This is a genomic window from Kitasatospora sp. NPDC056181, from assembly GCF_042266225.1.
Lineage (GTDB): Bacteria > Actinomycetota > Actinomycetes > Streptomycetales > Streptomycetaceae > Kitasatospora.
The window spans coordinates 14,631-72,301 of sequence record NZ_JBHJUK010000006.1; the positions used below are offsets into that span (position 1 = coordinate 14,631).

At 73.4% G+C, this 57,671-nt stretch carries 38 protein-coding genes (1 of these 38 only partly in view); 14 read left to right on the top strand and 24 right to left on the bottom strand.

Features of this window, described 5'->3' with window-relative positions:
* Positions 1–76: 76 nt before the first annotated feature.
* The 9 genes from ACFC1F_RS04510 to ACFC1F_RS04550 all read right to left on the bottom strand — a co-directional run bounded on the left by ACFC1F_RS04510 (position 77) and on the right by ACFC1F_RS04550 (position 13,985).
* On the bottom strand, positions 77–2,779 hold the full coding sequence (locus ACFC1F_RS04510) for an SdrD B-like domain-containing protein (RefSeq protein ID WP_376155599.1): 2,703 nt from the start codon (positions 2,777–2,779) through the stop codon (positions 77–79).
* A gap of 666 nt (positions 2,780–3,445) precedes the next feature.
* The gene (locus ACFC1F_RS04515; RefSeq protein WP_376155601.1) at positions 3,446–6,244 is read right to left on the bottom strand and encodes an AAA family ATPase; all 2,799 of its coding nucleotides are present in this window, start codon (positions 6,242–6,244) and stop codon (positions 3,446–3,448) included.
* 199 nt (positions 6,245–6,443) lie between these two features.
* Positions 6,444–7,364, bottom strand: a complete 921-nt coding sequence (locus tag ACFC1F_RS04520; protein WP_376155602.1) for a phosphotransferase — start codon at positions 7,362–7,364, stop codon at positions 6,444–6,446.
* Positions 7,365–7,415: 51 nt separating this feature from the next.
* On the bottom strand, positions 7,416–8,120 hold the full coding sequence (locus ACFC1F_RS04525; protein WP_376155604.1) for an HAD family hydrolase: 705 nt from the start codon (positions 8,118–8,120) through the stop codon (positions 7,416–7,418).
* A 104-nt stretch (positions 8,121–8,224) separates the two neighbouring features.
* Entirely contained in the window at positions 8,225–9,226 is a 1,002-nt protein-coding gene (locus ACFC1F_RS04530; RefSeq protein ID WP_376155606.1) for an alcohol dehydrogenase catalytic domain-containing protein, read from the bottom strand.
* Positions 9,226–10,491 carry an aspartate aminotransferase family protein gene (locus ACFC1F_RS04535; protein ID WP_376155607.1) on the bottom strand — a complete coding sequence of 422 codons (1,266 nt, stop codon included), beginning with the start codon at positions 10,489–10,491 and terminating at the stop codon, positions 9,226–9,228. Before ACFC1F_RS04535 ends, ACFC1F_RS04530 begins: the two co-directional genes overlap by 1 nt.
* The gene (locus ACFC1F_RS04540; RefSeq protein ID WP_376155608.1) at positions 10,484–11,929 is read right to left on the bottom strand and encodes a trehalose-6-phosphate synthase; all 1,446 of its coding nucleotides are present in this window, start codon (positions 11,927–11,929) and stop codon (positions 10,484–10,486) included. Before ACFC1F_RS04540 ends, ACFC1F_RS04535 begins: the two co-directional genes overlap by 8 nt.
* Positions 11,926–12,855, bottom strand: coding sequence for an SDR family oxidoreductase (locus tag ACFC1F_RS04545; RefSeq protein ID WP_376155609.1), 930 nt, complete (start codon positions 12,853–12,855; stop codon positions 11,926–11,928). The genes ACFC1F_RS04540 and ACFC1F_RS04545 overlap by 4 nt, the downstream gene beginning before the upstream one ends.
* Positions 12,852–13,985 carry a hypothetical protein gene (locus ACFC1F_RS04550; protein ID WP_376155610.1) on the bottom strand — a complete coding sequence of 378 codons (1,134 nt, stop codon included), beginning with the start codon at positions 13,983–13,985 and terminating at the stop codon, positions 12,852–12,854. The genes ACFC1F_RS04545 and ACFC1F_RS04550 overlap by 4 nt, the downstream gene beginning before the upstream one ends.
* Positions 13,986–14,101: 116 nt before the next feature.
* Here ACFC1F_RS04550 and ACFC1F_RS04555 point away from each other — a divergent pair, with 116 nt between their 5' ends.
* Genes ACFC1F_RS04555 through ACFC1F_RS04565 form a run of 3 tightly spaced genes read left to right on the top strand, consistent with a single transcriptional unit; the run spans position 14,102 to position 17,171 of the window.
* Positions 14,102–15,079, top strand: a complete 978-nt coding sequence (locus ACFC1F_RS04555; protein WP_209414959.1) for a BadF/BadG/BcrA/BcrD ATPase family protein — start codon at positions 14,102–14,104, stop codon at positions 15,077–15,079.
* The gene (locus tag ACFC1F_RS04560; RefSeq protein ID WP_376155612.1) at positions 15,076–16,038 is read left to right on the top strand and encodes a sugar phosphate isomerase/epimerase family protein; all 963 of its coding nucleotides are present in this window, start codon (positions 15,076–15,078) and stop codon (positions 16,036–16,038) included. The genes ACFC1F_RS04555 and ACFC1F_RS04560 overlap by 4 nt, the downstream gene beginning before the upstream one ends.
* Positions 16,035–17,171 carry a sugar phosphate nucleotidyltransferase gene (locus ACFC1F_RS04565; RefSeq protein WP_376155614.1) on the top strand — a complete coding sequence of 379 codons (1,137 nt, stop codon included), beginning with the start codon at positions 16,035–16,037 and terminating at the stop codon, positions 17,169–17,171. Before ACFC1F_RS04560 ends, ACFC1F_RS04565 begins: the two co-directional genes overlap by 4 nt.
* On the opposite strand, the gene ACFC1F_RS04570 is transcribed toward ACFC1F_RS04565, so the two are convergent.
* The 6 genes from ACFC1F_RS04570 to ACFC1F_RS04595 form a co-directional block, all read right to left on the bottom strand.
* Positions 17,128–18,033 carry a carbohydrate kinase family protein gene (locus ACFC1F_RS04570; protein WP_376155615.1) on the bottom strand — a complete coding sequence of 302 codons (906 nt, stop codon included), beginning with the start codon at positions 18,031–18,033 and terminating at the stop codon, positions 17,128–17,130. The two genes, ACFC1F_RS04565 and ACFC1F_RS04570, sit on opposite strands and share 44 nt — an antisense overlap.
* Positions 18,026–19,159 carry a 3-dehydroquinate synthase gene (gene aroB, locus ACFC1F_RS04575; RefSeq protein WP_376155617.1) on the bottom strand — a complete coding sequence of 378 codons (1,134 nt, stop codon included), beginning with the start codon at positions 19,157–19,159 and terminating at the stop codon, positions 18,026–18,028. The genes ACFC1F_RS04570 and aroB overlap by 8 nt, the downstream gene beginning before the upstream one ends.
* A 349-nt stretch (positions 19,160–19,508) precedes the next feature.
* Positions 19,509–22,193, bottom strand: a complete 2,685-nt coding sequence (locus ACFC1F_RS04580) for a SpoIIE family protein phosphatase (RefSeq protein WP_376155618.1) — start codon at positions 22,191–22,193, stop codon at positions 19,509–19,511.
* A 331-nt stretch (positions 22,194–22,524) separates the two neighbouring features.
* Positions 22,525–24,582 carry a phosphocholine-specific phospholipase C gene (locus tag ACFC1F_RS04585; protein ID WP_376155619.1) on the bottom strand — a complete coding sequence of 686 codons (2,058 nt, stop codon included), beginning with the start codon at positions 24,580–24,582 and terminating at the stop codon, positions 22,525–22,527.
* Positions 24,583–24,861: 279 nt separating this feature from the next.
* Positions 24,862–26,862: a hypothetical protein gene (locus ACFC1F_RS04590; RefSeq protein WP_376155620.1), complete on the bottom strand. Its 2,001-nt coding sequence runs from the start codon at positions 26,860–26,862 to the stop codon at positions 24,862–24,864.
* 431 nt (positions 26,863–27,293) lie between these two features.
* On the bottom strand, positions 27,294–28,967 hold the full coding sequence (locus tag ACFC1F_RS04595) for a histidine decarboxylase (RefSeq protein WP_376155622.1): 1,674 nt from the start codon (positions 28,965–28,967) through the stop codon (positions 27,294–27,296).
* 160 nt (positions 28,968–29,127) lie between these two features.
* Between ACFC1F_RS04595 and ACFC1F_RS04600 the strand changes: the two genes are divergently transcribed.
* The 3 genes from ACFC1F_RS04600 to ACFC1F_RS04610 all read left to right on the top strand — a co-directional run bounded on the left by ACFC1F_RS04600 (position 29,128) and on the right by ACFC1F_RS04610 (position 32,940).
* Complete coding sequence (locus ACFC1F_RS04600; protein ID WP_209414950.1) at positions 29,128–29,616, top strand: Lrp/AsnC family transcriptional regulator; 489 nt, start codon at positions 29,128–29,130, stop codon at positions 29,614–29,616.
* Between the two features lie 531 nt (positions 29,617–30,147).
* Positions 30,148–31,806, top strand: a complete 1,659-nt coding sequence (locus ACFC1F_RS04605) for a beta-1,3-glucanase family protein (protein ID WP_376155623.1) — start codon at positions 30,148–30,150, stop codon at positions 31,804–31,806.
* Between the two features lie 516 nt (positions 31,807–32,322).
* Positions 32,323–32,940, top strand: a complete 618-nt coding sequence (locus ACFC1F_RS04610; RefSeq protein ID WP_376155625.1) for a hypothetical protein — start codon at positions 32,323–32,325, stop codon at positions 32,938–32,940.
* A gap of 189 nt (positions 32,941–33,129) precedes the next feature.
* Here ACFC1F_RS04610 and ACFC1F_RS04615 read toward each other — a convergent pair whose 3' ends face one another.
* Complete coding sequence (locus ACFC1F_RS04615; RefSeq protein ID WP_376155627.1) at positions 33,130–33,810, bottom strand: response regulator; 681 nt, start codon at positions 33,808–33,810, stop codon at positions 33,130–33,132.
* The gene (locus ACFC1F_RS04620) at positions 33,807–34,979 is read right to left on the bottom strand and encodes a sensor histidine kinase (protein WP_376155629.1); all 1,173 of its coding nucleotides are present in this window, start codon (positions 34,977–34,979) and stop codon (positions 33,807–33,809) included. Before ACFC1F_RS04620 ends, ACFC1F_RS04615 begins: the two co-directional genes overlap by 4 nt.
* Positions 34,980–35,184: 205 nt before the next feature.
* Between ACFC1F_RS04620 and ACFC1F_RS04625 the strand changes: the two genes are divergently transcribed.
* The 4 genes from ACFC1F_RS04625 (at position 35,185) to ACFC1F_RS04640 (ending at position 43,152) form a co-directional block, all read left to right on the top strand.
* The gene (locus ACFC1F_RS04625; RefSeq protein ID WP_376155631.1) at positions 35,185–35,877 is read left to right on the top strand and encodes an ABC transporter ATP-binding protein; all 693 of its coding nucleotides are present in this window, start codon (positions 35,185–35,187) and stop codon (positions 35,875–35,877) included.
* Positions 35,874–38,219, top strand: coding sequence for an FtsX-like permease family protein (locus ACFC1F_RS04630; RefSeq protein WP_376155633.1), 2,346 nt, complete (start codon positions 35,874–35,876; stop codon positions 38,217–38,219). Before ACFC1F_RS04625 ends, ACFC1F_RS04630 begins: the two co-directional genes overlap by 4 nt.
* A gap of 435 nt (positions 38,220–38,654) precedes the next feature.
* Complete coding sequence (locus tag ACFC1F_RS04635) at positions 38,655–41,267, top strand: SpoIIE family protein phosphatase (protein WP_376155634.1); 2,613 nt, start codon at positions 38,655–38,657, stop codon at positions 41,265–41,267.
* A gap of 163 nt (positions 41,268–41,430) precedes the next feature.
* Positions 41,431–43,152, top strand: coding sequence for a SulP family inorganic anion transporter (locus tag ACFC1F_RS04640; protein ID WP_376155636.1), 1,722 nt, complete (start codon positions 41,431–41,433; stop codon positions 43,150–43,152).
* 84 nt (positions 43,153–43,236) lie between these two features.
* On the opposite strand, the gene ACFC1F_RS04645 is transcribed toward ACFC1F_RS04640, so the two are convergent.
* From ACFC1F_RS04645 to ACFC1F_RS04675, 7 genes are all read right to left on the bottom strand, one after another.
* Positions 43,237–44,094 carry a glutathione S-transferase C-terminal domain-containing protein gene (locus tag ACFC1F_RS04645; RefSeq protein ID WP_376155638.1) on the bottom strand — a complete coding sequence of 286 codons (858 nt, stop codon included), beginning with the start codon at positions 44,092–44,094 and terminating at the stop codon, positions 43,237–43,239.
* A gap of 620 nt (positions 44,095–44,714) precedes the next feature.
* Entirely contained in the window at positions 44,715–46,469 is a 1,755-nt protein-coding gene (locus ACFC1F_RS04650; RefSeq protein ID WP_376155640.1) for a glycoside hydrolase family 35 protein, read from the bottom strand.
* Between the two features lie 37 nt (positions 46,470–46,506).
* Positions 46,507–48,468, bottom strand: a complete 1,962-nt coding sequence (locus ACFC1F_RS04655) for a glycoside hydrolase family 5 protein (protein WP_376155641.1) — start codon at positions 48,466–48,468, stop codon at positions 46,507–46,509.
* Positions 48,469–48,561: 93 nt separating this feature from the next.
* Positions 48,562–49,407, bottom strand: a complete 846-nt coding sequence (locus tag ACFC1F_RS04660; protein ID WP_376155643.1) for a carbohydrate ABC transporter permease — start codon at positions 49,405–49,407, stop codon at positions 48,562–48,564.
* Between the two features lie 5 nt (positions 49,408–49,412).
* The gene (locus ACFC1F_RS04665) at positions 49,413–50,420 is read right to left on the bottom strand and encodes a carbohydrate ABC transporter permease (protein ID WP_209414939.1); all 1,008 of its coding nucleotides are present in this window, start codon (positions 50,418–50,420) and stop codon (positions 49,413–49,415) included.
* On the bottom strand, positions 50,417–51,688 hold the full coding sequence (locus tag ACFC1F_RS04670) for an ABC transporter substrate-binding protein (protein ID WP_376155644.1): 1,272 nt from the start codon (positions 51,686–51,688) through the stop codon (positions 50,417–50,419). Before ACFC1F_RS04670 ends, ACFC1F_RS04665 begins: the two co-directional genes overlap by 4 nt.
* A 177-nt stretch (positions 51,689–51,865) precedes the next feature.
* A complete protein-coding gene (locus ACFC1F_RS04675; protein ID WP_307853303.1) occupies positions 51,866–53,023 on the bottom strand; it encodes an ROK family transcriptional regulator in 1,158 nt (385 codons plus the stop codon).
* Positions 53,024–53,193: 170 nt separating this feature from the next.
* Between ACFC1F_RS04675 and ACFC1F_RS04680 the strand changes: the two genes are divergently transcribed.
* The 4 genes in view from ACFC1F_RS04680 to ACFC1F_RS04695 are tightly spaced (at most 52 nt apart) and all read left to right on the top strand, a layout consistent with a single transcriptional unit that may run on beyond the window.
* Positions 53,194–55,311, top strand: coding sequence for an alpha-galactosidase (locus ACFC1F_RS04680; RefSeq protein WP_376155646.1), 2,118 nt, complete (start codon positions 53,194–53,196; stop codon positions 55,309–55,311).
* Positions 55,312–55,363: 52 nt separating this feature from the next.
* The gene (locus ACFC1F_RS04685) at positions 55,364–55,786 is read left to right on the top strand and encodes a hypothetical protein (RefSeq protein WP_376155648.1); all 423 of its coding nucleotides are present in this window, start codon (positions 55,364–55,366) and stop codon (positions 55,784–55,786) included.
* A gap of 26 nt (positions 55,787–55,812) precedes the next feature.
* Entirely contained in the window at positions 55,813–57,303 is a 1,491-nt protein-coding gene (locus ACFC1F_RS04690; RefSeq protein ID WP_376155650.1) for a Dyp-type peroxidase, read from the top strand.
* Positions 57,304–57,328: 25 nt separating this feature from the next.
* A protein-coding gene (locus ACFC1F_RS04695) for a flavin monoamine oxidase family protein (RefSeq protein ID WP_376155651.1) crosses the window boundary here: on the top strand, positions 57,329–57,671 show its 5' portion. Its footprint extends 1,766 nt past the window's final position; 343 of the gene's 2,109 nt are visible here — the first part of the coding sequence; the start codon lies at positions 57,329–57,331; the stop codon falls past the right edge of the window.

Sequence of the window (57,671 nt, forward strand, 5' to 3'; positions counted from 1 at the left end):
CGGGGGGGGGGGGTCCCCGGCCGGGTGGGCCGCCACCCCGCCCGATGTACCGGCCCCCGTGGGAGGGCCGGAGCGGCTACTGCTGCCGGGCCCTTCGCCTACGGGCCGTCACCAGCAAGGCCGTGCCGAGGACGGTGAGCACCACGGCACCGGCCAGGGCCATCGACATCCCCTGCCCCACACCGGTACTGGCCAGGTGCGAGCCGGGCGCGGGGCGCGGTGTCACCGGTGCGGCCGGGGTGTCCGGCCCGCCCGGGGTGTCCGGCGGCGTCGGGGGCGTCGTCGGGGGCGTCGTCGGCGTCGGGGTGGACGTCGTCGTCGGGGTGGGAGTGGGCGTCGGGGTGGGGATGAGCCGGTTGACGGCCGTCACCGAGACCCCGGCGTCGAGGTTGTCGGAGGTGAGCACCAGCGGCCCCGCCACCGGGTTCTCCGGCGCGGCGTAGCCCTTCGGTGGGCTCACCTCCTGCCAGTAGTACGTCCCCGGCGTGCCGCTGCCCTGGCAGACGCCGTCCGCACCCGTCGTACAGGGCTCGCCGACGGGCGTGTCCGGCTTCGCCCCGGTGGCCTGCAACCCGTCCGTGCCGTTCGTCTCCTGCCACAGCCGGAACGTCGCACCCGCCAGCGGCTTGCCGTCCTGGTCGTGCTTGACCAGGCGCAACACGCCGTCCTGCCGGCGGAATCCGAAGTCGAAGGTGTGGTCGTTCTCGCCCGGTCCGCCGGTGGTCAGGGCCCGTTCCGGGTACTTGCCGCCGGAGGGGACGACGCCCTTGGAGTCGACGAAGTGGTTGTCGCCGACGTCGTGGTCGGTGGGCACCCACTGGTAGAGCGGGCCGCCCTTGGCGTAGTCGGCCGGCTCGTCGATCCGGACGGTGTACTTCGTCCTCGGCTTCAGGCCGCCGGGCACGTTGGAGTCGTCGAAGTAGTACTCGCCGCGCTTCGTCGTCTTCGTCGTGGCGACCACCTTCCCCGACTCGTCGTAGAGGTGGACGGTCGCACCGGGGACCGGCTGCTGGCCCGGGCTCTGGACGCCCTTGCGCTCGGGGTCGTACCAGACCCGGTTGCCGATCTGCAGCGGCGCCTGGTCGCAGAGCACCTCCAGGTCACCCATGGAGGCGCCCTTGCCGAACGGGGCGACGGCGCCCGCCGGGTTGAGCCGCAGGCCGAACTTCGGGTCCTGCGTACCGTTCCGCTGGAGGAACGACGTGCCGTAGCCGAAGGCGGTGTGGTCGGGGTCGAAGGCGGAGGTCGCGATGGTGTTCTCGACCTTGGAGAGGGCCATGCCGGCGAACGCCGTGTTGTGGTGACCGCCCCAGCTGGTGTCGAAGAAGCGGGTGCCCCGGGGGGACAGTCCGCAACCGTTGTTGGTGTCCATCACGTACGTGCCGTTCGCCGGGCAGGCCTTGTTCAGGTCGCCGCCCGACATGACGACGGAGGCGGATCCCGGGGTGGCACCAGCCGGTGCGCGGTCGCCGAAGCGGTCACGGAAGGACAGCAGCATGGAACCGTCGGACTCGAAGGCGACCTCGCCCAACTCCGGCTCCGGCTGGGCCATGTAGGACGTGCAGGGCTGGCCGTTCTGCGAGGTCGGGAACGTGCTGGTCCACGGGAACCAGCCGCGCCCTTCGCACGCGCCCCCTCCGACGGTCGACTCGCGCGGGTAGTCGAGCGGCTGGTTCAGGACCGCCGGCGCGAAGGCACCGGTGGCCAGGTCGAACGGCAGCACCACGGCTCGAAGGTCCGAGGCCTTGCCGGTCGACTCGCCCGAGCAGACGCCGCCGAGGTAACCGGTGCCGTCCTGCAGGCCGAGGCCGAAGGGGCGCCAGTCGCCGGCCGCGGGGCAGCCCGGGTCCGGAATCGGGTAGGAGGCCCTCGGAGCGGCGGCCGTGGGCACGGTGGCGTCGTAGCGGTAGAGCTTGCGGTCGTTGAGGTTGACGACGAAGAGGTCCTTGCCGTCGTCGGTGACCTTGATGCCGCCGAGGCTCTCCTTGCCCGGCGCCGCGACGAACGCGTCGTCGGTGCCGCCGCCGTGGGCGGTCGGACCGGCGTCCGGGACGGTGGCGAACAGCGTGGTCCGCTTCGCCTCCAGGTCGGTCACGTAGATCCCGCCCGCGCCGCCGGGGCCGTAGTCCGTGCTGCGCTTGGCGACCGCCGAGGAGAACACCCTCCGGTCGGCCCGGTTCCACGCGATGCCGTAGAGCGTGCCGGTCTCGGCGTTGGTGGCGATGTTCGTGACGTTGGCGTCCACGCCGGCCTGACCGCGCGCACTGTACGGGAAGGAGACCAGCGTGCGCTGGGTCCCGCCCTCGCGGGTGGTGGGCTGACAGGTCGTCACCAGCGGCGCGTTCTTCTGGCAGTAGTCGCCCGGGCTCCACAGCCCGGTCGTGAACGCCACCTCCTTCCCGCCGGTGAGGTCCACGAACTCCTCGTTGCTGCTCAGCTGGTTCGGCGCACCGTCCAGCCCCTGCCGCGAGGCGAAGGCCGGGAACAGCACCCCCGGCTTCGGATTCACCACCTGCACCCGGTACTTGCCCCCGGACAGCTTCGATCCGCCCGGCGCCAGCTTCACCGTGCCGTCGGCCGCCGTGACACCCTCGATGCCGGCCCCGGCGTCGTCGGTGAGCTTCACCTGCACACCGGCGATGCCCGGCTCCAGCGCCGGCGTCCACACCCCGCTCGTGTCGACGGCCCGCACCACGCGGACCGTCACCGTCCCGTCGCCGGACAGCGGAAAGGCCGACGGGGCCACCGCCAGCGAACAGGCGCCGATCCCGACGGCCATGGCCACGGCACCGCCGAGGGTGCGACTGCCCGGCACACCCGTTCGGCGCCGGCCCGGGCCGCGCGCGGCACCGGCTGTTTTCCCAGTTGTCGTTGTCATCCCTGCTCTCATCGTCCAGTTGGGCCTGTCGCCCGACCTCTTGAGGGAGTCCGCGAGTGGCGAAAAGCCGCCATTGTTAACGGGAGCTTAAAGGGGCATCGCACAAGTTCGCAGCAGAACTTGAACGTTGACGCTCAATCAGCGATCTGTCGACATCAGGCCAGGCATCCCGCGGTGGCCGCCCCCGCAGGGTGATCCAACCCGCTGCCACCACAAGCGACTTGCGCGACAGCGCCGCCTCCGGGGACCGCCGGAGCAGACGCGTTCCGGACCCGTTGCGTGCCGACCGCCCGGCGGCGGATCCCGGGTCGAAACCCCGGCGCGGGCCCTTGCCCCGCGCGCCCCCGGGCCGGCGACTTTCACGGCTTGGCAATGCCCGGGCCAAGCGGGCCGAAAGGCCACGGGCGCGCAGGGCCCGCCGGTTCGACGCTCCCCCGCTCCGGGAGCACGGCATGTCGAATGTTCGAGCGGGCCCGACCGGTCCTGGTCGAACCACCCGCGCCGACTTCACCGCACGTCGGACACGCCGCCGGCACCGCCTGCGCCGGCGGCGTCCTGAGCCCCGCCTCAGCCCGCCGCGCCCGTGTGCAGGAGGTCGCGAGCGCGGGCGGCCAGGCCGTCGGCGCCGCACCGGACGGCCAGTTCCAGCCCCCGGGTCAGGGCGCTGCGGGCGGCCGGGGCGGCGCCCAGCGCCTCACCCAGGTCGACCAGGGCGATCGCGTGCTCGTACCGGGCGGGTGACCGCTCCAGGTGCCGGACGGCCTGCGCCAGCAGCCCGGCCGCGCGCGGCCGGTCGTGCACCGCCGCGCAGAGCCGCAGCGCGCTGCCGACGGCCGAGTCCGTCCCGGACTCCCGGGCGCGGCGGACGCCCTCCTCGGCGAGGTCACGGGCCCGGTCCGGCTGGTCGGGGGCGACCGCGCGCGCCAGGTGCCCGAGCCACGGCGCCCACACCGTGTTGCGCCACCCGCGCGCATCCAGGGCCGCGCCGGCGGCGGTCAGCGTCGCGGCCGCGCCGGGCGCGTCGCCCCGGGCCAGCAGGAGGCGGCCGTACAGCGTGGGGGCGTCGGGCAGCACCATCACCGTCGGGTACGGCGGGCCGAAGGCGTGCTCGCGCGCCAGTTCCAGGGCCTCGGGGAGCCGGCCGCGCGCGGCCAGGGTCTCGGCCAGCGCCCCGACCGCGTCCCAGTGCAGCGGGACGCCCGGGCCTATCCGTTCGGCGATGCGCAGGGCCCGGCGCAGGTAGTCCTCCGCGTCCGCCAGGGCGCCGCAGCGGAACCGGAGCATGCCGGTGAGCAGGTAGGCGAAGCCGAGGTGGCCCCCGCTCCACCCGGCGACCTCGTACGCACGGACCGCCTCGGTGAACAGTTCCTCCGCCCGGTCGACCCGGTCGGCGTAGAGGTAGCTGATGCCGAGGATCCCGGGCAGCTCGAAACCCCAGGTGGTGTTGGTCCAGCCGAGACTGCGGGGCAGGCGGCCGTCCGGCAGCGCGGACTCGGCCAGGGCGATCGCCTCCTCGCGGTCCACCCCGCGCAGCGTGAGGTCCCAGCAGCGCAGCACGGCCACCGCATGGACCAGGCCGTTGTGTTCGAAGACGCCCTCGTACGGGGCCGGTCCGCCGTCCGCGCCGGTACCGGTGCCGGTGGGGGTGGGGGCCGAGCCGCCGGCCCCGGTGTCGCTGAAGGCCAGTCCGACCGTTTCGAGCATCCGGTCGAACTCCGCGAGCCTCCGGGAGCGGCCCGGACCGTCCTCGTCCTCGAACTGGAACGCGGCGAACATGAAGTGGGCGACCTCCAGACGCAGGCGGCCCGGGCCGGGGAGGGTGCGGGCGGCCTCCTCGGCGCACACCGCGGCGGCCTCGCCGAGCCGGTTGCTGTGGGCGAGGGCCTGGGCGAGCCGGAAGATCGCGTCCACCCGGAGCTCGGGGCCCAGCCCGTACGGGTCCGCGAGTGCCAGGCGCAGCTGGTTGACCGTGGTCGCCGGGTCGGTGAGCAGTGCCGAGCAGCCGAGTTCGTAGAGCACGGCGGCCCGGTCCTCGTCGGCGGGCGGTTCGCTGATGGCGCGGCGCAGGCAGCGCTGGGCCGCCTCGGGCGCGCCGATGGCCAGGTGCTCGCGGGCCGCCCGGCGCAGCTTGCCCACGATCTCGCCGTCGCCCTCGGGCAGGGTCTCCAGCAGGTGCCGGGACGCCGTCAGCAGGCCGAGGCCGGCGTTCTCGGTCTCGACGGCGGCCACCCCGTGCATCCCGGTGCGGGTGGCGGGCGGCATCGACTGGTAGACCGAGGTGGCGATCAGCGGGTGGACGAACTCCAGCCGGCCTCCCGGCGTGCTGGTCAGGACCCCGTGCCGGCGCAGCTCCCGGACGGACTCGGCGGCGGTGTCCGGGCCCTGGGCGCAGATGGCGGCGGCGAGGTCCGGGCGGATGTCGGTGCCCAGCATGGACGCCGCCCAGGCGAACTGCACGGTGGTCGGGCCGATCTTGTCCAGCCAGTGCCGGAGCGTCATCCCCCGGGCACCGACGGCGAGTTCGCGCAGCTGCCCGGTGCTCTCCTCGACGGGGTCGAGCCGCTGGTCGAGCACCTCGCGCAGCAGGGCGGTGGTCTCGTACGGGTTTCCGGCCGTGACCGCCCAGACGTGGCGGCAGAAGACGTCCTCCGCCTGCGCGCCGAGGGCCGCGCGGACCAGGTGCGCGACCGAGGCCGGCTGGAGCGGCCGCAGTTCGTGCCGCCGGTCGGCCCTGCCGACCAGGCCGCGCTGCAGCGCCAGGGCCTCGTCGGGGAACTCGTCGCGGCAGGCGAACACCAGCAGGGCCGGCAGCTCCCGTGCGCGCACCGCGAGGCCCGCCAGCCAGCCGAGCGACTCGGGATCGGCCCAGTGCAGGTCGTCGACGATCACGGCCACCGGCGAGCGCTGCTGCACCAGGCGGGTGAGCACGAAGTCCAGTCCGTCGCGCACTCCCTGCGGGTCGAGCTGCCCTCCGGGCGGCATCAGGCCGACGGCCGGACCGACGATGTCCTCCCAGGGCCCGAACACCTGCGCCCGTTCCTCGCCGGACAGGGCCGCCAGCACCGGCTGCACCAGCTGGCGCACCACGTGGAACGGCTCGTGGCACTGCCGCTCCCCGCCCCGGGCCGACAGCACCGTGCAGCCCGCGCGCTTCGCCTCCCGTCGCACCTCGGTCAGCACGGCGGTCTTGCCCAGCCCCGCCGCACCGGTGTACACCAGCAGTTCCCCGATCCCGCTACCGGCGGGCCGGGTGAGCGCCCCGACCGCCTGACCGGCCGACCGGATCTCGGCCTCGCGCTCGTGCAGCGGACAGCCCTCCCCGCCGGCCCCGCCGTCACCCCGGACCGCGGACTCCCCTTCGGCCACCGTCGCCTCCAACTCGCTCGTCCACGGCCGTCGTTACCGATCCCGAGGCTACTGCTGAACGGGGCGCTCCGGTGCCGGCTTGACAATCCGTCCGGCCGCGGCCGTGGCGCCGCGACTCGCCGCCCTCGCCGCAACGCCGGCGGACTCGGCTCCGCCGGCCCTTTCCGGGCCGTCGAGCTGCTCGACCGCTGCCCTGCGGTCAGCCCGCGGCGTCGGCCGTGCGCGGCCGGCGGCCCTCATGTTCCAGCCGGTGGTCCACCCACCGACGGCCCGCGGCGGCCAGGGCGTCCAGGTGCGGGGCGTAGCCGAGACGCCTCCGGTGTTCGCGCACGCCCGCGATGACGACGGCGAAGGCGGTGATCGCCCCGGGGCCGGCCGTGCTCCAGGCGGGGACCGTACCGGCCCACTCCTCGGCCTGCCGCGGGCTGTGTCCTTCGTGGATGAGGCGCAGCACCAGCGACGCGGTGTCGGTCCAGGAGGCGGCACGGGCGGGCCACGCCCAGTCGACGGCCCGGACCCTCCCCTCGTGGACGAGGAGGTTGCCGGCGGAGAGGTCCGTGTGGGCCAGCGTGTCGCCGTCGACCAGGCCGGGCGCCGCCGCCTCGATCCGCACGAGCTGCTCCAGGCGGGCCGTCGCCCAGGCGTCCAGCCGGTCGCGGTCGTGTTCGGCCATCAGGCGCCAGAGCCGGCGCTGCGCCAGCCGCGCGGCGAACGGCTGCGTCGGTACGGGCGGCGCCGGGGTGAGCCGTTCGACGAGGGTGGCGAGGGCGGCCGCCACCGACGGCAGGTCGGGGGAGCCCGGGCGCAGATCGGCGTGGTGCCCGGGGAGGTGCTCGAATCCGAGCAGCAGCCATCCCCCGGTCTCGACCAGCCACTCCAGCCGGGGGGCGGCTCCCCGGAGGAGGGGATGCACCTCGGCCTCCGTCCGGTGCTTCCAGGCCTGCGGGTTCGCCGTCCGCACGGCTTTGCAGAAGACGTCGCCGTCCGAGGTGCGCAGGGTCGCCGCGAAGTCGGAGATCGTTCCCGCCGTGGCCGGTTCGGTGCCGGTCACCGGCCTGCCGATCGCGGCTTCGACGGCCAGTCGCACGTCCCCCGGCAGCTCCGTCCAGTCCCAGGTCATCGGCGGTCCGTTCCCCGGTGGGGCGGACGGGTGGCGTCCCGGCGCGTCCGGTCAGAGGTCACCGGTGTGCTCCAGGTATCCGGGCAGCTCGGCGAAGTGCCCGATGACCCCGGTGCCCCCGGGAAGGTCGTCCGGCCGGGGCGCCGACGTGACCAGAACGGCACGCATACCGGACCCGACCGGCCCGATCGCGTCCTTGGCCGGGTTGTCCCCGACGAACAGGACGTTCCCGGGCGGACAGCCCGCCGCGCTCACCACCGCGTCGTAGAACAGCGGGTTCGGCTTGCGGACCCCGAGGGTGCTGGACAGGACCAGTGCGTCGAAGCAGTGGGCGATGCCGGCCGCCCGGAGGGTGCGGCGGCGCACGCTCTCGGGGCGTCGGGTGTCACAGGCCAGTACGCACACCAGCCCGCGCCCGTGCAGCCGACGCAGCGCGTCCGCGGCCCGCGGGTCCACCTCGGCATCGGGCACCGCGGTGAACACGGCCTCGTACGCGGCCCCCGGATCGGGGATCACGGCCCCGCACGCGTGCGCGCTGCGCCGCAGCAGGTCGGTGAACCGGCTCTGGGTGAGGTGTGCCCGGTCCTCCTCCCGGGCCCGGCGGCTGACCAGGTCGAAGGCGTCGGGGAAGCCGTCCGGCACGACGGTCGTGCCGAGGCCGTGCAGGACCCGGGCGACGGTGGTCCCGTCCGGTTGCGGGCCCGGGTGCGCCAGGGTGTCGCCGAAGTCCAGCGCCAGTGCGCGGATCCTGGCCATGCTCGACACCGTCCTTTCAGGTCGTCCGCCGGTGTTCTCCGCCGCCGGTGCGGCCGGTGCGGCCGGTGCGCGTTCCGCGCGTGCGGCCGGGCGGTGCGGGTGCGTCACGGCACGACGAGGGTCTTTCCGAGGTGGCGGCCGGTGGTCTGTTCCCGCAGGAGGCCGGGCAGCTCGACGAGGCCGACCTGCCTGGCGATCATGCGCTCGATGCGGTGCGGTGCGATGGCCGGTCCGGCGAGGTCGCCGAGGGCCGCTTCGAAGTCCGCGGGCAGGGTGCCGTAGGTGCCCGCGATGCGGACCTCCCTCCCCTGCCAGCGGGTCGTGACAATGCCCTCGCGGCGGCGTACCGTGTCCAGGTCGCAGTCCAGGCCCGGAAGCGAGTCGCCGGGCGCCGTACCGCCGTAGAGCAGGAGCAGGCCGCCCCGCGTGGTCATCCGCAGCGCCTCACGGAGGACGTCGGGGTGGATGAAGCTGGTGGCGAGGACGGCGACGTCCAGTGCACCGGCCGGTACGGACGCGGTCGGGACGATCGGGACGTCGACGATCCCCCGCTCCCGCAGGAAAGCCCGGCGGTCCGGGGTCCGATTGGTGAGGACGACGTCGAGGCCCATCGTCCGGGCCAGGGCGGCGATGAGCACGCCGGCGGCTCCTGCCCCGAGGACGCCGAGCCGCACGCCGGCCAGGTCGCGGTCCAGGTGGCGGGCGGCTCTGGCGAGACAGTGCCGGGCGCATGCCAGCGGCTCCGTGAAGACCAGCGTGCGCGCCGGGATGTGACGCTGCACGGCCGGCAGCGCGGCGCCGAGCCGGTCGGCCGGGCCGGCCGCCCACATCGTGGTGGCGAAGCCCGTGCTCCGTTCGATCGCGACGTTCGGGTCGAGGGTGACCCGCTGTCCCGGCGGGAGGCCCGGGAGCGTGGACTCCTCGACCACCCCGACCAGCTCGTGCCCGAACTGGCTCACGCCGTACCGGCTTCCGGCGACCTCCTTGAGGTCCGACCTGCAGACCCCGGCCAGTTCGATGCGGACGCGCACCGCGTGTTCGCCCGGCGGGCGTTCGGGCGGACCGGGGTCGAACCTCGGCCCGCCCGGCTCCAACACCACCCGCATCAGAGGGCTTCCAGGGCTTCGCCGAACCTGTCCGCGACCAGATGGGCCTCGGCGGGCGTCAGGACGAGCGGCGGGCGCACCTCGATGACGTTGCCGAGGCCGTGTTCGGAGACCCGGGTGAGCACGCCCCGCCCCTCCAGTGCGCGGTGGTAGGCGTGCGCCCGCGCGACGGCCTTGCCGCCGTCGGGTTCCACCAGCTCCACCCCCAGCATCAGGCCGAGGCCGCGGACGTCGCCGATGACCGGGTGGTCCTGTTGCAGCCCGCGCAGGCGGTCGAGCAGGACGGCCCCGCTGGCGCGGACGTTCTCCAGGAAGCCGGGCCGCTGCACGATCTCCAGGGTCTTCACCGCCGCGGCCGCCGACAGGTTGTGCCCGCCGTAGGTGAAGCCGTGCAACGAGCGGTCCCAGTCGGCCATCCGCTCCTCGGTCAGGATCGCGGCGAGCGGAAGGCCGCTGCCGGTCAGTCCCTTGGCGAGGGTCATGACGTGCGGCTGCACACCGAAGTGGTCGGCGGCGAACATCTCACCGGTGCGGCCGAACCCGGTCTGGATCTCGTCGAAGATCAGGACGATCTCACGGGCGTCGCAGAACGCCTTCAGCTCCTGGAGGTAGCCCGGTGGCGGGACGACGTTGCCACCCGCTCCGCTGATCGGTTCCATGATCACACAGGCCACGCTGCCGGAACTGGCGTAGTCGATGAAGTCCTCGATCCGCTGCACGCACAGCATCCCGCACACGTCCGGCGTCTGCCGGTAGAAGCAGCGGAAGCAGTACGGCCCGGGAACCTGCACCCCGCCGGGGAACCGGTACGGGAAGGGCGCCCGCATCCTGCTGGTGCCGTTGAGGCCCGCCGCGGCGAGCGTCTGGCCCACGTGGCCGCGGAACGGCACGATCACGTCGCGCCGCCCGGTGTGGTGCTGGGCGATCTTGACCGCGCCCTCGTTCGCCGTGGAGCCGCCCGAGCTGCGCAGGTTCACCCGGGTCAGATTGGCGGGGCTGATCCTGACCAGCTCCCGCATCACCCGGTTGGTCGCCTCGGTCTGGAACGAGGAGCCCGCGAACAGCAGCTCCTCCGACTGGGCCCGGATCGCGGCGACCACCTCCGGATGGCCGTGGCCCAGCAGCAGGTTGAACGTGCCCGAGACGCAGTCGAGGTACTCCCGGCCCGCATCGTCCCAGCAGCGCACGCCCTCGCCCCGGACCAGCACGGCGTCACCGAGCCGGTACTGCGCCACCTGCCGGGGGTCGGCCGCGACCTCACTCATGACGGCCCCGCGAATCGGCGTCCAGGGCGTCGAGCTGCGAGCGCACCCAGGCCTCCAGGGTCCACGGCTCGGCGGCCTCACGGCGGCGCCCGGCGGCCTCGGCCCGCAGCGCGGCCGGGGCGGTCAGGGCGGCGGCGATGGCCTCGGCCTGCTCGACCAGGTCGAACGGGTTGACGGTGCGGCAGACGTCGCCGAGCACCTCGGCCGCGCCGCACGTCTCGGACAGCACCACGTCGGCGTCGCGCTCGTTGACCAGCGGCGCCTCGAAGGCGCTCAGGTTCTGCCCGTCGACCGTGGAGTTGAACACCAGCAGGTCGGCGCGCCGGAAGCTGCCGAGGGTGTGCTCGACGTGGTTGTCGCAGTGCCGGCGCACGGTGTCCGCGCCCAGATCGGCGTTGACCTCCGCGATGGCCGCCTCCACCCGGCGGACGTAGTCGGCGTTGGCCCCGACGTAGAGCCGGTTCGGGTTCATCCGGACCAGCATCCTGGTGCCGCGCAGCCTCGGGTCGGAGCGCACCGCCAGCCCGAACGCCCGCACGGCGCGCTCGGCGTTCTTGATCGGGTCGGTCCGTCCGCTGTGCACGACCAGCGGTCGGTCGCCCACCCAGGCGGCGATGTCGTCCGGAAGCCCGGGGGTGCGGCCGGCGAGGGTCAGCGGACTGTAGCCGAGCGGCATGGTCCGGACACGGGTGACGACGCCCCGGCGGCGGACGAGGCCGCGCTCCCGGTCGACCTCGGCGTCGGGGATCAGGTCGGCGACGCAGTCGAGGAAGTTGCGGCACCACCGGTCGGCGAAGAACCCGATCGTGGTCGCGGGCAGCATGCCCTCCAGCAGGCCGACCCGGAGGCGCTTCGGCAGCACGCGCCAGTAGTCCGGCGACGGCCACGGAATGTGGACGAACATCAGGATCGGCGCGTCGGGCCGCTGTTCGCGCAGCCTCCGCGGGACGCCGACGAGCTGGTAGTCGTGCACCAGGTACAGCGGCTCCGGCGAACCGGCCGAGCTCTTCAGCAGCGCGTCCGCGAAGTCGCGGGTGAACTCGTCGAAGCACTCCATCGCCCGGTACGTCCCGCGGTCGAAGGTGGGCGTCGTCCAGGAGTCCCAGCCGTGGTTGTTGGCCGCCCAGAGCAGTTCGGCGGTGAAGAGGTTCTGCACCACCTCGAAGGTCCTGCGGTCGTGGCGCAGCAACTGGACGCGGATCCGCCGGCCGGAGCCGAGGCCGAGTCCGATGCCGTCCGGGTTCTCGGCGGCGGCCCGGTGGTCGTCGTCCGTGTCGGCGCTGGCGATCCAGGACACGTCGAGCACCCCCGCCTGCTCGGCGACCACGTTCCCCGTGCCGCCCGGTGCGAGCCAGGGACGCAACTCGCCGGTGCCGGGGTCGGGTGCGTAGGTCACCGCGGCCCGCTTGCTGGCCAGATAGATCTGATGCTCCGTCATCGGCTCTCCTCTTCCTGGGCGATGAGCCTGTTGCTGGCTTCGAGCACGTCCACCGGGTCAAGCCCCGCGAGTTCGGGCAGGTGCGCGGCGCGCTCGCTGTGCAGGCAGGCGTTGCGCGGACGGCACGCGTACACGGTGCTGTGCTTCGGCAGGGTGCGGACCAGGGCCGGGTCCCGGCCGCAGCACGCGGCGATGTGCCGCGCCCAGGCGAGCCTGCTCACCCTCCTCGGCCCGCCGAGGTGGACGACGCCGGTGTGCGCGGACCCGAGCAGGGCGGTGGTCCACTCGGCGACGTCGTCGATCAGCACCGGGCTGTTCCAGTGGTCGTCCGGTACGGCCACCGGCCGGCTCCTGCTCAACTGCTGCGCACAGGTGGTGAAGAAGTTCGGCCGCAGACCGTCGCGGTCCCAACCGTAGACGAGGCTCACCCTCAGGACGAGGACGTCGCCGGTGGCCAGCAGCGTGTCCTCGGCGGCGAGTTTCGCGCGGCCGTACGCGTTGGCGGGCTCGGCGCGGTCGGACTCGCCGTAGCTGCTCCTGCTCCCGGGGAAGACGTTGTCGGTGGAGATCAGCAGCGCCCTGCGGCTCCCGAGCGCCTCCGCCAGGTACCGGGCGCCGCCGCGGTGGGCGGCCATCGCCTGCCCGGGATTGGCCTCGCACCAGGTGATGTCGGACGGGCCGTGGGCGACGACGACGGCGTCCGGTGCGGTCGCGGCGAAGAGCGCGTGGACGGAACGGCGGTCCCCCACGTCGACGGGATGCCAGCCGAGCCGCCGGGCCTGCGCCGTGGCGGGCCGGCGGCGCGAGCTGAGGGTGACGGCGTGCCCGAGCGCGCCGAGCCGCTCGCCCACCCGGCCGGCGAGGTAGCCCGCGCCGACGACCAGGACGCGAAGCCGGTCGCCTGCCGGAAGCCGGTTGCCTGTCATGCGTCTCCTCCAGTCGGGCCTGCCGGGAGCCGGCCCAGCAGCCGGCCACCCGCCGCCACGAACACCCCGCCGAGCGCCACCGCGGCGAGCGCCGCGGACAGGCCGACCGCGCCGGCGAGGGTGCCGACCAGCGGCGGACTGACCAGGAATCCGGCATAGGACACGGTCGTCACGGCGGAGATCGTCCGTGCGCGCCGCCCGGGCTCGACGCTGCGTCCGACCGCCGAGAGCAGTGTGGGCACCACGGGCGCCAGTCCGCACCCGGCGACCACGTAGCCCGCCACGGCCCACGGCACGTTCCAGGCGGCCGCGCCGACGGCGAGACCGGCTCCGCCGACGGCTCCCCCGACCGAGACCAGCGTGCCGTCCGACAGTCTCGCCCCCTGCCACTGGGCGAGCATGCGCCCCGCGGACAGTCCGGCCATGTAGGCCGCCGGTCCGAGGCTCGCGAGCAGCGGGCCCGCGCCGAGCTGCTGCACCAGGTGGATCGCACCCCACTGCTCCACGCTGTTCTCCATCAGGAGCGCGACGGCGCCCACCGCCCCGAGTGCCAGCAGGAGCCCGGTCATCTGCCGACGCCGGTCCGCGGCGGGCGGCGGCTCCTCCCAGCCGCGCCGGTCGATCGCGAGGACCGCGCTCAGGCCGACCAGCACCGAGACCGCCGTCAGCACCGCTCCCGGGGAGGCGCCGAGGTAGCGCGCCAGGCCGGCGGCGGGCGCGGCGACCACCATCGCCAACGGGGTCGCCGCGTGCACCTTGTTGAACAGCCGCCGGCCGTCCCTGGCCTCCTGGGCGCCCAGCGTCGCGTTGAGCCCCACCTCGACGCCGCCGCTCGACGCCCCGAGCAGCAGCAGGGCGCCGACGAAGGCGGCCTGCGACCCGGCGAGCCCCACCAGCAGAACGCCCACGCCGAAGAGCGCCGTGACCACGGGCAGGGTGTACTGCGCCAGCCGGTGGGCCAGCGGCCCGGTGAGCAGCATCGCCGGCACCGCGGCGACGGGGATCGCGAACAGGGACAGTCCGAGCTGCTGGTCGCTCAGCGAGAGTTCCGCCTTGATCCCGGGGAGCAGCGCGGCCCAGGCACCCCAGAACAGACCCCAGCTGACGGCCGGCGCCAGCAGTCCGAGCACTCCGCCACTTCGCCGCACAGGCGTTCCGTCCGCTCAGAGGGCGTCCCGCCACCGTCGACAGGACCTGCCGGGCCGATCCGGTTAGCGTGAGCCCCAAGGACCGACGGAGAGCGACCATGCAGGTGCGAACGGTGAGGAACTGGGTGATCGACGCCGGGGGCAGCTGCACCACGGCACTACTGGACGACGGGACCCGGTGGCGGGAGGGCTCGGTGAACCCCGCTTCGGTCGGGGACCAGGCCGCCGACCACGCCCTGCTCGGGCTGCTGCGCGCCATCGCCCGCCGTCTGGGCGGCGGGCGGTCGACCGGCTGGCTGGCGACCGCCGCGGTCGACGCCGACGAGCCGCAGCGCGAGCTCGATCGGCTGGCCCGTCTGGCGGAACGGTCCGGCCTCACCGGCACCCTGGTGATCTCGCGGGACATCGTCCCGCTGCTCCTCGCTCCCCCGCTCGGGGGAAGGGGCGTGGCCGTGGTCTGCGGGACGGGTTCGGGCTTCCTCGCGAGCGACGGGATCCGCCCGCCCGCCTCGGCCGGCGGCTGCGAGTACCTGGGCAGCGACGAGGGCAGCGCGTTCGCCCTCGGCCTGGACGGCCTGCGGGCGGCCGTCCGGGGTGCCGACGGCCGGGGCACGCCGACGGCGCTCGGCCGGGCACTGGCCGAACACACCGGGTCCCCGGTGCCCGAGCTGGCCCGCCGGCTCGCCACCGAGCCCTTTCCCAAGGCCGCGGTGGCCGCGCTCTGCGCCGTCGTCTGCCGCTGCTGGCTGGACGGCGACGCCGTGGCGGCCCGGGTGGTGCGCACCGCGCTCGGGGAACTCGTCCGCGGGGTGCGCGCGGTCCGCGACGCGGCGGGGCTGACGGACGGCTGGTCGGCGGCCCTCGGAGGCGGGGTCTTCCACGGCTGCCCGGCCTTCGCCGAGGCGTTGCGCCGGCGGATCGTGACCGAGCTCGGCGCCGACCGCCCGCCCGTGGTCGTCGACGACCCGGTCCGCGCGGTGCTCGCGGCCCTGCGCGCGCACGAGCACGGCCCGCCCGCGTCCCTGGCCGGGCGCTGGGTGTGGCAGAGACCGCTGGGCGGAGGAGAGACGCGATGACGCACGGACCGATCACCCTGGGGCTGTGCCTGGCGGCGCTCGCACCCCTCGGCCTGGAGGAGGCGCTGCGGGTCGCCGCCCGGAGCGGCGTCAGCGTGGTCGACCTGCCGGCCGACCGCGCGTTCCGGCTGGTCGACGCCGACCGTCTGGACGATCCGGGCCACCACCGCACGGTGCGGGCGGCGCTCGGCACGGCCGGGATCGAGGTGGGTTGCGTCAGCAACAGCCGTGACACGCAGGTCCTGCTCGGACCGCACGGCCCCCACACCGATGCGGTGCTGGCGGGCCCGGCCGAGGCCAAGCGGGCGTACGGACTGCGGGCCGCGCTCGGCACCGTCCGGCTGGCGGCCGGAGTCGGCGCCCCGCAGGCCAGGCTGATGCTGGGGGTTCCGGACCTCGGCCGCTGGCTGTCGTGGTGGGGCAGCGGGGTGAGCTGGCAGGACAACATCGAGGCGTGGGCGCGGGCGGCGGCGCCGGTGCTCGAACTGGCCGACCGTCTGGGTGTGCAGGTCCTGGTGGAGCCGCACCCGAAGCAGGTGGTCTACGACCCGGCGAGCGCGAGGGCGCTGCTCACCGCCGTCCCCGCGGTACGGCTCTGCCTCGACCCGGCGAACCTCGCCGCGGTGGGCCACGACCCGGTGGCCGCCGTGCGGGGCTGGGGCGGCCGCGTGGCCGCCGTGCACGCCAAGGACCTCGAACTGTGGCGCGACCCGAGGAATCCGCAGGGGGCCGGCTGGGCCCGCTACGGTCCGGGGCCCGCGATCCGCTTCCGCGCGCTCGGCTCCGGTGAACTGCCCTGGCACTCGGTGGTGGCGGCGCTGCTCGACGAGGGCTACCGCGGGGTGGTCTACGTGGAGCACGAGGACGCGCTCCTGCCGACGGAACAGGGCGTGGCGAACTCCCTGGCGGTGCTACGGGGGCTGCTGCCGGAGACCGCGGCCCAGGGGAGGACGTGGTGAGCACGGACGGAGTGCGCGGCGCCCTCCTGGCGGGCGGCGTGGGCGAACGCATGGGACCGCTGACCGCGAGGACGTGCAAACCGCTCGTCCCGTACGCGGCGTCCTGCCGACTGGTCGACTTCAGCCTGGCGAACGCCGTCCGCTCCGGGCTGCCCGAGGTCGTGCTGCTCTCCCTGCACCGCGAGTCCGACCTGGTGCGTCATGTGCTCGCGCACTGGGACGGCCACCCGGGCACCCGGCTGCACTTCGGCCCCCACGACCGGCTGGTCCGCGGCGGCGGCGGACCGGCTCCCGGCCGCCCCCTGCCGGAGCGCCCGGCCGAACGCGGCACCGCGGACGCGCTCCTGGCCAACGCGGAGCACCTCTTCGCACCGGGCGCGCGCGACCTGCTCGTCCAGCACGCCGACCACGTCTACGTCTTCGACTACCGGCCGATGGTGGCCGCACACCGTGCGTCGGGGGCGCACTGCACCATCGGCGTCCAGCGCGTCGAGCGCAGGTACGTGAAGTTGTTCGGAATGGTCGAGGTGGACGCCGGGCTGCACGTGCGCGCACTCGTCGAGAAGCCGTCGGACCCGACCTCGGACCTCGTCTTCACGGCCTTCTGCCTGTTCCGCATCGACGCCCTCCAGGAGGTGCTGCACGAACTGGCGGCCGGCGGTGACGACCACTGGCAGCACGACATCAGCCGTGACGTGCTGCCCCGCATGATCGCGCAGGGCCGCCCGGTCCGGGCGTTTCCGGTCGCCGGCTACTGGGCGGACATCGGCACCGTCGACCGCTACCACGCCGAGCAGCTGAAACTGCTGCGGCGGCCGTACCCGATCCCGCCCGGGACGCTCCCCCGCACCCTGCGCGGGGCCGCACCGCGCTTCGTGCCGGCGTCGGGAAGCCTGCTCGGCACGGAACCCCCCGGGGACGCGGTGGTCGAGCAGAGCGTGCTGCACCCGGGCTGCCGGATCGAACGGGGGGCGCGCGTGCTCCGCTCGGTGGTGCTTCCCGGCGCGACGGTGGCCCGGGGCGTGACCGTACGGGACAGCATCGTGCTGGCCGACGAGCAGCTGACGGCCGACCGCGAGGGGCTGGCGGTCAGCCGGATCGATCCAGGGCACGGTTCAGTTCCTCCGAGGTGATGAACGAGGTGTGCGTGCCGGCCGAGCGGACGGCGTGCGCCCCGGCCAGCGAGCCCGCCCTAGTGCACGTCTCCCAGTCCCGCCCGGACAGCCAGCCGTGGAGGAACCCGGCCACGTAACTGTCGCCGGCGCCGTTGGTGTCCACGACCTCCGCCGCGGGCACCGCGACCGGTGGCACGTGCCGCACCGGCTGACCGGGCAGCTTCAGATAGCTCCCGCGGCCGCCCGCCATGACGACCACGGCCTTGGCCCGGCCCCGGCCCAGGATGGCGTCGGAGACCTCCTCGATCCGGTCGCCGATGGCTCCGGAGGAGAGGAACACCAGGTCGGCACCGTAGGCGAAGTCCTCCCGGTACTCGTCCCGCCCGTCCCAGTTGTGCAGATCGGTGGAGGTGGACAGCCCCGCGTCGACCGCGTCCGCCAGCGCGTGCCGCGCCCAGTCGACGAGTGAGAGGTGTGCGTGCCGGGTGCGGCCCAGGGCTTCCCGGTAGAGGTCCGGGCTCACCGTCATGCCCGGCGGATGACGGCCGTCGTAGAGCGAGATCCTCACGCCCTGCGGATCCACCAGGTTGACACTGCGCCGGGTGCCGCTGGGGTGGATCCGGTGGGTGAAGGACAGCCCGGCCTCCGCGTAGTGGGCCAGCACGAGCCGGCCCTCGGGATCGTCGCCGATCACGTCCGCGAAGTGCGTCCGCAGGCCGAGGGAGTGGCAGCCCAGCGCCACGCCGTTGCCGGTGTGCCCGACGTACCGCCGGATGGGCGGCACCTTGATCGTCTCCCGCTCGGGCAACGGAAGCCGCGGCACCCGGACGATGGTGTCCACGCCGACCCCGCCCACCACGACGACGTCCCACTCAGTCATCCGGCCCCCCGGGGGCGTCCGCCTCGGCGATCAGCGCCCGGTGGATCTCCTCGTCGGTCACGTCGTCGGCGACCACCGTCTCACCGAGCTCCACGGGGAGGACGAAGCGGATGTGCCCGTCGCGGATCTTGCGGATCTGGCCCAGGGCGTTCAGCGTCTCGACCGGATCGACCCGGGCCGGGAGGTCGGAGATCACGACGGGCAGGCCGACCTCCCGGAGGAGCCCGGTGATCCGCCGCAGCAGCGCCGGGGCCAGCAGCCCACGGCTCCGGGCGATCCGGGAGGCGCAGGCCATTCCGTACGCGACCGCCTCGCCGTGCAGCACGTGCCCGTACCCGGCGACGGTCTCCACGGCGTGGCCGACGGTGTGGCCGAAGTTCAGCGGTCTCCGCAGGTCCTCCTCGTACGGGTCCTTGGCGATCAGCCGGCACTTGATCACGCTCGCGCCGTGCACCAGCCGTGCGGTTGCCACCGGGTCGGCGCTGAGGAGGTCGGCGTGCCGCTGCTCGATGAGCTCGAACAGCTCGGGCGAGGCGATGACCCCCTTCTTGATCGCCTCGGCGAGCCCCGCCCTCAGGTGGCGGCGGTCCAGCGTGCGCAGGTAGCCGACGTTCGAGACGACCGCCGAGGGCTGGTAGAACGAACCGATCAGGTTCTTCGCCGAGGCGTGGTCGACGGCGACCTTGCCGCCCAGTGCCGCGTCGACGTGGGCCAACAGCGTGGTGGGCACGTTGATGTAGGGCACGCCCCGCATGTAGGCGCTCGCCACCCAGCCGACGGTGTCGATCACCACGCCTCCGCCCACGGCCAGGACCACGTCCCGGCGGGCCAGCGCGCTGCCCGCCAGCCAGTCCAGCAGCCGGGCCGCCGTTGCCAGGCTCTTGCTGTTCTCCCCGGCGGGGAAGGAGGTCATCGCCACCGTCAGCCCCGCGTCGGTGAGGCGGTCGGCGAGCCGCCGGGCGTGCAGCAGCGCCACCGAGTCGTCGGTGATCAACGCCACCCGCCGGCCGCCGATCTCCGAGCACAGCCGGTCCACGGCGCCCTGCTCGTCGTGGCACACGTGGACGGCGTACTCGTAGCTCCGCCGCGCCGAGGCGACGATCGGGCCGTCCGAGTCCCGTGGCAACGCAAGCCGTTCTGAAATCCTGACGCATTCGGCCAAGCTTCACCGCCTTCAGACCTGCCGCATGGCGCGCCGACCGGGAAAACCGGTCCGAAGATAGCGCGCCGCGGGGCGATCGGTTCGTACATTTACTGGTTCCCGACGAGTCGTCACACGGATGGGGATCGGCCCGTTCATCGGATCGTCCGATGAAGATCCCGCGGGCGGGTGTCGAGCACGGCCCGTGTAGGTGTCGGACACGGCCCGTGCAGGTGCCGGGCACGGCCCGCCACGGGTGGCCGCCGATCCGGTCGCCGGGCGCGTCCGGCGCTTCGGCGGTGGCGCCGTCGGCGGCCCCGCCCGGGGAGGGCCGCTACCAGTCCACGGGCCCGGTCTGCACGGCGTCCGGGGGCCCGGCCGACGGGGCGCCCGGCGGGAGCGGCTGCTCGGCCCAGATGATCTTGCCCTCCGAGGTGTACCGGACGCCCCAGCGTTCGGTGAGGCGGGCGACGAGGAACAGACCGCGGCCGCCCTCGTCCTCCGCGACGGCGTAGCGCAGGTGCGGGGCGGTACTGCTGGTGTCGGAGACCTCGCAGATCAGCGCGCGGTCGTACAGCAGCCGTACCTTGATCGGTCCGGTCGCATAGCGGATGGCGTTGGTCACCAGCTCGCTGAGCACCAGCTCGGTGACGAAGACGGCCTCGTCGAGGCCCCACTCCGTGAGCCGGCGGGTGGCCTCGGCACGGGCCCGGGCCACGGCCTCGGGGTTCGAGGCCACCTCCCACGCGACGGTCCGGTCGGGCTCCAGCACGCGGGTACGGGCGACGAGCAGGGCGATGTCGTCGGTCTGGCGTTCGGGCAGCAGGGCGTCGAGCACGGCCTCGCAGGTCTCCTGCGGCGATCGGCCGGGGCGGGCGAGGACCGACGTCAGGACGTCCAGGCCGACGCCGATGTCGCGGGTACGGTCCTCGACGAGGCCGTCGGTGTAGAGGACGAGGCTGCTGGCCCGTGGCAGCCGCACCTCCGCGGCCTCGAAGGGCAGCCCGCCCAGACCGAGCGGCGGACCGGCGGGGAGGTCGAGCAGCTCCACCGTGCCGTCCGGGTGGACCACGACCGGCGGCGGATGCCCGGCCCGGGCCAGGGCACAGGTGGCGGTGCTGGGGTCGTAGATCGCGTAGAGGCAGGTGGCGCCGGTGATCGCGGGCTCGCCCCCGGCTGCGGCCGTCTCCTGGTCGATGTGGGCGACCAGTTCGTCCAGGTGTCCGAGGAGCTCGTCCGGCGGCAGGTCGAGGGCGGAGAAGTTCTGGACCGCGGTGCGCAGGCGGCCCATCGTCGCCGCCGCGTGCAGGCCGTGGCCGACCACGTCGCCGACGACGAGCGCGACCCGGGCGCCCGGCAGCGGGATCACGTCGAACCAGTCGCCGCCCACGCCCGCCTGCGCGGGCAGGTAGCGGAAGGCGATGTCGACGGCGCTCTGCTCGGGCACCGCGCGCGGCAACAGGCTGTGCTGCAGGGTGACGGCCATCGTGTGCTCGCGCGTGTAGCGGCGGGCGTTGTCGACGGACACGGCGGCCCGGGCGGCCAGCTCCTCGGCGAGGGACAGGTCGTCCTCCTCGAACGGGCCCCTGTCCCGGCCGCGCCAGAAGCAGGCGACGCCCGTCAGCACACCCCGCGCCGTCAGCGGGACGGCGATCAGCGACACCAGGCCGTACTCCAGCACCGCCTGCGTCCGCTCGGCGTCCTGCTTGCGCCAGCCGGCGTCGGCCGCCAGCTCGGGGACCAGCGCGGACCGCCCGCTGACGAAGCCCTCCGCCTGCGGGGTGCTCCCGGCCCACCGGACCAGCGTCCCCTGGCGGTACAGCGGCGAGTCGTCGGGAACGCCGCTGAGCGCCACCCTCCGCAGCACCACCGGGGCGTCGGCCGCCAGGGTCTGCGGCTCCTCGCCGCGCAGGACCGCTTCGGCGAGGTCGACGGTGGCGTAGTCGCAGAACTCCGCGGCGGCCAGGTCGGCGAGCTCCTCCGCGGTGCGCCGGACGTCCAGGGTGGTACCGATCGCCATGCTCGCGTCGTACAGCAGCCTGAGCCGGCCACGGGCGACCTCGGCCCTCCCGGCGAGGGCGCGCAGCTCGGTGGAGTCGCGCAGGGTGGTGACGCTGCCGGACGGGCCTCCCGCACTGTCGATCGGGCGGTTGTTGACGGCCAGCATCCGGTCGCCGACGGGGAGTACCTCGTCGGTGACCTCGCGGCCGGAGAGCAGCAGGTCCTCCGTGCGGGCGGCGAGGCCGAGATCGCTGACGGCGCGCCCCTCCACGTCGGGGGGCAGGTCGAGCAGCAGGCGCGCCTCGTCGTTGGCGAGCAGGATGCGGCCGTCGCCACTGCCGATGACCACGCCCTCGCGCACCGCGTGCAGCACCGCGTCGTGGTGCTCGTACATGCGGGTCATCTCCTCCGGCCCCAGGCCGTGGGTCTGCCGCAGGAGACGCCTGCCCACCAACGCGGTGCCGGCCGTGGCCAGTCCGAGCGCGACGGCGCCCGCGCCCAGGACGACCGGCAGCTGGCGGTTGATCGCACTGCTCACGTTGGCGACCTTCACCCCGGAGGACACGATGCCCACGACCGCGCCGTTGGCATCCTTCACCGGGACCACCACCTGGTACTCGTGGCCAAGCGGGCCGTGCACCTGCTCGACGGTGACCCCGCCGTTCAGCGACGGCCCGATGGTGCCGACGAACTGCTTGCCGATCTGCGCGGGATCGGGGTGGGTGTAGCGGATGCCGTTCCGGTCGGTGACCACGATGAAGTCGACCCCGGCCGCCATGCGGGCGGATTCGGTCAGCGGCTGGAGCACCGCGCTGGGATCGGGGCCCTGCATCGCCTCCACCAGACCGGGGCCGTGGGCGAACGACTGGGCCGCGGCGAGCGAGCGGTCGCGCGCCGCGTCGTAACGATCACTGCGGGACTGGATCAGCAGCGCGACGACGGCCGCCACCACCAGCAGCAGCACGATCAGCACCTGCAGGACGAACATCTGCCCGGCGACGCTGCGGATGCTCATCATCGACCGCAGGCTCTGCGGCGACGGCTCCCGCTGCGCCGGGGGTGGAGGTCGCCGCCCACGACGGCTGCCCGGTCGGTGCCGGGGCAACCGGAAAGGGCGGCCCGCGTCTTTGGCCATACGCCCATGGTCCCGCGCAGGGCACGAGGAGGACACACGACGCGGGTCGGAGCTCGCACGGGAGCCGCTGCAGGTGCCGCGGCCCCCTCAGGTGCCGCGCGTACCGCCCGGACGACGGACCGGACCACCGACAACGCAACGTCGCCGGCGCCGCACTCTCCGCGCGCGGGCCGCCCCTGACACCTGTGGTGTCCGGGGCGGCCCGGCGGCGGCGTCAGTAGGTGGTGATGCCGGGGTCGGAGAGGCCGGGGGCGCCGGTCTCGACGTGGCCGGCGAGGCGGCGCACGAAGTCGCCGGTGCCGCTGGAGGTGACGGTCACGTCGTACCAGTGGCGGCAGGCGCTCAGGTCGACGATGTACGCGAGGGTGGTGCCGCGACGGACCGTGACGGTCTGCGGCGTGCCGCCGTAGGCGTTGGCCACCGTGAGGACGGCGTCGGCGCCCGTGTTGGTGAAGGTCAGGTCGAGGTTGCCGGTGGTCGGGTTGTGGCGGGCGGTGACCTCGGGCCCGGCGGTCGTACCGGGGTTGCGGAAGCGGCGTAGGAAGCCGTTGGGTCCGTGGACGGTCAGGTCGGTGACGCCCTTGGAGTACGTGGTGTTCCACGCGTCCGAGATCGTCTTGCCCGCCTCCGCGGTGTACGTCCACGGTCCGTCGGTGCGGTTGGGCGAGGTCACCAGGAACTGGGCGCCCGCCGAGCTGCCCGCACTGAAGGTGAGGCGGTACTTGCCGGTGGCGGTGTCGGCCGAGCCGTCCACGTACGGCGCGTACTTCAGCGGGCGGGTGGGCCTGGCGCCCGGCTCCTGCTTCGGCATGGTGCCGGTGGCGGGCGGGGTGGGCACGTAGTCCGGGTGCCGGACGCGGTCCGGCGGGAGGTAGGCGGCGGTGGAGGGCAGCGTCGCCGGCGTCGCGTTGGACGCGGTGAAGTCGAAGGCGGAGGTCAGATCGCCGCAGATCGCACGCCGCCAGGGCGAGATGTGGGGCTCCGCCACGCCGAAGCGGCGCTCCATGAACCGGATGATCGAGGTGTGGTCGAAGGTCTCCGAGCAGGCGTAGCCGCCGGTGCTCCACGGGGAGACGACGAGCATCGGCACCCGCTGGCCGAGACCGTACGGCCCCGCGGAGTAGCCGATGCTGCCGGCGTACTGGTCGGCGGTGGTCGCCACGGTCGACAGGCCCTGGGAGGCGGAGGCGGGCGGGAACGGCGGCACCACGTGGTCGAAGAAGCCGTCGTTCTCGTCGTAGGTGATGAACAGCGCGGTGCGGGCCCACACGTCGGGGTTGGAGGTCAGCGCGTCCAGCACCTGCGAGATGTACCAGGCGCCGTAGTTCGCCGGCCAGTTGGGGTGTTCGGTGAAGGCCTCGGGGGCGGCTATCCAGGAGACCTGCGGCAGCGTGCCGGCCTGGACGTCGCGCCGCAGGAGGTCGAACAGGCCGTCGCCCGCCTTGGCGTTGGTGCCGGTGCGGGCCTTGTCGTACAGCGGGTCGCCGGGCTTGGCGTTGCGGTAGTTGTTGAAGTAGAGGAGCGAGTTGTCGCCGTAGTTGCCGCGGTAGGCGTCGCCGATCCAGCCCCACGAGCCGGCCGCGTCCAGGCCGTCGCCGACGTCCTGGTAGATCTTCCAGGAGATCCCGGCCTTCTCCAGCCGCTCGGGGTAGGTCGTCCAGCTGTACCCGGCCTCCTGGTTGCCGAGGACCGGGCCGCCTCCGGTGCCGTCGTTGCCGGTGTACCCCGTCCACATGTAGTAGCGGTTGGGGTCGGTGGAGCCGATGAACGAGCAGTGGTAGGCGTCGCAGAGGGTGAAGGCGTCGGCGAGCGCGTAGTGGAACGGGATGTCGTCGCGGGTCAGGTACGCCATGGTGGTGGCCGTCTTGGCCGGGACCCACTGGTCGTACTTGCCGTTGTTGAACGCCTTGTGGCCACCGGCCCAGTCGTGGTTCAGGTCCTGGATGAACTGCATCCCCAGGTTGTTGGCCTGGGGCCGGAACGGCAGCACCTCCTTCTTGGCGGCGTCCGTCTGGTGCCACACCGACTTGCCGCTCGGCAGGGTCACCGGGCGGGGGTCGCCGAAGCCGCGGACGCCCTTCATCGTTCCGAAGTAGTGGTCGAACGAACGGTTCTCCTGCATCAGCACGACGATGTGCTCGACGTCCTGGATGGTGCCGGAACCCCCGGCCGGGGCGATGGAGGCGGCTCGCGCGATGCTCTGCGACAGCGACGAGAACGCGGCGGTCGCGCCGGCGAGTTGGAGGAAGCGGCGACGGTTCAGCTCTGCCATGGGTGGATTGACCTCTGCATGTCATGAGGGTGGAGGACGGCCTCCCCAAGGACAGCGGCTGCGGGGTACCGTCCGGCGGACCGTTCATGACTGCCCGCTGTACGCCCGGCGAACGCATCGAGTTGTACGGACATGTGGTGGCGGATCACCTCGTCGCTCCGCCCTCGCCCGCGCCGGGTCCGCGCATGCTCGCCCTGCTCCGGCTTCCGCCCCGTCCAGCTCCGGCCTCCGGGCGGAGGCCGGAGCAGGACGGGTTCCCGTGACGGGTACGGAGGCCGGTCAGGCGGGCTTCTGGCAGAGCAGCGCGTACGGCCGCGAGGCCCAGAGTTCGTACCAGGGCTGGCTGTAGGCCACGCCGGTGACGAACTCGCCGTCGGCGCACTGCCCCTTCGAGTAGCGGTACGCGAAGTCACCGCCGCCGGCCGCCGCCGGCCGGTTGTCGCCCTTGTCGAACCAGGCCGTGTGGACCGAAGTACTCAGCGGAGCAGCCGACTTGGCGCACAGGACTCCGATGGAGCGGCCGTTGCGGCTGTACCCGGTCGCGACGTGGCCGGCGGGGCACTGCGCCTTGGTGTAGCCGTACGCCCAGTCGGTGGTCACGTACGTCTCGTCGTGCACGACGGCGGACGCGTGGCCCGCGTCCCACGGGTCGGCCGTGGTGGCGTTGGTGGCGCTGGTGGCGTTGGTGCACAGGCCGCGGTCGCTGCCGTGGCTGAGCCCGATCAGCCGGCTGCCGTCCGGGCACGAGGCCTTGCGGGCGCCCGGGTCCCAGTCCGGCCGGGTCTTCAGGTAGGCGGAGCGGTTGTCGTCGCCCGCGCTGGAGTCGAGCTGGGCCCAGACCGGCGAGCCCGTCGGGGCCTGGCCGACGCTCTGCGAGGTGATCGGCCACTCGCGGTGGAAGGCGAGGAACGGCAGCTCCTTCTCCAGGACCGGAGTCCCGAGGACGGCGAGGCGGGCCATCAGCGCACCGTCGATGTCGAGGCCGCCGTAGAGGTCGAGCGTGCCGTTGACGCTGGGCGTCGCGCCGCCGAGGACGACCGAGCCGTTCACCGCGGTCCGCAGATAGGGCTCGATGGAGGCCTTCACGCCGACCGCGTCGTAGAGGGCTATCGAACCCTCGGCCAGCAGGCCGGTCCGCACGGAGGCGTTGCCGCTGAGCGCGAGGCGCAGCGGGGAGACGGTGGACGTCCCGGGCTCGGTGGTGGTGGTCCAGCCCTGGCCGCCGGCGTAGTCGGAGTGCACGCCCCAGTGACCGTCGTACGACTGCTCGGCGTCGATCGTCACCGTCCCGTCCGCACTGATGGCTGCGGACAGCGTGAGGTTCAGGTTGATCACGACCGGCAGCGGACCGACCATCACCACCGGGCTGGCGCCGAGCTTGGCGAGCGGGATCTTGACGGAGGCTCCGGCAGCGAGGTTGGTGCCGCTGACGTGCCAGTCGGCGTGGGCGCCGAGGTCGAAGCCGACCCGGGCCTGCTGGGGCGCGAGGACGCCGAGGCCGCCCTGGTAGGAGAAGCTCACGGCGGGGTCGATCCGGACCGAGCCGGACAGCCGGACCGAGGAGCCGTTGGGCAGCGGGACGGTGGCGTCGGCGCTCAGGCCGAGACCGCTCGTGATGGTGCCCCGGCCGCTGGTCGGGCCTATGTCGACGGACGCCTTGAGGCCCTCGACCTGCGGCTCGACCCGGATCGAGGCGGGGTCGACCGGGGCCTTGAGGCTGGTGTTGGCGTCACCGAGCAGTTCCGGGAGGGTCGCCGGGCGGGTGGTGACGGCGACCGTCCCGTCGGAGGCCTCCTTCACCCCGGTGACGGCGACCAGGGCGCCCTGCGGTGCGGCCGGCGTGGGCGGACTGTCGATCAGCCGGCCGGGCTGGACGTCGGCCGTCGAGGTGCCGGGGGTGGCGGCGGCGTTCCCGGCCGCGTTCCCGGCCGCGTTCCCGGTCGCGGTGAGCACGGCGTCGCCGGTCCTCGGGTCGTAGGAGGTCAGCGCCAGCGCGGGTGCGCCGGTGGGCGTGGCGGGGGCGGCGGGCGCGGCGGCCCCGGCGGACTCGCCCCCCTCGGCCGGGGTCGCCACGGTGGCGGTTGACACGCCGTCGGCCGCGGGCGCCAGAGTCGCCGCAGTGGCGGGAACATCGGCCGGGGCGGTGGCTGTGGCCGTGGCCGGGGCGGTGGCGCCCGCCACAGGGGCGGGTGCCGCCACCGCGACGTCCAGGGTGAAGCCGGAGAAGACGAGCAGAGCGCTGGTCGCGGCGGCAGGGAGTAAGAGCTTGCGTTTGGCCACGTGAGGTCCTTCCGGGTCGGCGGAGGTCTGATGCTGTGCAGCCAAGTCTTTCGGGAGCTGCTTACCCAGGACCTCGCACCAACCAAAGCCTCCCCGGACGCATCGTGAACTTCCCGTGTCCGCTTCGAAGTCGAACCATCCACCGGTACGGCACAGGCCGACGGGGGCAGGCGCGGGCGGGCGGGGTGGGCGCTCACCTGATCACCCGTCAGTTCCACCGTGCACCGGCCGCCCGCAGCCGCCGTCGTCCCGGCCGGCGACGCCGACAGCCAGAGGCGGGCCGGCCTCGGTGGACGGTCGTCCGGGCGATCAGGGTCACCCGGCCATCAGGGTCGTACGACGAGCCCTCCGTGCGGCCCCGGTCGAGGCGGGGACCGCACGGAGGGCTCGGCGTTCCACGGCGCAGCCGATCGGCGGCCCCGAGAGGTGGATCAGCCCAGGATGGCGGGGTCCTCGGCGAGTTCGGCGAGCAGGGCGTCCAGCTTCGCGCGGTCGACCGAGGGCATCACGAAGACGTGCACGTAGCTGCGGCGGGTCGACTCGTCGCCCGGGACGAGCAGCACGTCCTGCGAGGACAGCGACCACTTCGCCACCAGCTCGGCGCTCGGCTTGCGGAACCGCACGGTGACGGCGCCCGGGGTGCGGGCCGGCCAGAGGGCGACGCCGAGCTCCTGCTCCATGGCCAGCAGGCGCCGCTCCAGGTAGTCGGCGAGCTCCTGCGCGGTCCGGATCCGGTCGACCTGGTCCTGGTAGGAGTGGCGGGACAGGTGGTCCCAGATGATCAGCGGGGAGAACCCGTTGCGGGAGCCGGCGAAGGTGGTGTCGGGCGCGCCTATGTAGTCCGGCTGGGACGGCGGCGAGATCTGGTACTTCACCTTCGTCATGTAGATGCCGCAGGGCCACGGCGCGCCGGCCCACTTGTGGCCGCTCATCGCGATCGAGGAGACCATGTCGACCTCGCCGGACCCGTCGGTGGGCAGGGCCAGCCCGAAGTCGAACTCCGGCAGCTCCGCCTCCGGCGTCCAGCCGTAAGCCGGGTCCTGGGAGGCCATCCGCAGGAACGGCGCGTAGCCCGCGCCGAGCGCGCCGTCCACGTGGATCCAGAAGCCGCGGCGCACGTCGACCAGCGGCTGCCCGGTGTGCGGGTCCGTCCCGTACACCACCTCGCGCCGCAGCAGGCCGTGCCGCTCGAAGATCGGCAGCAGACGCTCGCAGACCGTCCGGACGTCGTCGTGGGCGCCCTTGAAGGTGCTGCCGAGGTTGAGGTTGACGAAGACCGGGTGCCCCTTGGCGGCGAAGAACTCGACCAGCACGGCGAGCGCGTCGACGTCGATCTCGCCCGGGCCGTCCCACGAGAACCCGGACGGGCCCGGGCGGGACGGCACCTCGGCCGGCCACTCGCGGCGCCCGGTGGCCGGGTCGACCAGCGGGCACTCGTCCGGGTACAGCTCCAGGCCGACGGCCTGGAAGGTCTCGACGGCCAGCACGCGGACGGCCTTGGCGAAGGAGTAGTGGGTGTCCTCGGAGTAGAAGGCCACCGGGCGGTGGGCATTCGGGTTGTGCCGGTCGGGCGCGGCCTGGACGTAGCGCACCTCGTCGCGGGGGGCGGCCGGCGGGTGGATCAGCGCCTTGCCGCTGAGGTAGTCGCGGGCGTTCCAGAGCGCGTACATGTTGCCCTCGGTCGAGCCCATGGACAGCATGTAGCCCCAGTACGACTCGGGGTCGGCGGGGTCGTGCGGGCGCTTCGCGTGCCACAGCTCCGCGTAGTAGTCGAGGACGGCGCGCTCGACGACCTTGGTGTTCGGCTTGTAGCCGCCGCTCTGGAACGGGTCGCCGAGGTTGTTGATGTTGTTCGGCATGAACCGGGCCAGGTCCAGCGCGGTGCCCTGCATGTCCTGGGTCGCCTGGTAGCCGACCAGGTGCTTGCGCTTGCGCGTCAGGTACTCGTCCACCGTGTCCAGCGCGCGCAGCCGCTGGGCGTCGTCCAGTCCGGCTGCGGGGAGCACGAAGTCCCCGCCGTCCAGCTCCGGGCCCGGGTCGACGGCGGTCGCGGCGGTGGTCGCGGGCGCGGTCGCAGGCGCGGCGAAGGTGGCGGTCGGGCTCATGGGCGGGGCACTCCGGGCGTGGTGGGGAGGTCGAGGGGCGTTCGCCGCCCGCGCCCAGGATGGAACTCTCCAGCGATTCTGGGAAGCTCCTCCGAACAAGATTCGGTCGAAGCCCGGATGAGTTTGCTCATCGACGGCGTCGGCTGGAATCCTGGCGGGCATGCCGAACAATCCGCAGCACCGGCGGACCCCCATCGACGACACGGACCGGGCGATCATCCGCGCCCTCGCCGACAACGCCCGCATCCCGAACAACGCCCTCGCCGAGGCGGTGGGCATCGCCCCCTCCACCTGCCTGGCCCGCGTCCGCGCCCTCCAGGAACGCAACGTCATCCGCGGCTACCGCGCCGAGGTCGACCCGGCGGCCATCGGCCTGCCGCTCCAGGCGATGATCTCGGTCCGGCTGCGCGCCCACACCCGCGAGCAGAACGAGAGCTTCCGCAGCACCGCCCCCGACCTGCCCGGCGTCCTGGCCGTCTTCCACATGGCCGGCTCCGACGACTACCTCCTGCACGTCGGCGTCGCCGGTCCCGAGGCCCTGCGCGACTTCGTCGTCGACCACCTCACCACCCACCCGGCGGTGGCCCAGACCCGCACCAACCTGATCTTCGAGCAGATAGCGGGCCGCCGCTACCTGGGGCACGTCTGACCCTTCCCGCCGGGCGCGCGTCGTCCTGCGGGCGGGCACGCGTCGTCCTGCCGGCGGGCGCACGGCTTCCCGCCGGCGGGAGGGCGGCTTCCCGCCGGCGGGAGGGCGGGCCCGCCTCGCCGGGCCCCGCGTGGAGAGCCGACCGGAAACCGGCACCGTTCGATCGACGAACGACAACCACGGACCTCGTGGCGATGCGCGAGGGACCGCCGGTACCCCCTTGGCCGTCGATGGCTACGCCCCCTTCCCTCCACTACCTGAAACGATGGAACGTCCTCGACCGCCCGCGCGGGCCACCAGCCGATCCACCGGCGAGGACCGTCGGACGAGTCGGACGCCCAGCCATCCCATCCCACGGTGCTGTGCGACGGCACCGCCTGAGTCGGACTCACCCTTCAAGAAATCAACCGACTCAGCCTTAAGGACCACTTACGGTTACAGGCATTGACGTGTCCAGGTCCGGACGGGAGGGTGACGACCAGGCGGCGCAGTCCGCGCTGCCGGCCCGCCCCCACCACCTCCGGAGCCCCCGTGATCACTCGCCGGACCATGCTCGGCGCCTCCGTCGCGGCCCTGACCGCGCCGGCCCTGTTCGCCCTGTCCCCGACCGCGGACGGCAGTACCACCCCGCAGCGGCTCGACGTCGATCTGGTCAACACCGTGTCGTCCCAGCCGGTTTACGCCTACGTCCTCGGCCTCGACCCGGCCCGGGGCAACAGCTGGGCCTTCCTGCGGTCCGACGGCAGCACGCTCTACCACCCGTCCTCCCCCGCCGCCCCCGGCGCGCCGCTCGGCGCCGACTGTGCCATCGCGCTGGGTGCACCCGGCGGCACCCCGAGGCGGATCCAACTGCCCTACCTCTTCAGCGGCCGGATCTACTTCTCCATCGGTCGCGAGCTGGTCTTCCTGGTCAACCCTGGCCCGGGCATCGCGCTGCCCTCGGTGAGCAACCCGAGCGACCCCAACATCGGCACCTCCTACGGGTTCTGCGAATTCACCTACGGGCCGGACCAGTTGTACGCCAACATCAGCTACGTCGACTTCGCCGCCGTCCCGATCGCGTTCGACCTGACCGCCGCCGGGGGACGGCAGAGCGTCCGCGGCCTGCCCGCCGGCGGCCTGGAGTCCGCCGCGAACGCACTGCGCACGCAGGCCGCCGGCGACGGCGGCGACTGGGCCCGGCTGATCGTCCCCGACTCCGCCGGCCGGACCCTGCGCATCCTCAGCCCCAACACCGCGATCAGTGCCGATCCGTCGCTGTTCAACGGCTACCTGGACGGTTACCTCGCCGCCGTGTGGCAGAAGTACCAGAGCACCGACCTGGTGATCGACACCCAGGCCGGGTGGGGCACCGTCACCGGCCGGGTCAGCAACGGCGTGCTCACCTTCCCCGGAGTCGGCGGCTTCGCCAAGCCCTCCACCGCCGCCGTCTTCAACTGCAGCTCGGCGCCGTTCACCACCGGCAACGACCTGATGGGCAACCTGAGCGCCCGGCTCGCCGCCGCGCTCAACCGCACCACCCTGCTGGAGAATCCGCACCAGCCGGACGGCGAGAACCCGGCCGCCTTCTACACCGCCGCGCGCACCAACCACTACGCCCGCATCCTGCACGCGACCAACCCCGACCACCTCGGCTACGCGTTCCCGTACGACGACGTCCACCCGGCCGGCGTGGACTTCGAGGGCCGGGTGCAGTCGGCGAGCCCGACCCTGCTCTCCGTCACCGTCGGAGGCGCCCAGGGCCCGGCCGACCCCGGGCCGTCGCCGCAACCCGGCGGCGGGACGAGCGCGTTCGGCACCATCCAGGCCGAGTCCCACAGCTCGCAGTCCGGCACCGCACCGGAGACCTGCGGCGACACCGGCGGCGGCCAGGACATCGGCTGGATCGCGAACGGCGACTGGCTCGGCTACGCCGGCGTGGACTTCGGCAGCTCCGGCGCGACCCGGTTCCAGGCCCGGGTCGCCTCCGGCGCCGCACCCGGGGTCAGCGGCCTGGTCCAGGTCCGGCTGGACAGCCCGACCGCCGCACCGGTCGGCAGCTTCGCCGTCGCCAACACCGGCGGCTGGCAGAGCTGGCGGACGGTGCCCACCGACATCACCCGGACCACCGGCAGGCACACCGTGTACCTCACCTTCACCAGCGGGCAGGGCGCCGACTTCGTCAACCTCAACTGGTTCACGTTCGGCTAGGCACCGTCTGTCCGGAGCATCCGGCGGGCCGGAGAGGGGGCCCGCGCTGCGGAGGGCGGCCGGGGAGGCCGTTGTGGTCCTCTCGCACGAAGTCGTCCTCGGCAGGCCGAGCCGCCGCAGAGGGCCCGCAGCCGACAGGAGGGCTGTCTGCCGGTGGCCACTGGTCCGCCGGCAGACAGCAGCGATGTTCAGCTGTCGCAGTCCCGGGTAGCCACGAATCCTGTTCCGCCGGGCATGCACCGGTGCTCGACTCGGCCAACCCGTCCGGCGCCGCCGGCCGGCCCGACGCCCGCGTCGCGCCCGGTGGGCGGCCAACATGTCGCGATCCCAGGCGTACCAAAGGCGTCGCTCGTCACAGCAGTTGGTCGAATGCCCGGTCGGCGTCGCCCACGGCCTCGGGGTGGACGTCGCGGGCGGATCGACCGTCTGTGATCTTCACAGGGCAACCCTGCGCCGCCCCGCACACCCGCCCGTCCACGCCCGCTGTTGTCGGCGGCCCCCGTTACGGTCGTCCCCATGAACACCGAATCCGCCAGCCGGTACGAGCCGTTGCCCGGACGGGTCGGCCACGTCGCCGCCATCGAGTCGCTCACGCTCGACGGACGCCGCCACTTCTTCGGCTTCGACCACCGCAGCGACCTGGTCGTCTCGCCCCTCATCGACGACCCGGACGCGATGGCCGCGTTCGCCGCCGCCCACCTGCGCCAGAGCGACGGCCCGCACGATCCGGCGTACTGGGCCACGCTGGTCGCCGAGGCCGCGGAGGGCTCCGGCCTGGTCGAGGACGACGCCGAGCGGACGTTCACCACCGACGGCCTGCGCACCGAACTCCCGGAGCCGGGCGGCCATCTGCTCTACCTCCTCGACGCGGTCACCGAGCTCGACGAGGATGCCGGCCTGCCTGCCGACGTCGAGCAGGCCTGCGAGCGCCTGGGCTACCCCGGGCCGGACGACGACGACTTCGCCGACACCGTCGACGACTGCCTGGAGACCGTCATCACCCACGGCCCGCTCCACCACCGCGACGAGTGGACGGTCGTCCGCGGCTGCCTCGCCGCCGCGATCGACACCGTCCCGGACAACTGGGGCCTGCTGTTCGGCCCCCTCGCCGAGGGCCTGGCCCGCACCCACTGAGCCGCCACCCCGGAAGCCGTCACCTCCGGACCACCTCCGGACCACCTCCGGGCCGGACCGGCCGGCGTCACCCGCAGCCCCGCCCGTGCGGCACCGAGCACCACCGCCGTACCAGCACCACCGCCGTACCAGCACCACCGCCGCACCGAGCGCCACCACCGCACCGTTCGGTGGGCCCGTGGGACAGGGCTACGGGGCGCTCGCACCTCCGCCGACACTGACCAGTCCGGTCTCGTAGGCGGCCACCACGGCCTGCGCCCGGTCCCGGAGGCCGAGCTTGGCCAGGACACGGGCGACGTGCGTCTTGACGGTCGCCTCCGAGAGCTGGAGCCGGGCCGCCAGTTCGGCGTTGCTCAGCCCTCGGCCGAGCAGGCCCATGACCTCCAGCTCCCGGGGTGTCAGCGCGGCCAGCGAACGGTGCAGTGACGCCGTGTCGCAGTCGCGGCGGGCGAAGCGTTCGACCAGGCGACGCGTGATGGCCGGGGCCAGCAGGGCGTCGCCGGTGCGCACCAGGTGGACGGCGGCGGTGAGGTGCTCCGGGCTGACGTCCTTGAGCAGGAAACCGCTCGCGCCCGCCGAGAGCGCGGCGTAGACGTAGTGGTCCAGGTCGAAGGTGGTCAGGATGAGCACCCGGGGCCCGTCGGTCGCATCCGTGACGATGCGCCGGGTGGCCTCCAGGCCGTCCATGTCCGGCATCCGGATGTCCATCAGCACGACATCGGGCCTCGTGCGGCGGACGGCTTCGACGGCCTCGACACCGTTGGCGGCCTCGGCCACCACCTCGATGCCCTCGGACATCAGGATCAGCCGGAAGCCGGTGCGCACCAGCACCTGGTCATCGGCCACCACGACGCGCAGCGGCTCGGTCACGGGCCCTCCAGGGGTATCAGCGCGCGGACCCGGTAGCCACCGCGCGGACGCGGTCCGGTCTCCAGGGTGCCGCCGTGGACGGCGAGGCGCTCGCGCAGGCCGATCAGCCCGCGTCCGCCGCCGGTGGCCGCGGCGGCGCCGGGACGGCCCCCGGTGTCGGTGATCTCCACCCGAAGCCGCTCGGCGGTGTACTCGACGCTCACCTCGGCGGTCGCGCCGCCGGCATGCTTGATCGTGTTGGTCAGCGCCTCCTGCACCACGCGGTAGGCGGCCAGTTCGACCCCCGGCGGCACCGCGCGCGGTGGCCCCAGCACCGTCAGCTCCACCGGCAGTCCGGCCCGCCGGACGCCGTCGACCAGGGCATCGAGCCGGTCCACGCCGGGCTGGGGTACCAGATCCGCCGCGGCGTCGGGGCCGTCGGAGTCCATGGTCAACAGGCCCATCACCTGGCGCAGTTCGGTCATCGCCGCCCGGCCGCCGCTCTCCACGGCGAGCAGGGCCTCACGGGCGAGGTCGGGCTTGCTGTCCATGATCTTGCGGGCGGCACCCGCCTGAATGACCATCACCCCGACGTTGTGGGTCACCACGTCGTGCAACTCTCGCGCGATCCGCGCCCGTTCGTGCTCCACCGCCCGGTTCAGCGCCTCGACCTGCCCCCGCTCCAGGGCCAGGAGCCGTTCCCGCTGCTCGTCGACCCGGCAGCGCCACTGCCGGATCTCGTACGCCACCGCGAGCACCGGGATCAGCACGAGCAGCGCGACCACGCCGTTCGGGAACTCCGGCAGCTTCGCGCCGGTGAACAGCACCACCAGCCCGGCCGCCGCCACCGGCAGACTCGCCAGGGTGGCCGCCCGGTGGACGCAGTGCACGGTGGCGCTGTGGATCGCCACCAGGCAGACGACCCCTTCCCAGTACCCGAGGTCCCCGGAGAGCCGCCCCACCGGCACGGCGAGGACCAGCACGGCCCACAGCACCGCCAGCGGGAAGCGGCGCCGGAGCACCAGCGGCAGCGGCGCGAGGAGCGCCAGGAGCGGCCGGCCGAACCAGCCGACCGGACCGTCGATGATCAGAACGTACCGGGCGCCCACCAGCGCCAGGACCAACGCCAGCGCCGCGTCGGACCATCGGCCGCCGCGTGGGGTCGGGCGTGGTGGGAGGAACCTCGTCACCGGACGATTGTGGCGGACCCCGCCGTCCCGGCGCATCCTTCCCCGTGATCATCCGCCTGCGACTTTCGGATACATCGCAAGGATGACACCGGGCGGCATGCTCCCGGTGCGGTACGCGAATTGCCCCGCCGGAGCGACGTGCCCGGCAGGCCCTCGGCGCCAGGCTTCACACCGTCACACAGCAGCGGACCGAGGGAGAAGACCCATGACCGTGCCCGTGATCGAGTTGACCGGAGTGAGCCGCCGGTACGACGAGGGGCCGCCGGCCCTGGACGCCGTGTCGCTGACCGTGGAGGCCGGGGAGTCGGTGGCGGTCCTCGGACCCTCCGGCAGCGGCAAGTCCACCCTGCTCAATCTGATCGCCGGCCTGGACCGGCCCTGCGCGGGCTCGGTCACGGTGGACGGCGTCCGGGTGGACCGGCTGGGCGAGGCCGGCGCCGCCCGCTACCGCCGGGCCAAGGTCGGCATGGTGTTCCAGTTCTTCAACCTGCTGGACGACCTGACGGTGACCGAGAACGTGATGCTCCCGGCCGACCTGGCCGGAGTGGAACGTGCCGAGGCACGACGCCGCTCGGCGGAGCTGCTCGACGTGCTCGGGATCGCCCGCCACGCGCGCGCCCACCCGTCCCGGCTGTCAGGAGGGGAGCGCCAGCGGGTCGCAGTGGCCCGCGCCCTGATGAACCGTCCGGCCCTCCTGCTGGCCGACGAACCGACCGGTGCGCTGGACTCCGCCTCCGGCGAGGACGTCGAACACCTGCTCACCCAGCTGAACGAGGACGGCCAGACCATCGTCACCGTCACCCACGACCTGGCGCTGGCGCGCGCCTGCGCGACCCGCACCATCAGCATCGTGGACGGCCGGATCGCCACCGACACCCGGACGGAGGTCGTCCGGTGAAGGGGGTCGGACGGGTGGTGCGGTCGGGCGTGCGCCGCCGGAGGGTTCAGACGGTGGTGATCGTGCTGGCCACGATGATCGCGGTGACGGCGTCCGTCCTCGGCGGATCACTGCTGGTGGCCTCCGGCGCGCCCTTCGACCGGGCCTTCGCCGCGCAGCGCGGGGCCCATCTGACGGCCGAGTTCGACGCCGCCCTGGCCACCGGGCCACAGCTCCGGGAGACCGCCCGGGCGGCCGGCGTCACGGCCGCCGCAGGCCCGTTCCGCACCACGACGGTCGACCCGCAGGCGGACGTCGACCTTCCCGCCGGTATGTCCCTGCCGCCGCTGCGGATCGTCGCCCGGGCCGACCCGGACGGCCCGGTCGACCGCGTCACGCTGCTCCGGGGAAGCTGGCCGGCGGGCCCCGGCCAGATCGTCCTGTCCGTCGACTACGACAGCCCCGTCGGGGAACTGGGCACGGTGCTGCGCCTCCCCGGGCTCCCCGGCGGTCCCGCGCTCACCGTCGTCGGCTTCGCCCGCTCGGTCGGCCGCAGCGGCGACGGCTGGGTGGCACCGTCCGGCATCACCGCGCTGACCGGCCCCGGCACCACCGGCGGCTACCAGATGCTCTACCGCTTCGCCGCCGCGGACACCGAGGCCCGGATCGCCGCCGACCGGGCCGCCCTCACCGCGGCAACCCCGGCTGGGGCGCTGCGCGGCACGCAGTCCTGGCTCACCACCAAGCAGGGCTCCGACCGCAACACCGCGCTGTTCGTGCCCCTGCTCATCGCCTTCGGCCTGCTCGGCGTCCTGATGTCGCTGCTGATCGTCGGCGTGGTAGTCGCCGGGGCGGTCGGTACGGCCACGCGGCGCATCGGCATCCTCAAGGCCGTCGGTTTCACCCCGGCCCAGGTGGTGCGCTCCTACGTCGGCCAGGCGCTGATCCCGGCGGCGGCCGGCACCGCGCTGGGCGTCGTCGCAGGCAACGCCCTGGCCGTCCCGGTGCTCTCCGCCACCGCACAGGTCTACGGCACCACCGGAACGGTCGTGGCGCCGTGGGTCGATCTCGCCGTCATGACGGGCGCGCTCGGCCTGGCGGCTCTCACCGCGTGGGCCGTCGCACTGCGGGCCGGCCGGCTGCGCACCGTCGACGCACTCGCCGTCGGCCGGACCACGCGCGGCGGACACGGGAGGCGCGTCACCCGGCTGACCGCCCGGCTCCCGCTCCCCGGCCCGCTCGCCCTCGGCCTCGCGCTCCCGTTCGCACGCCCCGCGCGGGCGGCCGGGATGCTCGCGGCGATCGTGTTCGGCACCGCCGCAACCACCTTCGCCGTCGGCATCACCGCCACGACGAACTGGGTGCAGGCCGCCAAGAACCACGACTCCGGCGACGTCGCCGTACACCTTCTCCCCCGGCCCGGCACCTCGTCGCCCACCAGCGATCCCGCCACCCTGGCCACCGCGGTCGAACGGGCGGTCAACGGCCGGGCGGAGACGGGGTCGTACTACAGCGTCGGGCAGACGGAGGTGACCGTCGCGGGCGTGGCCGGCACCACCAGGGTCTTCGCGTTCGACGGTGACGCCTCCGGGGCCGGCTACCGGATGGTCTCCGGACGCTGGTTCCGGAGCCCCGGCGAGGCCGTCGCCCCGTCCACCTTCCTGACCGCGGCCGGCGCGCGGGTCGGGGACACCGTCCGGCTGGAGGACCACGGCCGGACGGTCCCCGTCCGGATCGTCGGCGAGGTCTTCGACCCGCACGCACAGACCAACGAAGTCCTCGCCCACGCCGCGACGTTCACCGACGTGGTGCCCCGCGGCTACTACGTCACCGTGCGGCAGGGCAGCGACGTCGCCCGCTACCTCGACGGGCTGAGCGCGGAGCTCACACCGCTGGGCGCCACCGTCGAAACCGGCCGGGCCACGGGGTCGAGCGACGTGATCGCCGTCCTCGACACGCTGACCGCCCTGCTCACCCTGATGCTGGTCGCGGTGGCGGGCCTGGGGGTGCTCAACACCGTCGTTCTCGACACGCACGAGCGCGTCCGTGAGATCGGCATCGCCAAGGCGCTCGGCATGACGCCCGGTCAGACCGTCGCGATGGTCATGGCATCGGTCACCCCCGGCGGACTGGCCGGCGGCGCCATCGGGCTGCTCGCGGGCGTCGCCCTGCACGCAGTCACCGCGCCGGCCATGGGACACCACGCCGGGCTGCACCTCCCCGGCCCGGCCGTCCACGTCTTCCCGGCGGCGGAGCTCGTCATGCTCGGCGCAGGCGGCCTGGTGATCGCCGTCGCCGGCGCGCTGCTGCCCGCCGTCCGGGCCGCGCGCGCCCGTACGGTCACGGCGCTGCGCACCGAGTGACGTCCGAGGTCGGCGGGCGACCGCGATCCGGGCCTCCGTGGTGCACGACGTGCGAGCACCCGCTCGCTCGCAGCGCCCTCCGGCAGGCCACCCGACGGTGTCCCCCGTCGTGAGCCGGAACGTCTCCGGCGCCACCCTGCGCACCGGCTCCGCTCCCGTCCGTCGGGCGCCACAGTACGCGGCCGTACCGACGCTCGGTCCGGAGCCGAGCCCCGAGCAGCACGCCGCCCCGCCCCGGACGGGCATCCGGGCCGCTCGGCGGGCCGCCGTCGCCGCCCCGCCACCGCTGCTCGTCCCGCCGCCCCGCCACCGCCGCTCGTCCCGTCGGCCGGGGCCACGCCGTCAGGCACGACGGTGGTGGGCGGGGCCGACAGGACGGGCCCGCCCACCCGGTCGGCCTTGACAGCGGCGTCGGCCGGACGTAGATCGGAAGGCATGAGTCGGTACGAGCCCGTGGATCAGGCAGGACCGCATGCCGGGGCCACCTCGGCCCGCCCGGACGCGGGCGCCGCGGCGGGAGTCGACCGTCCCGGGCACGCGGCCGGTGCGGCGGCGGCCGGCAGTCTGCAGGCGGAATGCGAGGACGCCCTGGTGACGGCCGTGGTCAAGGCCGTCGGGGAGAGCGCCGCCCACGCCGGCAGCGTCTTCCTCCGCTCCCGGGACGGCCGCTCGATCGTACTGGCGGCCACGTGCGGCACACCGCCCTCCCTGCTCGGCGGCTGGTGGCTCATCCCGGTCAACAGCCCTCTTCCGGTGGCGGTGGCCTACCGGTCGGGCCGGACGGTCCACCTGGCCGACGCTGAGGAGACGATGCGGCGCTATCCCCAGCTCTCGGTGGCCCTGCCGTACCGGTTCGGCTCGGCGTCGGTGCCGGTCAGGGCGGGGCCGGAGAGCCTGGGGGCACTGGCGGTGGTGTGGGCGGCGACACCCGGGCACGCGGGGCTGTCCAGAGCCCAGCTCCGCCACCTGCGGACCATCGCCAACCACCTCGGCGCCACCCTCACCGACCTCCGGTCCCGCGGAGGCACCCCCGAGTACGACGCCACCACGGTCCCCCTCCAGGTCCCGGCTCCCGACGTACCGGCGGTGCGGGTCGGCCTCTTCGACTGGCGGCTCGACACCGGGGCCGTGGTCGCCGACGACGAGCTGTGCGCGATCTTCGGCCTCGCGCCCGCCGCGTTCGACGGGCGGGCCGAGACGCTGGCCTCCCGGCTGCACCCCGGCGACCGGCTCTCGCTCCGGGCCGCGGCCCGCGCGGCCATCACGGACGGGAGGGTGCTCGCCCGGCGACTGCGCGTCCGCACGGCGCAGGGGTACCGCACCGTGGAGCTGTGGGGTCGCGTACCGGAGGCACCCGGGAGGGAGGTCCGCTCCCACCTGGTCGGGAGCGTGCTCGACGCCGGGGCCGGCGCCGCGGCCGTCACGGCGGTGGAACGGCTCCGGGACGGGCTCTTCTCCCTCGCCCCGGACGGCCAGGTCACCTATGCCAATCGCAGTCTTGAGCAGTTGCTCGGGGTGCCCGGCCCGGAGCTGCTCGGGCGCTGCCTCTGGGACGTCCTCCCCTGGCTGTCCGATCCCACCTACGAGGACCGGCACCGGGCCGCGATGGTCTCGCAGCAGCCCACCACCTTCCTGGTCTGCCGCCCGCCGGACCGGTGGCTGGCCTTCTCCCTCCATCCGGACGCGAACGGGGTGACCGGCAGAGTGGTGCCCTCCGGCCCCCCGCAACCGCCGGCGCCGGCGGCCGGGCCACCGGTGGGCTCCGAGGAACCGACCGGTGCTCCACCCCCTCCCGGGCCCGGGCATTCCGCCCCCGGCCGGCCGACGGCCCGGACCGCACCCGCGCGCCTCGGCGCCATCTACCGCATGATGCAGCTCGGCAGCGCGCTGACCGAGGCGGTCACCATGGACGAGGTGTGCGAGGTCGTCGCCGACCAGCTCCTGCCGGCCTTCGGCGGACAGCACCTGGCCGTCTACGTGATCGAGGAAGGCCGGCTGCACCTGCGCTTCCGGACCGGCCACCACGACCGCCTCCTGCACCGGCTGGAAGGCAGACCGCTCAACGCCCCGCTGCCCGGAACGCAGGCGCCCGCTTTCGGCGTGCCCCTGTTCATCGAGTCCCGGGGGGATCCCGTCGACGCCTTCCCGGCCGACTCCGTGGAGGGCGTCGGGGCCTGGGCCTACCTGCCGCTCATCGCCTCCAACCGTCCCGTCGGCGCCTGCATCCTCGGCTTCGACGACATCCACCACCTCACCACCAAGGACCGCGGCATCCTGACCGCGCTCAGCGGCCTGATCGCCCAGGCACTCGAACGCGCCCGCCTCTACGACGCGAAGTCCGCGCTCGCCCACGGCCTGCAGACCGCGCTCCTCCCCCACCGCCTGCCCGTCCTGCCGGGCATCCGCACCGCCGGCCGGTACCTGCCCGGCACCAGCGGGATGGACATCGGCGGCGACTGGTACGACGTGATCCCCACCGGTGACGGGGTGGCCCTCGTGGTCGGGGACGTCGAGGGCCACAACATCGCGGCAGCCGGCACCATGGGCCAACTGCGCAGCGCGGTGAGGGCTTTCGCCACGGCCGGTCACTCACCCAGCGCCGTCCTGGCCGGCACCAACCGGATCCTGGTCGACCTCGATCCCGGACTGCTCGCCAGCTGCTGCTACATCCGCGTCGAACCGGGCACCGACCGCGCCTACGCCGTCCGCGCCGGGCACTGCCCGCCCCTGCTGCGCCGCCCCGACGGCAGCACGGACGTCCTGGAGCTGGCAGGCGGCCCGCTCCTCGGTGTCGACGGCACCAGCACCTATCCCGAGACCCGGCTGGACCTTCCCCGCGGGTCGATCCTCGCCCTCTACACCGACGGCCTCGTCGAGGAACGCGGCAGCGACATCGATCTGGGCATCGACGACCTGCGGGCCTCGCTGGCCCACGCCCGCGCCGGAGACCTCGAGGAGCTCGCCGACCAACTGCTGCGGAAGGCCCGACGCTCCCCGCGCCGCTCCGACGACATCGCGCTGCTGCTCACCGCCTACCGCCCCGAGTAGGGACGGTGCCTCCGCCCCGGGTGGGGACGGTGACTCGCGCCCCGAGTGGGAACCGCCGCCGACACCGCGGACTCGGACCGAATACCGGTACCGGGGCCCTCCGGCGGCCACCATGGGAGCGTCCGCGTTCTCCGGCTGCTGTCGAGGTGCCCACGTGACTGGCATGACGAGGCTCGTCCCCGTGTCGCTGCGCGGGTACCGGCGGGCGTGGCTGGGCCGCGACGTGCTCGCCGGGGTGGCCCTGTCCGCGGTCGCGATCCCCGAGGTCATGGGGTACACCTCGATCGCCGGCATGCCCATCGTCACCGGCCTGTACACACTGATCCTCCCGGCGGTCGCGTTCGCCCTGCTGGGCTCGTCGAAGCTGCTCGTCGTCGGCGCGGACTCCGCCACCGCGGCGATCCTCTCCGCCGGGCTGCTCGGGCTGGGTGTGAACGGTCTCGTCCCGGGCTCGCCGCAGTGGGTCGGGCTGGCCGGATTGACCGCCCTCCTGTCGGGCGCCCTCCTGGCCGTCGCGCGCCTGCTCCGGCTGGGCTTCCTCGCCGACTTCCTGTCGGCCGCCGTGCTGATCGGGTTCCTGACGGGTGTCGGCGTCCAGGTGTCGACGGCTCAGATTCCCGACCTGCTCGGCATCCCCGGCGGCCGCGGCAACTGGTTCCAGCAGCAGTGGTCCTGGATGTCCCGCCTCGACGAGGTCTCCTGGCGCACCTTCGCCTTCGGCGCCGCCACCATCGTGATCATCGTGGTCTTCAAACGGTTCCTGCCCCGGTTCCCCGGTTCCATCGTGGCGGTGGTCGTGCTGATCGCCGTGTCCACGGCGACGGACGCCTCCGGCCACGGGGTCGCGGTCGTCGGTGCCGTCGAGGGCGGCCTCCCGCCGTTCGGCCTGCCGTCCGGGCTGGCCCCCGGCGACGTGTCCGCGGTCTTCACCGTGGCGGTCTCCTGCTTCGTCATGATCCTGGCGCAGAGCGCGGCCACGTCGCACAGCTTCGCGACCCGCCACGGCGACCGCGTCGACGTCGACCGCGACCTGGTCGGCCTTTCGGTCGCCAACATCGCCGCCGGGCTCAGCGGGACCTTCGTCGTCAACGGCTCCCCGACCAAGACGGAGATCCTCGACCAGCAACGCGGCCGGACGCAGGTCGCCAACCTCACGATGGCGCTCGTCTCGCTCCTGGTCGCGCTGGTCTTCACCGGACTGCTGGCCGACATGCCGCTCGCGACGCTGGCCGCGATCGTGTTCCTGGTGGGCCTCGACCTCATCGACCTGCGCGGTCTCCGCCAGATCCGCACCCGGCGCCGCAACGAGTTCGTCGTGGCCGTCGTGACCGCCTTCGCGGTGTTCGGCATCGGCGTCGAGCAGGGCGTCCTGCTGGCCCTCGCGCTGTCCCTGTTCGAGGTCGTCCGCCGGGAGTACCGGCCCAAGGACTTCGTCGTCGGCGTCACCGGCGAGGGCGTGCCGACGTACACGGCCGCCGGGCCCGGGATCGAGAGCGCGCCCGGCCTGATCGTCTTCCGTTTCAACGCGGAGCTCTTCTACGCGAACGCGAGCCGCTTCGCCGACGAGGTCACGGCCCTCGTCGACAACGCGCCCGATCCGGTGCGCTGGCTGGTGCTCGACGCCGCGGGCATCGCCGACGTCGACTACTCCGCCGGGATCCGCCTCCACGGCCTGCTCGACTTCCTCGCCGTGCGCGGCGTCACGTTCGTCCTCGCGCGTCCCGACTCCGCCCTGGTGGACACCCTGAAGGTCTACGAGCTCTGGCAGCGGATCCCGCCCGAGAACGTCTTCGGCAACCTGATCGACGCCGTCCGGGCGTATCCGGACGGCGGGCCCCCCGACGCGCCGCCGGACGCGCCCCCCGAGGAGCCGCCGGCCGGGTGAGGCCCGGCCCGGGAGACGCCCTCGGCGTCCGCTGCGGCCACCGCACCCGTCGAACCGGGCCCCCACCGGGGCCCGATCCCGCCCTCAGCCGGGCTGCTGCGCCCGCGACTGGGCGTGCTCCGCCCAGTCCACGATCTGCATCGCCGCTCCGGCGCCCTCCCTGCCCTGGCAGCGGGCGTGGTGGCGGAGGGCGATGTCGTCCAGGGCGAGGTGACGGCCGAAGGCCGGGTGGCCGGCCAGTCGGCGGGCGTAGGCCCACACCCGGGTGTGCTCGGCGATGCGGTGCACGGCGGCGGCGTCGAGGTGCCAGCGGTGCACGGTGTCCAGCTGGACCAGGGTCACCCAGAGCCGTACGTCCGCGAGGGTCGGCTCCTCCCCCAGCAGGTGGGCCCGGTCGTCCAGGCGGCGCTCGATCCGGGCCAGCCCGTCCATCAGGACGTGCAGGGCCGTCCCCCGCGCGGCCGGGTCGGTGTCGGTCCGACCCGCGGTCTGGGCCGGGGCGTTGATGCTCCGCTCGCACAGCAGTCCGACCGTCTCGATCGCGGTCTCGGCGCCACGCGGGTACAGGTCGGGTCCGGCGAACCGCCGGGCCAGGTCGGTGAGGATCCCGGCGGGGTCGGTGCTGACGATCCGTCCGCTCCAGTCGTCGCTGAGCACCGGTGCGGTCGCCGGACCGGGGTGACGATGCGAGCTCGCCTCGTACAGCGGTCGCAGCGCGAGGTAGCCGTCGTCACCCGCGTCCGGCAGGGCCGGCAGCAGCGTCACCGGAAGGGTGTCGTCGAGGCCGAGCAGGCTGTGGGTGACGGCGATCCGCAGACCGTCCGGACAGGAGAGCGCGAGGTGGAGGCGGTAGCGGTGGGGCGCGGGGTAGTACCCGCTTCGGGCATCGTGGCCGATTCGCCCACGGAGGGAGGGCTCGACGGAGGGGAACGAGGAGGACATGGGTCTCCCGGGCGTCGGAGGTACGCGGACGCGCGTACGACTGATCGGACTGATCGGACTGATCAGGCGGGGTGAGGAGCGGGGTGAAGGGCGGTCTCAGGAGAGGCAATCGCCCCGTGGGCTCGGACGGGAGTGGTCGCCGGACGGGAGAGGCGGCCGCCGGACGGGACTGGTCGCCGGACGGCGGGGAGCCGGCACTCAGGCCATGCTGCTGCACACCCGCTGCAGATCGATGTGGCGACGGTGCGTCAGCACCGGGAGCAGCCGGACGGCGTGGGCCACGCCGTCGGTCACCGGCTCCACTCGCCTCACGGCTCTCCCGCCCACGCTAGAGGATCTGCGTCTCGGAGTCTCTTCCCGCATCGCCGCCGCGTCAAGGGTTGCGGCAGCAGGGAACGGCTGCGTCCCGCATGGTGGGACGTCGCGTCCCGCTCACCTGGACGATCGGGGCCGTGGGCCGCACCCGCCGATCGGCAGGTGCGGCCCGCTGGACCGGCTCTCCTTGAACGTCGGTTGCCCCCGCCCCGGGCGGAGATGCCGAGGCGGGGGCGTCGTAGGGCTCGGTCCGGCGTCGTCGGCCCCGGTCTTGCGTCGTCGGCCTCGGTCCGACGTCGTCGGACTCAGTCTTCGGTGGGGCCCAGATCGGGAGTGTCCCGCAGTTCCACGGTGCGGGTGGTCGAGCCGTGCAGTTCGAGCACCGTGATCTCGTTCCGGCCGGCCGTCAGGACCGGCGCGGGGACGTAGAGCGTGGTCTGCGGGCCTCGGGACCAGTACCGGCCGAGTGCGAAGCCGTTGATCCACACCTGGCCCTTGGTCCAGCCGTCCAGGGCGATGAAGCCGTCGGCCGGCTGCTCCAGGTCGAGGTGTCCGCGGTGGAAGGCCGGGCCGACCGGGGGAACGGCGGGCTCGAACGCGGTGAAGGAGAGCCCACGCAGATCGTCGAGGGGCAGCGGCCGGCTGGACCAGCCCTCCGGGGCCAGGCCGTTGACGGTGACCTCTCCGAGCAGCCCCTTGCGGTCGTGCATGCCCTGCCCGTAGTTGACCCTGCCCTGGTTCTCCACCAGCACGGCCAGGTGCGCACCGCCGCGGGGCACGTGGAAGGCGAGGGCGCGCTCGTGACTCTCGCGCTCCAGGACGCCGACCGGCTGGCCGTCGACGAAGACCTGGGCGCGGTCGCGCACCTCGGCGATGCGCAGGACCGCCGGCCCGGCCACCGGGAGCACCGTCTCGTACAGGACGAATCCGAAGGACTGGTCGAGCTCCTCCATGAGTTGCGGGCGGTCGGCGTGCACCGCACTGCCGAGACCCTCGCGGTGGTCCAGGAGGCTTGCGCAGGCGGTGAGTTCGACGACGGCCGGGGCGAGTTTGGGCGAGGGGGCGGGTACCGGCTGCTCGGGGACGGGCGCGTACCTGGCGATGACCTCACGGAAGGCGGCATACTTGGGACCGGGGTCGCCCGCCTCGTCCAGCGGCGCGTCGTAGTCGTACGAGGTGACGGTGGGACGGTACCTGCCCTTGTCGTTGGCGCCGTTGGTGAGGCCGAAGTTGGTGCCGCCGTGGAACATGTAGATGTTGACCGAGGCACCGGCCGCGAGCAGCCGGTCGAGGTCGGCGGCGGCGTCGGCCGCGCTGCGGGTGACATGGGTGCCGCCCCAGCGGTCGAACCAGCCGATCCAGAACTCGCTGCACATCAGCGGCCCGGACGGCTGTTGCGTGCGCAGTTCGGCGAGCCCGGCGTCCACCCGGCTGCCGAGGTTGACGGTGCGCAGGACGCCGTCGAGGCCGCCGCGGGCCAGGTCGGAGGGCTGGTCGCAGGTGAACAGCGGCACGTCCACTCCGTGCCGGTCCAGCATCTGCGCCAGCTCCGCCAGGTAGCCGGTGTCGTCGCCGTACGCGCCGTACTCGTTCTCCAGCTGGACGGCGAGGATCGGGCCGCCGCGGGTGGAGAGGTGAGGGAGGACGGACGGCAGCAGGGCGCCGAGGTAGTCGTCGACCGCCTTCAGGTAGCGCGGGTCGCGGCTGCGCAGTTCGACGTCCTCGTCGGCGAGCAGCCAGGAGGGCAGGCCCCCGCCCTCCCACTCGGCGCAGATGTACGGGCCCGGGCGCAGCAGCACGTACAGGCCTTCGGCGGCGGCCAGGTCGAGGAACCGGGGCAGGTCGAGACCTGCGTCCAGCCGGAACTCCCCGCGCCGGGGCGCGTGGAGGTTCCACGGGACGTAGGTCTCGACCGTGTTCAGCCCCATCAGACGTGCTTTGCGGAGCCGGTCGGCCCACTGCTCCGGGTGGACGCGGAAGTAGTGCAGCCCGCCGGAGATGATCCGCAGCGGTCGGTCGTCGAGACGGAAGCCGTCTGCGGCGATCTCCAGTCGTGGCATTGCCGTGGTGCTCCTTGCGGTCGGGGCGGTCGTCAGGTCAGCTCAGGGGGCGGCAGAGCAGGGTGTCGGGGACTCCGCCGTGGTTCCACTTCCAGGTGTAGGCGACGCCGGCGAGGTACTCGTTGTCGGCGCACTGGCCCTTGTAGTAGCCGGGTGCCCAGTCGCTGGCGGTGGAGCCGCCCGTGGCGGGGCGGTTGTCGCCGTGGTCGAACCAGGCGTTGCGCCCGGTGGTCGGCAGCGGAGCCGCGGCGGGCGCGCAGAGCAGGGCGGACATCGCGTTGCCGTGGACGCTGTAGCCGACGGCGTAGGTGTTGTCGGGGCACTGGAGCTTGTTGTAGCCCGGGGCCCAGTCGCCGTGGGTGACGTAGCGCTCGTCGGTGACGGTCACCCAGGCGCCGGCTCCGGCGGCGGGCCGGCCCGCGTCGGTGCACAGGCCGCGGCCGTCGCTGCGGCCGAGGCCGACCAGGCGCTCGGTGTCGGGGCAGTTGCCCTTGCGGTTGCCGTTGGACCAGTCGCCCTGGGCGAGCATGCGGCTGGAGACGTTCTGGTCACCGAAGTCGAGGTCGAGCATGTTCCAGTGGTCGACCGGTGCGACCGGGCCGGTGAGGCCGGGCGCGTTGATCAGCTTGTTCCAGTCGGCGGCCCGCCAGTCGCCGGGGTCGCCCAGGCCGAGCCGCTTGCCGGTGGCGTCGTAGGAGAGCAGGGCCCAGTTGTCCTGCGGCTTGCCGTTGGCGTCGCTCCAGCCGACGACCGGCCACTGGGCGAAGTCGGCGTCGTTCTTCACCAGGATGTCGGTGAAGTTGTGGAACCAGGCTTGTTCCTTGGCGTTGGCCGAGCCGCGGCCGGCCGCGCCGAACTCGCTGATCCACACCGGCGCCGTGAAGTGCTGGCCGGACTGGGTGACGAACAGCGCCTCGTCGTTGACGACCTGGGCGAGCTGTTCGGGGGTGAAGTCCTGGTAGCGGGGGTCGTTGGTGGAGCCCGGGCCGCTTTCCGCCCCGGTGTTGGCGGGCCCGGTGTAGGCGTAGAAGTGGGCCGCGTAGACGAGCTTGTCCGAACGGACCAGCGTGTTCGAGAGGGTGCGCACCGGGGTGAGCATCGGTCGTTCGTGCCAGGTGATCGGGGTCGGGATCCCGGACCAGTTGATGCCCTCCATGACGACCAGCATGTCGGGGTCGGCCTGGAGGATCCGGTTGCCGGCCTCCTCGAACGCGGCGTACTCGTCGTGGCTGTCGCCCATGCCCCAGTTGGGGTTGTCCCAGGTGTCGCGGCGGACCTCGTTGCGCAGGTCCGCGCCCACGACGCGCTTGTTCGCCTGGTAGCGCTGCACCATGAACAGCCAGTCCGCCTCCCACTGCTGGGTGGACTGGCCGCTGTTCCAGCGCTCGTTGCCGTCCAGGCCGCAGCAGAAGCGGTAGCTGGTGGTGTGGTTGTTGAGGATGACCGCGAAGCCCTCGGCGGTCAGTGCGGCGACCACCGCGTCGTAGACCTGCAGCGGGGTCTTGCCCTTCAGCTGCGGGTTGGCGGCCACCGCCGCGTCCGGCACGGTGCTGGTGTCGTGGATCATCGCGTTGGCGAACGGCAGTCGCATGCTGTTGAGGCCCAGGCCGTGGAAGTCGGCCAGGATCTGCGCGATCGGCGTCCGGTCCAGGCCCAGCGGGATGTTGTGCGACACCTGTCCCGCCTGGTTGTGGGCGGGGTCGTTGACGTCCCCGCTGCCCTCCCAGGTGCCCTGCGCGCCGGCCCAGTTGCCGGCCTTCAGCTTGAAGCGGTCGCCGTTGGCGTCGACGATGTACCGGCCCCGGGTGCTGAGCGGACCGGTCCACGACGCCGCGAGCTGTGCCCCCGTCATGGCGGAATCGGTGGTCGGGGCGGTGGTGGGGGGCGCTGCGGCGGCAGCGGGTGTCCCGCCGAGGGCGAGGGCCACCGCGACGGCCGCGGCGGGCAGGGTTCGGGCGAAGGAGCTTCGGACGGTGGGAGGCGGGCTGTCTGACCTCATGGTTTCCCCTCCAGGGTGGGGTGGGGCCTCGGATCTTCGGATGGTGCGGCCCGGACCGGCGGTCCGGAGTCAGGGGGGCGGAGCGGGGGCGGCTCAGCCCTTGAGTCCGCTGGTGGCGATGCCTTCGACGATGTAGCGCTGGGCGACCAGGAACATGGCGACCAGCGGGGCGATGGTCACGACGGCTCCGGCGAACAGTCCCGGCAGGTTGATGGTCTGGGAGGTGAGGAAGGTCGACAGGGCGATCTGGGCCGTCCACGCCGACGGGTCCTGGCCGATGACGAGCGGCCACAGGAAGGAGTTCCAGCTGTCGATGAAGGCGAGCGCGCCGAGCGAGGCCAGCATCGCCCCGGACGACGGAAGCGCGATCCGGCGGTAGAGGCCGAGCCAGCCGAGCCCGTCCAGGCGTCCGGCCTCCTCGATCTCGGTGGGGAACTGGAGGTAGAAGTTGCGGAAGAGCAGGACGGCGAAGGGGTTGAACAGCCCGGGTGCGATGATCCCCCACAGCGTGTTGACCCCGCCCATGGAGCCCACGAGGACGAAGGTGGGCACGAACGTCACCGAGCCGGGGATCATCAGCGTGGCCACCACCAGGGCGAGCAGGACGCCTCGCCCGGGCACCGGTATCCGCGCGAGGGCGTACCCGGCGGCGGAGGCGAGGACCGTCGACACCGGGGCGGTGATCGCGGCGATCAGCAGCGAGTTGCCGAGGGCCTGGCCCATGTGCAGGGCGGGGTCGCTGAAGAGCCCGCTGAAGTTCTCCCAGTGCATGGTCGACGGCCACCAGGTCCAGTCCGGTGACGTCAGGCCCCGCGTGTCCATCAGCGCGTTGCGCAGCATCAGGTAGAAGGGCGTCAGGAAGACGGCCGTCAGCAGGCCCGCCAGCACCCCGCGCGCGCACCGGCGAAGTACCCGCGGCAGCTCTCGCGTGTGTCGCATTCCGCTCACTCCTCCCCCTTGCCGAAGCCGGTGACCCGGCCCTGGAGCAGGGTCGCACCGACGATGACGGCGGTGAGCACGAAGGCTCCGGCCGATCCGAGGCCGTAGTTCTGGGCGCCCATCGCGGTGTCGTAGAGATAGACCAGCGGGGTCCGGACCGGGGCGGTCGCCGCCCCGGACAGCCCGCTGTTGAACAGGTTGTAGAACTCGTCGAACGCCTGGAAGGCGGCGATGAACTGCAGCATCAGGACGGCCACCGAGGTGTTGCGCAGCATCGGCAGGGTGATCCTGCGCAGCAGGCGCAGGCCGGTGGCGCCGTCGAGTGCGGCGGCCTCGTGGATCTCCTTGGGGATGCCCTGGAGGCCGGCCAGGAAGAGCACCATGTAGAAGCCGACCTGGAGCCAGAGGCGGAGGGTGACGAGGACGACCCAGTACAGCGGCGGCGAGGTGGTCTGCAGCCACGGGACGGCGGACATGCCGAACCATCCGCCGATGCTGTTGGCGATGCCGGCCGGCAGCCCGTTGAACAGGCACATCTTCCACACCAGGGACGCCGCGACGTAGGAGACGGCGGCCGGGATCAGGAAGGCGGTGCGCAGCAGGGCCCGGCCGCGCCGGATCCGGTGCACCAGCAGTGCGAGTCCCAGCGAGGCGGCGAACGTCACCGGCACGATGAACAGCGTGAACAGCAGGATCTGGACGAGCGATCTGCGGAACACGGCGTCGGAGAGCAGTGCCTGGTAGTTGTCCAGGCCGACCCAGTGGCCCAGCGCGATGGTGCCGCGGGCCTCGCTGAGGCTGAGCAGGAAGCTCCAGCCGATCGCGACGTACTTGAAGACGCCGAGGCCGATCAGCAGCGGTCCGGCGAGGAGTGCGAATGCTCCCCAGGCACGCCGGTCCGCGCGCGGCCGCCGGGTGGGGGCGGTGCCCCGCGGCCCGGCCGCCCGGCTCCCGGCCGTTCGGCTCCCGGCGCGCCGGTCGTGAAGCACGGCCGGGGATGCGGGCTTCGTCATGCGCGCTGCTTGTCGATCTCGGTCTGGGCCTGCCTGGCCGCGTCGGCCAGGAGCGGGGACGCGTCGCCCTGCCCGCTGACGATCTTCGCCGCGGCCGCGCTGAACAGGGAGCTCACCGCGGTGTTCCAACTGCCGGGGTTGTGCCGGCCGTACTTGGCGGCCAGGTCGACGGTCTCCTTGGCGGCGCCCTGGGTGACCTTGTCGGCGGTGGCGGCGACGGACTTGCGCGGCGGGATGTGGAAGCCATAGTTCTCCGACCAGTCCTTCTGCAGGTCGGTCTGCTGGATCCAGAGCCACTGGACGAACTTCTTGGCCGCGTCGACGTTCCTGCCCTTGGCGTTGACGCAGCTGGTCCAGCCGCCGACGCGCACGACGGGCGTGCCGCCGGCCTTGTAGGCGGGCCAGGGCAGGACGCCGAAGTCGTCGCCGAGCGCGGTCTTGACGGCGGGCATCGACCAGAGGCCGCCCCACTGCATCGGGACGACGTTCTGGGTGAGGGCGGCGGGATCCCACCAGTCGGTGGTGAAGCCGAGGAGCAGGGACTGGTCGTCGTGCAGGCGCTTGAGGCCGCCCACGGCCTCGGCGGCCTGCGGGGAGCCGAAGGCGGCCTTGCCGTCGGCGACCAGGTCGCCGCCGTTGGACCACACCGCCAGGATGGCGCTGTCTCCCAGGCCGTCGTTGCCGAGGAACAGGCCCTTGGTGTTCTTGGTGGTCAGGGCCTTGGCCGCGGCGGCGAGCGCGTCGAAGGTGTCGGGCGGGGTGATGCCGGCCTTGGACAGGGCGCTCTTGCGGTAGTAGAGCATCATGACGTCGTCGATCATCTTGACGCCGTAGAGCTTGCCGTCGACGGTCGCCGTGTCGAGGTCGCCCTGGTTGAAGTCGGACTTGGCGCTGCCGTAGAGGTCGTCCAGTTGGGCTATCTGGCCGTGCCAGGCGAGGCTGTCGTTGAAGTCGCCGATCTCGAAGACGTCCGGGGCCGCGTCGGTGAGCAGGGTCGCGTTGAGCTTGCCGGTGTAGTCGCCCGGGGTCCAGGTGATCTTGACCGCGATGTCCGGGTTGGCCTTGGTGAACTCGGCCGCGTAGCGGGTGAGGGCCTGCTGGGTGCCGGCCTCGCCGTAGGCGTGGGACCAGACGTTCAGGGTGGTCTTCGCCCCGCCGGAGGCTGCGCCGGTCGGGTTGCTGGTGCAGCCGACCGCTGCTCCGGCGACGAACAGGATGGATCCGCCGAGGAATCCTCTGCGGCTGAGCCGGGATTTCTGTGCGTTCACGTCGCATCCTTCGGGCTGAGGGTGTGGGGCTGGGGGGTGGTCGTCCGGCGTGGCCGGTGTCCGGCGTTCACGGCCGGCAGGCGGTGGCGGACACCGGTCGTGCCGCAGGCTCGGATCGGGCGGTCGGTGGATCCCGGGCTGCCAGGGGTCGGCGTGGTGACGATCGGCCGGAGGCCTTCAGGGAAGCAGGGCCTGGATGCCGACGACGGCGGCTCCGCGGGCCCACTCCTCCCACGGGAGCGGACGCAGGGTCAGCGGACACCTCGCCGCCGCCTTGAAGCAGTGGGCGGCGTAGGCCTCCTTGATGTGCGTTCCGAAGAGGTCGTAGGTGTCGAGTCCTTCGCCGGTGACGACGACGCGCTCGGGGCCGAGCAGGTTGACCAGGGTGGCGATGCCCGTGCCGATCGCGTGGCCGGCCCGGGCGAAGGCGTCGCGGGCGGCGGGTTCCCCGCCGCGGGCGAGCTGCACGGCACCGTCGAAGTCGAGGTCCGGGTCGCCGGTGGCGCGGCGGACGGTGGCGAGGATGGCATCGCTGGAGGCGATGGCCTCGACGCAGCCGACCTGGCCGCAGTGGCACCGCGGCCCGGACGGGTCGATGCTGATGTGCCCCATCTCGCCGGCGACGCCGTACGCGCCGGTGACCAGCTCACCGTTGACGACGATCCCCGAGCCGATGCCGGCTCCGATGGTGACCAGTGCGAAGTACTCGGTGCCGATGCCCTCCCCGTACCAGTGCTCGGCGGCGGTGAGGGCCTTGACGTCGTTCTCCACGGTGACGATCAGGCCGGTCGCCGCCGCGACGGTCTCGGCCAGCGGCACGTCGTGCCAGCCGGGGAGCACGGAGTAGCGGACGCGCCCCCTGGGGCGGTCCACGTCGCCGGAGACCGCGATGCCCAGGTGCCGGGTGCGGGCCCGGTACTCGGGTCTCGCGTCGAGGAGTTCGGCGACGAGGTCGGTCAGCAGCGCGCACACGGCGGCGGGGTCGCGCTCGCCCAGCGGGCGGACGGCGGTGGTGCGCATCCGGGCCCGCAGGTCGCAGACCGTGCCGAAGAGGGTGTCGGCACTGATCTTCACACCGACGAAGAACTCCCGGTCGGGAGTGACGGCGAGCGGGTTGACGGGACGTCCGGCCCCCGGAGCGGTGCGCTCCGGGGGGAGTTCGTGCAGGTAGCCGTCGTCGATGAGCGGCCGCGCGGCCTTGGTCACGGCAGTCGAGGACAGGCCCGTCCGACGGGCCAGCTCCACCCGGCTGAGCGGGCTCTCGGCCAGCAGCATGGCGAGGATGGCGGTTTCGGCCGGAGCGGAGACCAGCGGCTGCGAGTGGTTTGGAAACACGGCGGCAACCTACCGGTAAATAAATAACTTCGTCCAGTATTGATTTCCCGTCAGGACGGTCCTACGCTCTGGCCCAACTCCGGGCGCTTCCAGAGTCGTTCACCATGACGGCGGACCCTTCCGGCCCGGCCCGACCCCCAGCGTCGCCCGACACCCCCTCAGGACCCCCCGTGCCTCCCACGACCTCATCCGTATCCTTCGACCCCGCCCGAGGGCTGGCGGTCCTGCGGACCCCGAACAGCGTCTACGCCGTACGCATCGGCGCCGACGGCAGCCCCCGGCACCTGCACTGGGGGGCGGAGATCGACACCGCTACCCTCGACGGACTGCCCGCGCCCACCTCACCCGCCGCGAGCAGCTTCGAGGCGGACCCCGCGCCGGACGAGCTGGCCCCGCAGACCGGCGCGCGCTTCGGGCCCGCCGGCCTCCAGGTGCGGTTCGCCGACGGCACCCGCGGCGCCCAGTGGTCCTTCACCGGGCACACGGTCCGGGGCGGGGAGCTGCGGCTACGACTGGCCGACCGCCACTACCCGCTGGCCGCCGACCTGTGCTACCGCGTCCGCCCCGGCAGTGACGTCATCGAGCGCTGGACGGAACTCACCCACACCGGCGCCGACGACTCCGGCCCGATCGGCGTCGACCGGCTGGACTCCGCCTCCTGGACGGTGCCGGCACTGCCCGACTACCGGCTCAGCCACCTCGTGGGCGGCTGGAACAGCGAGTTCCAGCTGCACCGCGACCGGCTCCCGGTCGCCGAGACCGTCCTCACCAGCCGGCGCGGCGTCACCAGCCACCACGCCGGCCCCTGGCTCGCCCTCGACGACGGCACCGCCGACGAGGAACAGGGCGAGGTCTGGAGCACCGCCCTGGCCTGGAGCGGGAGTTGGCGCGTCACCGTGCACCGCGACCCGGTCGGCCGCACCACCTGGACCGGCGGCTTCGGCCACGAGGGAATCAGCTGGACCCTCCGGCCCGGAGAGCACCTGCACACCCCCGTCTTCGCCGGCCTCTACACCCCCGGCGGCTTCGGCGCCGCCAGCCGCGCCTGGCACACCCACATCCGCACCGAGGTCATTCCCGGCCCCGAACGCCACCGGCCCGTCGTCTACAACTCGTGGGAGGCCACCGGATTCGACGTCGACCAGGCCGGCCAGCTGCACCTGGCCCGGCTGGCCGCACGCGTGGGCGCCGAACTCTTCGTCCTCGACGACGGATGGTTCGGCGGCCGCACCAGTGACCGCGCCGGCCTCGGCGACTGGACACCCCGGCCGGCGGCGTTCCCCGACGGGCTGCGCCCCCTGGCCGACGAGGTGCACCGCCTGGGCATGGCCTTCGGACTGTGGGTGGAGCCGGAGATGGTCAACCGCGACAGCGACCTCTACCGCGCCCGTCCCGACTGGGTCGTCCACGCGGCGACCCGCGACGCCACCGAGCTGCGCAACCAGCTCATGCTGAACTTCGCCCGCCCCGACGTCGAGGCCTGGGCCCACCGGACCCTGGACCACCTGGTGCGCGAGCACGACGTCGACTGGCTCAAGTGGGACGCCAACCGGGTCGTCACCGAGGCCGGTTGGGCCGGCGACCCGGACCCCGACCGGCTCTGGATCGACCACACGCGCGCCGTCCACCGGATCATGGACCGCCTCCGCGCCGACCATCCCGGCCTGCGCATCGAGGCCTGCGCGGGCGGCGGCGGACGGGCCGACCTCGGCATCCTCGCCCGCACCGACCAGGTCTGGACCTCCGACAACACCGACCCGGTCGACCGGATCGGCATCCAGCACGGGTTCAGCCAGCTCTTCCCCGCCCAGGCCATGGCCGCCTGGGTGACCGACAGCCCCAACGTCAGCACCGGCCGCACCACCCCCCTGCGGTTCCGCTTCCACGTCGCCATGGCCGGCGCGCTCGGCCTCGGCGCCGACCTGACCGCCTGGTCGGAGGAGGAACTCGACGAGGCCGCCGCATTCGTCGCCCGCTACAAGGAGATCCGCCCCCTGGTCCAGCACGGCCGCCAGCACCGCCTGCACGGCCCCGGCGGAGTGACGGCCGTGCACTACGCGGCCCAGGACGGCGGCGAACACGCCGTCCTCGCCTGGCGCCCCGCGACCCGGTTCGGCCACCAGTCCCCCGGCCTCGCCCTGCCGGCCCTGGACCCCGCGGCCCGCTACCTCGACGTCGACGAGGGCACCGCCCACAGCGGCGCCGTCCTGACCCGGCGGGGCATCGACCTGCGGCTGCCCGCCGGCGACTACGCCAGCCGCCTGATCCGGCTGCACCGGATCACCTGACCTCCGCACCTCCGCCCCCCTTCGGCACCCGACTCACGGAGGACCCGAGAACATGGCCACACCCCGCGTCCTGGTCGTCGGCATCGACGGTGTCCGCCCCGACCTGCTGCCGCTGCTGGACACGCCCCACCTCGACGGGCCCGCGATCCCCGCCGGCGCGGCCGCCCCGGAACCGCGTCACGCCGACGTCGCGGCCCACGTCCACGCCGCCCTCGGCATCACCCCGGACCCCCACTGGACGCTCGACGGGCGGCCCTTCCCCGCCCTGACGCCGCAGACCGTCCGACGAAGCCGGAACCCTGCGGTCGCCCCGCCCCCGGGTGCGGCGGCGGGCCGCAGGGACGGCAGCAGGCCCGACTCGCCCGGTGACACCGCGCGCACCCGTCGGGAGGCCGACCTCCGGTTGACAGGACTCTCGACGGCGAGGCTACGTTTGGTATCAGGCCTGTCACATCTTGTGACCATCTCTGCCTGACACCCCCTCCCGCGAGGAGCCCGAGCGTGACCACGACCCCCACCCGTCCCACCGCCGTGCCGTCCATCGAGCAACTGCCCCAGCCGAAGCTGCGCACCGACACCGACATCCAGGGCAACGTCCTGGCCGCGTTCAACAAGGACTTCACGGACTTCCGCTACCTGCACTTCCCGGACGCCGCCAAGGGCCGCGGCTGGCTCTCCGCGATCCTCAACACCGTCGCGACCACGCACGAGACCGAGGACTTCAACGAGCAGTTCTCGCTGTCCCGCCGGGCCTTCGGCCGCGACCCCGCCATCGCGGCCGTCCGCTGCGGGGTCTCGCTCACCTTCGAGGGCCTGGTGACCGTCGCCGACAAGCCCGACCAGGTCAAGAAGGACCTCAGCGGCTTCCCGGCGTTCTGCGCGGGCGCGGCCGCACGGGCCGGGGACCTCGGGGACGCCGACGAGAGCGACCCCAAGCACTGGCTGTTCGGCGCCGGGACCGGCGACAAGGTCGTGCACGCCGTCCTCATCGTCGCCGCGGACACCGAGGAGCTGCTGAAGGAGAAGCTGAAGAACCTCGACGCGGTCGAGAGCGCGCACCAGATCACCCGGGTCCACGTGGACCAGGGCCGCACCCTGACGGGCCCGCTGAAGGGCCACGAGCACTTCGGCTACAAGGACGGCATCTCCCAGCCCGGCGTGAAGGACTTCCACCGGGAGGACCCGGAGAACAAGGGCTTCCGCGACAACCACGCCGGGACCGAGCTGATCGAACCCGGCGAGTTCGTCTTCGGCCACAAGAGCGAGGCGGGCGACCGGAAGGCGCCCGCCTGGATGAAGAACGGCTCGCTCCAGGTGGTGCGCCGGCTGCGCCAGGACGTCGCGGGCTGGAACAAGGCCGTGGTGGAGGGCGTCAAGAACTTCACCGGGACGATGGACCCCGACCGGCTCGGCGCCTGCCTGGTCGGCCGCGCGAAGGACGGCACGCCGCTCGCCCCGCCGTGCGGCGCCCTGACCGGCCTCGGCTCCGACCGCAACGACTTCGACTACAAGAACGACCCGACCGGCAAGCACACCCCCTGGGTCGCGCACATCCGCCGCACCCACCCGCGTGCCTTCGCCGGCGTCGGCGACGACAAGCCGAAGAGCCACCGGCTGATGCGCCGGGGCATCCCGTACGGCCCGCAGTTCCAGGGCGGCGCGGACGACGGCAAGGACCGCGGGCTGATGTTCGTCTGCTACGGCACCTCGCTGGAAATGCAGTTCGAGCTGGTCCAGCAGCACTGGGCCAACGACGCGAACTTCCCTCCCGGCGACCCGACCGGCTCCCCGCACGTCCCCAACGGCCTCGACAAGGTCATCGGCCTCGCCGGCAAGGCCGAGATCGGGCTCGCGGACGGCACCTCCGGCACGGTCGACATGAAGCGCTTCGTCCGCACCACGGGCGCGCTCTACGCCTTCACCCCCTCGATCAGCACGCTGCGCCTCCTCGCCGAGGGCAAGGACCTCCCCAACAAGCCGGTCGGCTCCTGACCGCCGACCGCCCCGAGGAGACACCATGGAGAACCCCCTCGTCGAAGGCACCGCCGGTGACCGCGCCCGCTGGCAGACCTGCCGGCAGCTGGCGCGCGAGCTGCTGCTGGTCGGCCCGGACGACAAGGACCTGAAGCTGCGCTACCTCGACGTCCTGATCAAGGACGGCGTCCCGGAGACGGAGGAGCCCAAGGACGTGCTGATCATCGGCGCGGGCATCGCGGGCCTGGTCGCCGGGAAGCTGCTCAAGGACGCCGGACACAACGTCACCATCCTGGAGGCCAACGCCAGCCGGGTGGGCGGGCGGATCAAGACCTTCCGTTCCACCGACGACGAGCCCGACGGTCCGTTCCACGACCCGGAGCAGT

Excerpts from the sequence above, each read along its gene's own strand:
- ACFC1F_RS04685 (WP_376155648.1), top strand. The coding sequence starts at position 55,364 with ATGGCCACACCCCGCGTCCTGGTCGTCGGCATCGACGGTGTCCGCCCC.
- ACFC1F_RS04665 (WP_209414939.1), bottom strand. The coding sequence starts at position 50,420 with ATGACGAAGCCCGCATCCCCGGCCGTGCTTCACGACCGGCGCGCCGGG.
- ACFC1F_RS04645 (WP_376155638.1), bottom strand. The coding sequence starts at position 44,094 with ATGTCCTCCTCGTTCCCCTCCGTCGAGCCCTCCCTCCGTGGGCGAATC.
- ACFC1F_RS04640 (WP_376155636.1), top strand. The coding sequence starts at position 41,431 with ATGACGAGGCTCGTCCCCGTGTCGCTGCGCGGGTACCGGCGGGCGTGG.
- ACFC1F_RS04525 (WP_376155604.1), bottom strand. The coding sequence starts at position 8,120 with ATGGCCAGGATCCGCGCACTGGCGCTGGACTTCGGCGACACCCTGGCG.
- ACFC1F_RS04600 (WP_209414950.1), top strand. The coding sequence starts at position 29,128 with ATGCCGAACAATCCGCAGCACCGGCGGACCCCCATCGACGACACGGAC.
- ACFC1F_RS04540 (WP_376155608.1), bottom strand. The coding sequence starts at position 11,929 with ATGACGGAGCATCAGATCTATCTGGCCAGCAAGCGGGCCGCGGTGACC.
- ACFC1F_RS04555 (WP_209414959.1), top strand. The coding sequence starts at position 14,102 with ATGCAGGTGCGAACGGTGAGGAACTGGGTGATCGACGCCGGGGGCAGC.
- ACFC1F_RS04625 (WP_376155631.1), top strand. The coding sequence starts at position 35,185 with ATGACCGTGCCCGTGATCGAGTTGACCGGAGTGAGCCGCCGGTACGAC.
- ACFC1F_RS04650 (WP_376155640.1), bottom strand. The coding sequence starts at position 46,469 with ATGCCACGACTGGAGATCGCCGCAGACGGCTTCCGTCTCGACGACCGA.
- ACFC1F_RS04510 (WP_376155599.1), bottom strand. The coding sequence starts at position 2,779 with ATGGCCGTCGGGATCGGCGCCTGTTCGCTGGCGGTGGCCCCGTCGGCC.
- ACFC1F_RS04520 (WP_376155602.1), bottom strand. The coding sequence starts at position 7,364 with ATGACCTGGGACTGGACGGAGCTGCCGGGGGACGTGCGACTGGCCGTC.
- ACFC1F_RS04545 (WP_376155609.1), bottom strand. The coding sequence starts at position 12,855 with ATGACAGGCAACCGGCTTCCGGCAGGCGACCGGCTTCGCGTCCTGGTC.
- ACFC1F_RS04580 (WP_376155618.1), bottom strand. The coding sequence starts at position 22,193 with ATGATGAGCATCCGCAGCGTCGCCGGGCAGATGTTCGTCCTGCAGGTG.
- ACFC1F_RS04530 (WP_376155606.1), bottom strand. The coding sequence starts at position 9,226 with ATGCGGGTGGTGTTGGAGCCGGGCGGGCCGAGGTTCGACCCCGGTCCG.
- ACFC1F_RS04535 (WP_376155607.1), bottom strand. The coding sequence starts at position 10,491 with ATGAGTGAGGTCGCGGCCGACCCCCGGCAGGTGGCGCAGTACCGGCTC.
- ACFC1F_RS04585 (WP_376155619.1), bottom strand. The coding sequence starts at position 24,582 with ATGGCAGAGCTGAACCGTCGCCGCTTCCTCCAACTCGCCGGCGCGACC.
- ACFC1F_RS04660 (WP_376155643.1), bottom strand. The coding sequence starts at position 49,407 with ATGCGACACACGCGAGAGCTGCCGCGGGTACTTCGCCGGTGCGCGCGC.
- ACFC1F_RS04560 (WP_376155612.1), top strand. The coding sequence starts at position 15,076 with ATGACGCACGGACCGATCACCCTGGGGCTGTGCCTGGCGGCGCTCGCA.
- ACFC1F_RS04635 (WP_376155634.1), top strand. The coding sequence starts at position 38,655 with ATGAGTCGGTACGAGCCCGTGGATCAGGCAGGACCGCATGCCGGGGCC.
- ACFC1F_RS04570 (WP_376155615.1), bottom strand. The coding sequence starts at position 18,033 with ATGACTGAGTGGGACGTCGTCGTGGTGGGCGGGGTCGGCGTGGACACC.
- ACFC1F_RS04595 (WP_376155622.1), bottom strand. The coding sequence starts at position 28,967 with ATGAGCCCGACCGCCACCTTCGCCGCGCCTGCGACCGCGCCCGCGACC.
- ACFC1F_RS04655 (WP_376155641.1), bottom strand. The coding sequence starts at position 48,468 with ATGAGGTCAGACAGCCCGCCTCCCACCGTCCGAAGCTCCTTCGCCCGA.
- ACFC1F_RS04610 (WP_376155625.1), top strand. The coding sequence starts at position 32,323 with ATGAACACCGAATCCGCCAGCCGGTACGAGCCGTTGCCCGGACGGGTC.